This window comes from Streptantibioticus cattleyicolor NRRL 8057 = DSM 46488, assembly GCF_000240165.1.
Classification (GTDB): domain Bacteria; phylum Actinomycetota; class Actinomycetes; order Streptomycetales; family Streptomycetaceae; genus Streptantibioticus; species Streptantibioticus cattleyicolor.
On sequence record NC_017586.1, the window covers coordinates 6,163,254 to 6,220,924 of the forward strand.

The 57,671-nt window shown below is 72.2% G+C and carries 44 protein-coding genes (2 of these 44 cut by a window edge); 24 read left to right on the forward strand and 20 right to left on the reverse strand.

What is annotated here, in order from left to right; genetic code table 11:
• Nucleotides 1-4,510 carry the 5' portion of a cation-translocating P-type ATPase gene (locus tag SCATT_RS27115; protein WP_014146429.1) on the reverse strand. The gene continues 65 nt to the left of window position 1, outside the view, so only the first 4,510 of its 4,575 coding nucleotides appear in the window; the start codon lies at nt 4,508-4,510; its stop codon lies beyond the left edge, outside the window.
• A gap of 122 nt (nt 4,511-4,632) precedes the next feature.
• Complete coding sequence (locus SCATT_RS27120) at nt 4,633-5,358, reverse strand: hypothetical protein (protein ID WP_014146430.1); 726 nt, start codon at nt 5,356-5,358, stop codon at nt 4,633-4,635.
• A gap of 328 nt (nt 5,359-5,686) precedes the next feature.
• Here SCATT_RS27120 and SCATT_RS27125 point away from each other — a divergent pair, with 328 nt between their 5' ends.
• Nucleotides 5,687-5,935: a hypothetical protein gene (locus SCATT_RS27125; protein WP_014146431.1), complete on the forward strand. Its 249-nt coding sequence runs from the start codon at nt 5,687-5,689 to the stop codon at nt 5,933-5,935.
• 106 nt (nt 5,936-6,041) lie between these two features.
• Here the strand turns inward: SCATT_RS27125 and SCATT_RS27130 are convergent, their stop codons facing one another.
• Nucleotides 6,042-7,004 (reverse strand): helix-turn-helix transcriptional regulator, encoded by a 963-nt coding sequence (locus SCATT_RS27130; protein ID WP_014146432.1) that lies wholly within the window; start codon nt 7,002-7,004, stop codon nt 6,042-6,044.
• 289 nt (nt 7,005-7,293) lie between these two features.
• Between SCATT_RS27130 and SCATT_RS27135 the strand changes: the two genes are divergently transcribed.
• The 3 genes from SCATT_RS27135 to SCATT_RS27145 all read left to right on the forward strand — a co-directional run bounded on the left by SCATT_RS27135 (nt 7,294) and on the right by SCATT_RS27145 (nt 9,887).
• Complete coding sequence (locus SCATT_RS27135) at nt 7,294-8,124, forward strand: VOC family protein (protein ID WP_014146434.1); 831 nt, start codon at nt 7,294-7,296, stop codon at nt 8,122-8,124.
• Nucleotides 8,125-8,212: 88 nt separating this feature from the next.
• On the forward strand, nt 8,213-9,157 hold the full coding sequence (locus SCATT_RS27140; RefSeq protein WP_014146435.1) for a Gfo/Idh/MocA family protein: 945 nt from the start codon (nt 8,213-8,215) through the stop codon (nt 9,155-9,157).
• 142 nt (nt 9,158-9,299) lie between these two features.
• Entirely contained in the window at nt 9,300-9,887 is a 588-nt protein-coding gene (locus SCATT_RS27145; protein ID WP_014146436.1) for a class I SAM-dependent methyltransferase, read from the forward strand.
• A gap of 165 nt (nt 9,888-10,052) precedes the next feature.
• On the opposite strand, the gene SCATT_RS27150 is transcribed toward SCATT_RS27145, so the two are convergent.
• From SCATT_RS27150 to SCATT_RS27165, 4 genes are all read right to left on the reverse strand, one after another.
• Nucleotides 10,053-12,743, reverse strand: a complete 2,691-nt coding sequence (locus tag SCATT_RS27150) for a DUF6493 family protein (protein ID WP_014146437.1) — start codon at nt 12,741-12,743, stop codon at nt 10,053-10,055.
• On the reverse strand, nt 12,740-14,155 hold the full coding sequence (locus SCATT_RS27155) for an SWIM zinc finger family protein (protein ID WP_014146438.1): 1,416 nt from the start codon (nt 14,153-14,155) through the stop codon (nt 12,740-12,742). Before SCATT_RS27155 ends, SCATT_RS27150 begins: the two co-directional genes overlap by 4 nt.
• A 334-nt stretch (nt 14,156-14,489) precedes the next feature.
• Entirely contained in the window at nt 14,490-15,266 is a 777-nt protein-coding gene (locus SCATT_RS27160) for an MFS transporter (protein ID WP_078590834.1), read from the reverse strand.
• Nucleotides 15,267-15,542: 276 nt separating this feature from the next.
• Nucleotides 15,543-16,028, reverse strand: a complete 486-nt coding sequence (locus SCATT_RS27165; protein ID WP_014146440.1) for an MFS transporter — start codon at nt 16,026-16,028, stop codon at nt 15,543-15,545.
• Nucleotides 16,029-16,132: 104 nt separating this feature from the next.
• Here SCATT_RS27165 and SCATT_RS27170 point away from each other — a divergent pair, with 104 nt between their 5' ends.
• On the forward strand, nt 16,133-16,717 hold the full coding sequence (locus tag SCATT_RS27170; protein ID WP_014146441.1) for a MarR family winged helix-turn-helix transcriptional regulator: 585 nt from the start codon (nt 16,133-16,135) through the stop codon (nt 16,715-16,717).
• A gap of 43 nt (nt 16,718-16,760) precedes the next feature.
• On the opposite strand, the gene SCATT_RS39770 is transcribed toward SCATT_RS27170, so the two are convergent.
• Together SCATT_RS39770 and SCATT_RS27180 are read right to left on the reverse strand one after the other, a co-directional pair.
• On the reverse strand, nt 16,761-16,898 hold the full coding sequence (locus SCATT_RS39770; protein ID WP_014146442.1) for a hypothetical protein: 138 nt from the start codon (nt 16,896-16,898) through the stop codon (nt 16,761-16,763).
• 321 nt (nt 16,899-17,219) lie between these two features.
• Complete coding sequence (locus SCATT_RS27180; RefSeq protein ID WP_078590835.1) at nt 17,220-18,623, reverse strand: carboxylesterase family protein; 1,404 nt, start codon at nt 18,621-18,623, stop codon at nt 17,220-17,222.
• A 239-nt stretch (nt 18,624-18,862) separates the two neighbouring features.
• On the opposite strand from SCATT_RS27180, the gene SCATT_RS27185 reads away from it, so the two are divergent.
• From SCATT_RS27185 to SCATT_RS27225, 9 genes are read left to right on the forward strand one after another with little or no spacing between them, the layout of a single operon-like run.
• Complete coding sequence (locus SCATT_RS27185; RefSeq protein WP_078590837.1) at nt 18,863-20,377, forward strand: FAD-dependent monooxygenase; 1,515 nt, start codon at nt 18,863-18,865, stop codon at nt 20,375-20,377.
• 38 nt (nt 20,378-20,415) lie between these two features.
• Nucleotides 20,416-21,213: an AfsA-related hotdog domain-containing protein gene (locus SCATT_RS27190; protein WP_014146445.1), complete on the forward strand. Its 798-nt coding sequence runs from the start codon at nt 20,416-20,418 to the stop codon at nt 21,211-21,213.
• Complete coding sequence (locus tag SCATT_RS27195; RefSeq protein ID WP_014146446.1) at nt 21,210-21,908, forward strand: HAD family hydrolase; 699 nt, start codon at nt 21,210-21,212, stop codon at nt 21,906-21,908. The genes SCATT_RS27190 and SCATT_RS27195 overlap by 4 nt, the downstream gene beginning before the upstream one ends.
• Nucleotides 21,905-23,125: a CaiB/BaiF CoA transferase family protein gene (locus SCATT_RS27200; protein WP_014146447.1), complete on the forward strand. Its 1,221-nt coding sequence runs from the start codon at nt 21,905-21,907 to the stop codon at nt 23,123-23,125. Before SCATT_RS27195 ends, SCATT_RS27200 begins: the two co-directional genes overlap by 4 nt.
• Entirely contained in the window at nt 23,122-24,219 is a 1,098-nt protein-coding gene (locus SCATT_RS27205) for a phenylacetate--CoA ligase family protein (RefSeq protein ID WP_014146448.1), read from the forward strand. The genes SCATT_RS27200 and SCATT_RS27205 overlap by 4 nt, the downstream gene beginning before the upstream one ends.
• Complete coding sequence (ccrA, locus tag SCATT_RS27210) at nt 24,219-25,580, forward strand: crotonyl-CoA carboxylase/reductase (RefSeq protein ID WP_014146449.1); 1,362 nt, start codon at nt 24,219-24,221, stop codon at nt 25,578-25,580. The genes SCATT_RS27205 and ccrA overlap by 1 nt, the downstream gene beginning before the upstream one ends.
• Nucleotides 25,577-26,437, forward strand: coding sequence for an HpcH/HpaI aldolase/citrate lyase family protein (locus SCATT_RS27215; protein WP_014146450.1), 861 nt, complete (start codon nt 25,577-25,579; stop codon nt 26,435-26,437). Before ccrA ends, SCATT_RS27215 begins: the two co-directional genes overlap by 4 nt.
• Nucleotides 26,434-27,273, forward strand: coding sequence for a cyclase family protein (locus SCATT_RS27220; RefSeq protein WP_014146451.1), 840 nt, complete (start codon nt 26,434-26,436; stop codon nt 27,271-27,273). Before SCATT_RS27215 ends, SCATT_RS27220 begins: the two co-directional genes overlap by 4 nt.
• Nucleotides 27,270-28,718, forward strand: a complete 1,449-nt coding sequence (locus SCATT_RS27225) for an MmgE/PrpD family protein (protein ID WP_014146452.1) — start codon at nt 27,270-27,272, stop codon at nt 28,716-28,718. Before SCATT_RS27220 ends, SCATT_RS27225 begins: the two co-directional genes overlap by 4 nt.
• 29 nt (nt 28,719-28,747) lie before the next feature.
• Here the strand turns inward: SCATT_RS27225 and SCATT_RS27230 are convergent, their stop codons facing one another.
• Nucleotides 28,748-29,650 carry a LysR family transcriptional regulator gene (locus SCATT_RS27230; RefSeq protein ID WP_014146453.1) on the reverse strand — a complete coding sequence of 301 codons (903 nt, stop codon included), beginning with the start codon at nt 29,648-29,650 and terminating at the stop codon, nt 28,748-28,750.
• 124 nt (nt 29,651-29,774) lie between these two features.
• Here SCATT_RS27230 and SCATT_RS27235 point away from each other — a divergent pair, with 124 nt between their 5' ends.
• Both SCATT_RS27235 and SCATT_RS27240 read left to right on the forward strand, forming a co-directional pair.
• On the forward strand, nt 29,775-30,281 hold the full coding sequence (locus SCATT_RS27235) for a nuclear transport factor 2 family protein (RefSeq protein ID WP_014146454.1): 507 nt from the start codon (nt 29,775-29,777) through the stop codon (nt 30,279-30,281).
• Between the two features lie 41 nt (nt 30,282-30,322).
• Nucleotides 30,323-31,057 (forward strand): SDR family oxidoreductase, encoded by a 735-nt coding sequence (locus tag SCATT_RS27240; RefSeq protein ID WP_014146455.1) that lies wholly within the window; start codon nt 30,323-30,325, stop codon nt 31,055-31,057.
• Nucleotides 31,058-31,215: 158 nt separating this feature from the next.
• On the opposite strand, the gene SCATT_RS27245 is transcribed toward SCATT_RS27240, so the two are convergent.
• Complete coding sequence (locus SCATT_RS27245; RefSeq protein ID WP_014146456.1) at nt 31,216-31,815, reverse strand: TetR/AcrR family transcriptional regulator; 600 nt, start codon at nt 31,813-31,815, stop codon at nt 31,216-31,218.
• A gap of 116 nt (nt 31,816-31,931) precedes the next feature.
• Nucleotides 31,932-32,510 carry a TetR family transcriptional regulator gene (locus tag SCATT_RS27250; RefSeq protein WP_014146457.1) on the reverse strand — a complete coding sequence of 193 codons (579 nt, stop codon included), beginning with the start codon at nt 32,508-32,510 and terminating at the stop codon, nt 31,932-31,934.
• Nucleotides 32,511-32,667: 157 nt separating this feature from the next.
• Here SCATT_RS27250 and SCATT_RS27255 point away from each other — a divergent pair, with 157 nt between their 5' ends.
• The 8 genes from SCATT_RS27255 to SCATT_RS27290 all read left to right on the forward strand — a co-directional run bounded on the left by SCATT_RS27255 (nt 32,668) and on the right by SCATT_RS27290 (nt 51,857).
• Nucleotides 32,668-33,891 (forward strand): beta-ketoacyl-[acyl-carrier-protein] synthase family protein, encoded by a 1,224-nt coding sequence (locus SCATT_RS27255; protein ID WP_014146458.1) that lies wholly within the window; start codon nt 32,668-32,670, stop codon nt 33,889-33,891.
• A 200-nt stretch (nt 33,892-34,091) separates the two neighbouring features.
• Nucleotides 34,092-35,360 (forward strand): cytochrome P450 family protein, encoded by a 1,269-nt coding sequence (locus SCATT_RS27260; protein ID WP_014146459.1) that lies wholly within the window; start codon nt 34,092-34,094, stop codon nt 35,358-35,360.
• 47 nt (nt 35,361-35,407) lie between these two features.
• Nucleotides 35,408-37,438 carry a beta-ketoacyl synthase N-terminal-like domain-containing protein gene (locus tag SCATT_RS27265; RefSeq protein ID WP_014146460.1) on the forward strand — a complete coding sequence of 677 codons (2,031 nt, stop codon included), beginning with the start codon at nt 35,408-35,410 and terminating at the stop codon, nt 37,436-37,438.
• Complete coding sequence (locus SCATT_RS27270; protein ID WP_014146461.1) at nt 37,431-44,150, forward strand: type I polyketide synthase; 6,720 nt, start codon at nt 37,431-37,433, stop codon at nt 44,148-44,150. The genes SCATT_RS27265 and SCATT_RS27270 overlap by 8 nt, the downstream gene beginning before the upstream one ends.
• Nucleotides 44,134-46,848 (forward strand): amino acid adenylation domain-containing protein, encoded by a 2,715-nt coding sequence (locus SCATT_RS27275; protein ID WP_014146462.1) that lies wholly within the window; start codon nt 44,134-44,136, stop codon nt 46,846-46,848. Before SCATT_RS27270 ends, SCATT_RS27275 begins: the two co-directional genes overlap by 17 nt.
• A gap of 957 nt (nt 46,849-47,805) precedes the next feature.
• Nucleotides 47,806-49,194 (forward strand): MFS transporter, encoded by a 1,389-nt coding sequence (locus SCATT_RS27280; RefSeq protein WP_014146463.1) that lies wholly within the window; start codon nt 47,806-47,808, stop codon nt 49,192-49,194.
• 5 nt (nt 49,195-49,199) lie between these two features.
• The gene (locus SCATT_RS27285) at nt 49,200-51,155 is read left to right on the forward strand and encodes a helix-turn-helix domain-containing protein (RefSeq protein ID WP_014628782.1); all 1,956 of its coding nucleotides are present in this window, start codon (nt 49,200-49,202) and stop codon (nt 51,153-51,155) included.
• Nucleotides 51,156-51,218: 63 nt separating this feature from the next.
• Nucleotides 51,219-51,857 (forward strand): mycothiol-dependent nitroreductase Rv2466c family protein, encoded by a 639-nt coding sequence (locus SCATT_RS27290; RefSeq protein ID WP_014146465.1) that lies wholly within the window; start codon nt 51,219-51,221, stop codon nt 51,855-51,857.
• A 19-nt stretch (nt 51,858-51,876) separates the two neighbouring features.
• On the opposite strand, the gene SCATT_RS27295 is transcribed toward SCATT_RS27290, so the two are convergent.
• From SCATT_RS27295 to SCATT_RS27330, 8 genes are all read right to left on the reverse strand, one after another.
• Nucleotides 51,877-52,347, reverse strand: a complete 471-nt coding sequence (locus SCATT_RS27295; RefSeq protein WP_014146466.1) for a VOC family protein — start codon at nt 52,345-52,347, stop codon at nt 51,877-51,879.
• 116 nt (nt 52,348-52,463) lie between these two features.
• Nucleotides 52,464-52,913: an SRPBCC family protein gene (locus SCATT_RS27300; RefSeq protein ID WP_014146467.1), complete on the reverse strand. Its 450-nt coding sequence runs from the start codon at nt 52,911-52,913 to the stop codon at nt 52,464-52,466.
• Nucleotides 52,914-53,084: 171 nt separating this feature from the next.
• Nucleotides 53,085-54,329, reverse strand: a complete 1,245-nt coding sequence (locus tag SCATT_RS27305) for an NAD(P)/FAD-dependent oxidoreductase (RefSeq protein ID WP_014146468.1) — start codon at nt 54,327-54,329, stop codon at nt 53,085-53,087.
• On the reverse strand, nt 54,326-54,520 hold the full coding sequence (locus tag SCATT_RS27310) for a ferredoxin (protein ID WP_014146469.1): 195 nt from the start codon (nt 54,518-54,520) through the stop codon (nt 54,326-54,328). Before SCATT_RS27310 ends, SCATT_RS27305 begins: the two co-directional genes overlap by 4 nt.
• A 59-nt stretch (nt 54,521-54,579) precedes the next feature.
• Nucleotides 54,580-55,797 carry a cytochrome P450 gene (locus SCATT_RS27315; RefSeq protein WP_014146470.1) on the reverse strand — a complete coding sequence of 406 codons (1,218 nt, stop codon included), beginning with the start codon at nt 55,795-55,797 and terminating at the stop codon, nt 54,580-54,582.
• Nucleotides 55,798-56,074: 277 nt separating this feature from the next.
• Nucleotides 56,075-56,734 carry a TetR family transcriptional regulator gene (locus SCATT_RS27320; RefSeq protein WP_173405760.1) on the reverse strand — a complete coding sequence of 220 codons (660 nt, stop codon included), beginning with the start codon at nt 56,732-56,734 and terminating at the stop codon, nt 56,075-56,077.
• A 156-nt stretch (nt 56,735-56,890) separates the two neighbouring features.
• The gene (locus SCATT_RS27325) at nt 56,891-57,562 is read right to left on the reverse strand and encodes a spherulation-specific family 4 protein (RefSeq protein ID WP_014146472.1); all 672 of its coding nucleotides are present in this window, start codon (nt 57,560-57,562) and stop codon (nt 56,891-56,893) included.
• Nucleotides 57,559-57,671: the final stretch of an NAD-dependent epimerase/dehydratase family protein gene (locus SCATT_RS27330; RefSeq protein ID WP_014146473.1), read on the reverse strand. 793 nt of this gene lie beyond the right edge of the window; only the last 113 of its 906 coding nucleotides appear in the window; its start codon lies beyond the right edge, outside the window; its stop codon occupies nt 57,559-57,561. Before SCATT_RS27330 ends, SCATT_RS27325 begins: the two co-directional genes overlap by 4 nt.

A 57,671-nucleotide genomic window follows, 5' to 3' on the forward strand; every position in this document is an offset into this window, starting at 1 on the left:
GGGTGACCTTGGGGGCGAGCACGGTGACGAGGACGGCGGCGGCGACCCCCGACCAGGCCACCGGGCCCAGGGGGGTGCAGCCGAAAAAGTGGCTGAGGAGCGGGGTTTGGACCAGGGCGATCAGTGCCGCGGCGGAGCCGAGGGCGGTGGCGAGGATCAGGGGGCTGTGCCGGCGGCGGTGGAGGGTCTGGGTGAGTTGGGCGCCGACCAGCCCGCACAGCGCCATGGTGCTGGTCCGCCTGGCGGTGCCGGGGGTGCAGGTGCCGATGAGCCACGCGGTCGCGGCGCCCAGGGCTGTGGTGACGCCACGGCGGCGGATCTGCCGGATCAGCGGTTTGCCCAGGGCCGCCGGACTCGTAGCGGACGAGGGGTCGTCGCCGGGGTGGCCCGGGCGCGGGTCAGGGGCGTCCTCCGGGGTGACGGCGACGGCCATGGCGGGGAACATGTCGGTGAGCAGGTTGACCAGCAGCAACTGGCGGGTGGACAACGGTGAGGTGCCGGAGACCAGGGTGCCCAGCACGGTGAAGGCGACCTCCCCGGCGTTGCCGCCGGTCAGGATGGCGATGGCGTCGGCCACGCTGCGCCACAGCGCGCGTCCTTCGGTGACGGCCGCGACCAGCGGCGTCAGGGCATCGCCGGTGAGGACGAGGTCGGCGGCGCGGCGGGCGGCTGCCGAGCCACGGGCGGCGATGCCGATGCCGATGTCGGCGGCGCGGATGGCGGCGGCGTCGTTGGCACCGTCGCCGACCATGGCCACCACGCGCCCGGCCTCTTGGAGCGCTTCGACCACCGAGAGTTTCTGCTCCGGTGCCACGCGGGCGATGACACCGCAGTCGGCCAGCAGGCGGGCGCGGCCGGCGCGGTCCAGGGCGGCCAGTTCCTCGCCGGTGGCCACGGTGACGTCCTCGGGCCAGCCGAGGGTGACGGCGATGGCCCGGGCCGTGTGGGGATGGTCCCCGGTGAGCATCACCGGACGTACCCCGGCGTCGCGCAGTTCGGCGATGAGCGGGGTGGAATCGGCGCGCGGGGTGTCCGCCAGGGCCACGAAACCGGTCAGGTCGAGGGCGCCCAGCGGCTGGTCGAGGACATCGGCCAACTCCTCGCGGCGCAGGCGGCGTTGGGCCACCGCGAGGATGCGCAGCCCTTCGCCGGCCAGCGTCTCCGCCGCCCGTGGTGCGGTGCCGGCGTTCTCGCAGTAGGGCAGCACCACTTCCGGGGCTCCCTTGACCACGAGCAGGAGTTCGTCGTCGGCGTCGCGGCCGACGGCGCAGGCGTAGCCACGGCTCGCCTCGAAGGGCCGGCCGTCGAGGTGGGTCCAGTGCGGGTCGGCCGGGGCGTCGGCCAGGATCGCCGCCTCGGTGGCGTGCGGGAGTTGGGTCTCCCCGTTGCCGGGAGGGCAGGCACGTGCCGCCGCGCGCAGCACCGTGGCGCTCTCGGGGGCGTCGGTGGTGTGTGTGGTGCCGTCGGCGGTGACCGAGCGCACCACGCGCAGCCGGTTGTGGGTCAGGGTGCCGGTCTTGTCGAAGCAGATGGTGTCCATGCGGCCCAGCGCCTCCAGCGCGCGGGGGGTGCGGACCAGGACGCCATGGCGGCTGAGGCGGCGGGCGGCGGCCATCTGGGCCACCGTGGCGACCAGCGGCAGCCCCTCGGGAACGGCGGCCACCGCCACCGCGACACCCCCGCCGACGGCTTCGCGCACCGGCCGGCCACGCAGCAGGGAGAGCCCGGTGACCACCGCGCCGCCGGCCAGGGTGAGCGGCAGTATCTTGCGGGTCAGCTCGTGCAGCCGGGCCTGCACCCCGGCGGCCGGGGTACTGCGGGAGGCCAGGTGCGCCGCCCGGCCGGCCTCGGTGTGGTCCCCGGTGCCGACCACCACGGCCCGGGCGTCTCCGGCGACGACACTCGTGCCCTGGAAGACCATGCACCGGCGGTCGGCGAGGGCGGCCTGCGGGGCGGCGGCCAACTCCTTGGCCACCGGCAGCGATTCACCGGTCAGGCTGGACTCGTCCACCTCCAGGTCCGTCACCTCCAGCAACCGGGCATCGGCGGGCACCACGTCACCGGTGCGCAGTTCGATCACCTCACCCGGTGACAGCTGTGCCGCGTCGACGGTGACCGGGCAGTCCGCGACGTCCTGCTCGACGCGGCGGGCCCGCTGCCGCTGTCCGGCGGTGAGCGCGGCCAGGGCGCGTTCGGCGCGCAGCCGCTGCACGCCCCCGACGACGGCGTTGACCCCCATGGCGCCGGTCACCAGGAGCGCGTCCACAGGAGCCCCCAGTACCGCGGACGCGGCCGCGCCCACCGCGAGTACGGGGGTGAGCGGATCGTCCAGTTCGGCCCGCACGGCGGCGGCCAGACGTGCCGTCATCCGCGCCGGGAGGAAGACCGGCAGCCGCGCCAGCCGACCGGCCGGGGCCGCGACGGCGGCCCGCACCGCGGCGAACCGGTCCGGCGGCCCGGGATCGCGCGCGGCCAGCCGGGCGAGCACCTCCTTCGGCCGCAGGGCATGCCACGGGACCCGGGACCGGGCGGCGGGCTCGGCCCGCGAGACGAGGGACGCGCCGGTGTACCACCCCGACACCAGCGCCGCGGCGGCAGCGGCGTTGACGGGGCTGAGGCGGTAGCCGAGGGCGAACACGGCACGGCGGGCGCGTGAGGTGCCCGTCATCACCATCAGACCGGACAACGCGGCGCCCGCCTGGGCGAGGACCTTCCCCCGCCGGCCGACCGCCCGCGCGTCGGGGACGGCCGACAGCACCCGCCACACCCCGGCGAGCCCGGTCGGCACCAGGGCGTCGGCCCCCCACACCACGACACCGCGGGCATCGGTGACCGCCACGGCGACATCACCGGCGAGCAGACCGTCCACCAACTCACGCCCGTGCTCGGTCAACTCCCCCCGGATAACGTCCGGATCCTCCCGGACACGGACCACCGTCATCACGACCCGCCCCCGCTCCCGCAGGCCGCCGACGACCTCGGACAACGGCCGGTCACCGGGGACCACCTCGTCCGCCAGCTCGGTGAAGTCGGCCAGGGAGACGTCCTCCGGGACGACGACGTGCAGCCGCGCCCGGCGCGCCGCGTCCAGCACCGCGTCGGCCAACGGGTCGATCTCCCAGCCGACCAGCACCGTCCCCACGTCCACACCACCGGCGGAGGCGATCATCGAACCGGTCCGGTCGCCGGTGTGACCGGACACCGCACGCAGTTCCACCCGAGGATCCCCCTCCGACCCCCCGGACGGCGACGACCGCCGAAGCGCGGCGGTGGCCGCGTGCCAGAGCCGGTCGTGATCCCACCCCGCCGCCGTGGGATCGACCCTCAGCACGGTACGCCGCGTACCGTGCAGCACCTCCGGGTGGATCACGAGGGCGTCCACCCGCTCCAGTTGGCGCAGTCGCTCCGGATCACGGACCAGCACGCCGTGGTGGGCCAGCGCGGTGCCCCAGGCGGCGGTGAACGCGGCAGGCGCGTAACGGGCGGCCTTCGGCGATCCGGCCAGCACCGCCTCGGCGGTCCGGTCGGCGCTGCGGGTCAGCAGCAGCGTCGCGGCGGCGCCGACCAGACTGCCGGTGACGGCCTGGTCCGCGTACTCCTGCCCGGGGGTACGGACGAGGGCGGGGCGGGCGACGTGCCGCCCGGAGACACTCGGGCGCCGCGGGGCGCACAACGTGTCGTGCCAGGCGTCGAACGCGGCGCCGCGCGCGAGGGCTTCCACCAGATGGCCGCCGCGCAGCGCGGCGTCGAGCACCAGGGAGGCGGGGGACTGGCCGATGCCGTGCGCCGCCGCGTTGGCCGCGGCGAGCACCAACTCCGCGCCCGACGGCCCGAGTCGGCGGCGCAGCGCCGCCCTCACCCGGGAGTCCTCACGGATCAGCGTCACCACCGCGGTCACCAGCCGGGGCGAGTTCTTGAGGCGCACGGCACGCGTGGCCAGCGCGGTGGTGATCCCGGCCGCGTCGCACGCCATGGCCAACGCGGTCGTCCGGACGCCTTCCGCGGCCCCCGGGTGCCGTCGCGCCGGGACCTGTTCGGCCGCGCGTTCCAGCCCGTACCGGGTGGCCAGCCGGGACGCCTCGCGGGCGATCCGATCGGTGAGGGCCGCCTCGGTGACCTGGATGACCAGCCGGGCCAGGCCGCCGTCCCAGTAGGCGCTCACCACCTCGGGGTGCTCGGCCACCGCCGCCGCCACGCGCTTGGCCGCGGACTCCAGACGCCGCCCGCGGCGGTCGCCCCCGTCCGCACCGAGCCGCAACGGCACGTGGACCCGGGGGCCCGCCCGCCACACACCGGAGCCGGGCGCGAGGGCGTTACGGGCCACCCGCCCCGCGCGGACCGCCGTGGCCGTCGCGTCCGCCGTCGCCCGCACCCCTGTCTCCGCGACGTCGATCGCCAGCCGGGCCGCCGCCCCCGCCGCGGGTACGACCCTGCCCGCGATCCGAACGGGCGCCGCCAAGGCCAGACCGGCCCCAGCACCGACCAGTTGTGCCAACGCACCGCGAACCATGTCCCACCTTCGCCCGCTGTCGAAACCGTGTCGCCCGTCCTGCCCGGGAAACGGTCGGTCGCCTACCCGCGACCGCCGGACGCACACCCTTGCCGGTCCGTGCCCCGCTCGGTGTGCTCCGGTCAGGTCGTGGGCTCTCCGCCGACTTCGTGGGACCGGCCGAGCGGCGGATCGGCGGTGCCGGAGGACGCGTCCCGCAACTGGCCGAGGAGGAACGGCGTGATGCCGCGGTCGACAAGTGCCTGTTGCCAGGCGGCCCGGGAGCGTTCGAGGTCTTCCCGCCGTTCGGCGAAGGAGCCGGTCACCGTGGAACGGTTGCCGGTCGCCCCGGCGATCAGCCTGATGAGCCCGGTCAGCGCGACCACGGCGGCGATGGCCCCCGACGTCCATCCGGCCGTGACGAGTTGACCGGCGACGTCCTGCCCGGCATCGCCGAGTCGCAGTGCGTATCCGAGCAGGAGCAACACGACCGCCGCGGCGCCGGCGAGGACCGGGACGAGCACCGCCAGCGCGGGTGCCCACTGGCCGCGCCATCCACCCTCCGGCGCCTCGGCGGGCGGCTGTCGCGGGTCGGAGGGTGCCGTGCTGGACGCCGCCGCACGTGAACGGAGGTAAGCCAGGTACTCGGGCTCCGCCGCCGCCGCGATGGCCTGGCGTGCCCGCAGGGCCCGCGTACGGAGCTGTTCCAGGTCGGGTCCGGGGGTTCGAGCCATGGCTTCGCGGACCTTCGCCGAGGTCAGAGCTTGCTCCAACAGCCGTTCGAAGTCCGCCGCTTTGTCGTGGTCCAGGTCTTCCGCGCCCTCCGAAAACTGCCGGCGCGGCTGGTCCGGTCCGGTCGGCAGCTCCATGGCCGTCCTCCTCGTGTCGCGTTCGGCTGTGCTTCCCGCGCGGTGCCGTCTCCAGCGGTCGTGGCCCGGCGCGGGACGACCTGGTCAACGTACCAATTACTTTCCATGGTTGCGCAAGTCCTAAAGTGTTGGAGGCGGTGCTCCCCGAGGCGTGACCGGTCCCGGCACGCATCTCACTGACCGGCCCGGTGTGCCGTAGCCCGGGCCAACAACACCTAGCCCGGGCGGGGTTGACGGTGGCCGTATAGTGAAGGGGAAACGCATCAGCGCCCGTTCCACCGGCTGCGTGCCGGACGGGCCGAACGGGGGGAAGAAAGGTGCGTGCCCGATGACGATCGGGCTCCTCTCCACGATCGCTGCCGTGTTCTACGGATGCACGGTCTCGATTCTCGCTCTGACCGCGACCTTCGCTCGGCGCCCCACGCTGCGACGTGAAGCCCGCGCCACCCTTGCCGTCCTGGTGCCGGGCAGGGAGGCGGAGTCGTCGACGGTGGACCGCGCGGCACCGAGGGCCAGCCACTGTGCGGCATCAACCGCGCCGCCGGCCTCGCTCACGCCGTTCTCACCCTCCAGTTGACCATCGCCCCCGCGGGGTGGATTCGTGACCGGCTGATTCCCCAGCCGGTCACGGCCGTTGTTGTGCCGACAGCCCGTGGAGTTGCCGCCGCCGGACCATCGGGGCGTCAGGTGCCGAGGGCGCGTCTGGTGCGTTCGGTGGTGTGGTGGAGGTAGTTGGTGACGTCGGGGTCGGCGTCGAGGGCGTAGTCCGCGTTCAGGGCGGTGAGGGCCTGGGCGATGTGGGCGAGGGAGTCGCTGGAGCAGTCGACGGTGCAGGTGGTGTCGTCGAGGGGCTGGACGCGGGCGGGCAGGGCGCCGGTGCGGTGGCGGATGGTGTCGGCGGGGGCGTGGACGGTGGCGAGGGCGCGGTAACGGGCGGGTGCGGTGGCGATCTTCTGTGCGACGTAGTCGGCCGGGTCGTGACCGGGGACGGGGCGTGGCGTGAAGCGATGACGGGTGGGGACCGGGTCCGTGATGCGGTCGAGGCGGTAGACACGCCAGTCGTCGCGCCCGGTGTCGTGGGCGAGGAGGTACCACAGCCCGGCGGAGGCCACCAGGTGGTGGGGGTCGGCGCGGCGGCGGGCGGCGGTGCCGTCGCGGGTGGTGTAGTCGAAGGTGACGGTTTCGTGGTCGCGGCAGGCGGTGGCGAGTGTGGTCAACGCCGCCGGGTCCACGCGGGGGCCGCGGTCTTCCCAGCCGATGGTGTCCGTCGCCTGGTGCAGGGCCGCGACCTGGGCGCGCAGCCGGGCGGGGAGGATCCGTTCCAGTTTGGCGAGCGCGCGCAGTGAGGTCTCCTCCATGCCGGTGAGGTGACCGGCGGCGGTGCGCAGGGCGACGGCGGTGGCGATGGCTTCTTCGTCGTCGAGGATGAGCGGGGGCATCGCGGCGCCGGAGGCGAGGCGGTAGCCGCCGGCGTGGCCGGTGGTGCCTTCGACGGGGTAGCCGAGGCCGCGCAGCCGGTCGATGTCGCGGCGGATGGTGCGGGTGGTCACGCCGAGGCGTTCGGCGAGTTCGGTGCCGGACCATTCGCGGCGGGTCTGCAGCAGGGAGAGCAGGCGGAGCATCCGAGCGGGCAGGTCGGTCGTCATGCCTCCAGACTGCCTGTCTTCTAGGACGTGTGCTGTCCTAAAGCCCGCCTAGCGTGGGGGCATGCCCGGAGAGCGAACACACCCGAGCCCCTACGCATGCGCAGATCAGCGCGGGTGGGCTGATCCCCGCTGGTGATGCGGGAAGCCGGGCCGGCCCCGGTGACGCGAGCGGAACGCGGACGCCCGCCGTGCACTCGGGGCTCGCCACCCGAGACGCAGCAAGGCTCGACCACGACAAGTCACAGCACCGCACGGTGCGTTTCCACCCGTACGAAGAGGAAGAACTCTGATGAGCTACATGTCCCCCGGCCAGGTCGTCTGGTTCGAGATCGGCACCACCGGCCCCGACGCCATCACCGGCTTCTACGGCCCCCTGCTCGGCTGGACCTTCGAGGTCGACCCGGACTCCTCCATCGACGGCCGCACCTACACCCGCATCCTCGCGCCCGGCGCTCCGTGGCCGATGGGTGCCGTCCAGCAGGGCGACACCGGCGAAGAGGCCATCAACCTGTCCATCCTGTCCGCCGACGTGCCCGCAGACGTCGACAAACTCACCGGCTTGGGCGCGACGGTCGTCGTGCCGGCCACACCGGTGGGGGACGTGACCGTCTTCGCCCGCGTGAGGGACCCCCGCGGCAACCTGCTCTCCCTGTTCTCCCAGTCCACCTCGCGGCGATTCGAGGAGCGGATCACCGGCACGCGGCGGTACATGGAGCAGGCGGCGTTCACGCCGAAGCCGGGGTCGATGGCCTGGTTCGAGATCGGCACCACTGATGTGAAGGCCACCACCGACTTCTACACCGCGGGATTCGGCTGGCGGTTCGAGAACGACCAGGCCGACGGCACCTCGCACTCCACAGTCTTCGGCCCCGGCGCCAAGTGGCCGTCGGGCAGTCTGCGGGACCACAGCGGCCAGGGCGCGGCCGGGGCCGACTACGTCATGTCGTGCTTCCTGGTCACCGACGTGGCCGCCACCACCGCCCGCGCCGAGCGAGCCGGGGCACGGCTGGAGCACGGACCGCGGACCAGCCCCGGGGGCCTGGTCTCCTGCCGCCTCATCGACCCGCGCGGCAACCGCTTCGGTGTGTTCTCCCGCCCCACCGGCGACCAGGCCAGCTGAACATCCGCACCCCCGGCGGTCCAGGCTCCCGCCCGCGATGGCGGAGCCCGGGGCGCCATGACGCCAAAAACGCAAGGAGAGTAACGAGATGAAGATCGCGCTGCTGGGAACCGGCTTCGGCCAGGCGCACGCCGCCGTCTACGCCGCTCGGGACGACGTGGAGGTGGTGATGTTCGGCCGCGACGCGGAGAAGACAGCGAAGGCGGCCGGTCAGTTCGGCTTCGCTTCCTCCACGGCGACGGACGCCGCGTTCGAGGACGACTCGTTCGACCTGGTCGACATCTGCCTCCCGGTCGACCTGCACGCCCCGTTCGCGCTGCGCGCCCTGGACGCGGGCAAGCACGCACTGGTCGAACTGCCTCTGGCCGCCAACCTGGAGGACGCCAAGCGGGTCGCCGAGGCCGCCGCGCGCAGCGACAAGCACGTCTTCGTGGACATGTTCGACCGGTTCATCCCCGCCAACCAGGCCCTTTTCGACGCCGTACGCGAGGGCACCTACGGTCGGCTGGAGCAACTGACCTTGTGGAACCTCACCGCTCACCTGTGGCCCGGGGCCTCGCTCGGGCTGAACGTCCTGCCGCTTGAGGCCATGCACAGCGACATGGACATCATCACCCGCGTCCTCGGCCTGCCCCGCGACATCACCGTCACCACGGTCGCGCGGAACGAGGACTCCGCCGCCATCGACACCGTCCTCTCCTTCGACGGCGCCGTCGCCCGCTCCTCGGTGTCCTCGCTGATGCCGTCGACCTGGGGCGCCCGCGGCGGCTACACCGCCACGTTCGAACACGGCGTGCTGGACGCCTCCTCCACCATGGGCTTCGACGGCAGGCCCACCGGCACGGTCACCGCCTACACCCCCGACGGCGCCGGCGATCTGCACCTCCCACCCGCCGACCAGTACACCGCCATGATCGGCCACGTCATGGACGTCCTCCACGGCAACGCCGACAACCAACTCACCCCGGCCGGCGTCCTCGACGCCCTCCACCTCACCCTCGACATCGACCGCAGGGTCAACCCCCGCCGCTGACCTGCCCCACCCTCCCGAGGATGATCGACACGGTTACCGCAGGACACGGCATTGACCTCTGCCGCCGGATTCGACGGTTGGCCGGCTGATTATGCTGGCTCAGCGCGCTGACCCGCAGCCGTGTTGGGAGGGAGACGAACCGGTGGACCTGGAAACCCTGCACGGTTACGACCGCGAGGCCGCCGCCTTCGCCTCGCAGTGGCACGAGCAGCCGGAACCGGACGATCTGCGGACTGCGTTGCTGCGTTGGTTCCGTCCCGGACCGACGGCTGATGTCGGCTGTGGCGGCGGCCGGGACACGGCTTGGCTGACCGCCAACCGCTTTCCCACCACCGGGTACGAGCCGTCCACCGGGCTGCTGGCCGAGGCCCGCAAGCGGTACCCGCAGCTGCCATTCGAGTGTGCCGCCCTGCCCGAGCTGGCGGGCGCGCCCGACGGCGCCTTCGCCAACGTGCTGTGCGAGACCGTCATCATGCACCTGGAGCCCGACTCCGTCGCCGCCGCCGCCGTGCGGCGCCTGCGTGGCCTGCTCCAGCCGGGCGGCACCCTCTACCTCAGCTGGCGGGTGGTCACCGGCAGCGCCCAACGCGACGACCACGGCCGGCTGTACGCCCCGGTCGCCCCGTCGCTGGTCCGTCAGGGCCTCGCCGGCCTGGAGGTGCTGCTGGACGAGGAGCTGACCAGCGTCTCCTCCGGCAAGGCGGTGCACCGGATCGTGGCACGCGCTTGACCGTCGACGTCCTTGGCCCAGCTCCCGATCACTGACCGAGCCCGCTACAGCCGCTACCAGGCACGCTCCATGCAGGTGCTGGGCCGCTTCCAAGGACGCCTGCTCGCCGCCGCATACACCTCCGTCGCCCGCGAACCTCCCTTCGGCGAACGATCAGTTGACGGCCTACCGGCAGGAGGCGTCGCGGCTCAGCGCCGTCCTGAGCCGCCGGGCCTGCTTGATCAGCTGTGACGAGCCCTTGCGCGCCGCCAGCTCGTCGATCTCCGGTATCGCGCCACGGGACCCGGACCGCTCCGCGCAGTCGGCCGCGAGCGTGAGCAGAGCGCCGTCGGCGAGTGCCGGTTCTCCCGACAGGAGCCCGGGGAGGGCGCCCGAGAGCACCGCCCACACCGTGGCGTACGCACCGGTGCGCACCGCTTCCTGAAGTGCCGCCACGACCCGCTTCAGCTTGAGGCGGCGCAGGCTGGCCAACTCGGCGACATCCCGGCCGAGTTGCTCCGCGTGGAGTTGTCCGCGAGCGGCCAGCACCAGCATCGCGTCCACCGCGAACAGCTGCTCCTCGAAGCGTCGCGCCCCGAGTCCGTACGCCACCAGCAGATGGGTCGCGGGGCCCGCCGGCCCGCCGGACTCGGCCAGCGCGGGCAGCACGGGCACGCCGTGACCGAGGTGGTCGGAGTCGGCCAGGGCCGAGAAGGCGGACAGCATCCGCGCCGCGATGATCTCCCGGTGCTGGGGCAGGAGGGCCAGGGCCTGCGGGGAGCACTGCCCGCCGCCCCCGCACTTGCACGGCCGGCCGATGGGGTCGTGCGCGTCGAGCAGGGAGCGGAACGGCTCGGGGTGGTCCTCATGTCCGGGAAGGGCCTCGGTGCGCACGAGCACACCGGGGCGGGGGGTCCTGAGCCTGAGCCGTTCGGTCTCCCGGGAGACGACGGGGTCGGGCAGGCCGCCCGAGGCGAGCCAGGCGGCCAGCCGCCGCCCCGCCGGGGAGGTGAGCCGGTCCGCCGCGGCCCGCGCTTCGAGCGGCACGTCCCGGTCCAGCCGCAGCAGGGCCTGGACGAGGTCGGCCGGGCCGGGCTCGGTGCCCGATTCCTCGTACGCGGCGAGCCGGGCCGCCAGCTCCGACGGGTCGATGGTCCCCGTCGTCCAGGTGGGCGTGGCCAGCAGGAACGGCAAGGGGTCCCCGAGCTCCAGCCGCGCCCCGATCTCGGCCGCGCGGCTGAGGCAGACGGACCAGATCGCCGTGTGCGGGCACTGGTGCTCCTGGAACCGGAAGCGCAGGGCACCCAGCCCGGACTGGATGCGCAGGGTGCTCGTCTTCTCCTTCGCGGCGTCGCCCATGACGAACATGACGACGGCTTCGAGCGCTTGCGCGAAGACGTTGTCGCTCAGCCATGAGGCAGGCTGCCGGTGCGCCGCGACGACCGGTTCCAGGGCCGCGCGGAGCCCCGCCAGGTCGGCGTGGGCGTGGACGACGAGGCTGTTCAGCGCCCGCTCCTCCTGCGCCGGGGTGCCCTTGCCACGCAGCAGCGCGACGACCTCCTCGGCGAGTTCGGCGGGGGCGAGCGGTGCGGGGTCCAGGCGCTCGGGGGCCGCGACGGGCGGCAGGACGTCGTCCTCCACGGCGGGCGGACCGGCCTCCTCGGCGGCCACGACGCCACCGAACGCCTCGGCCGCGCGTTCACGCAGGTCGGAGGGGAGCAGCTGGACACTGGCCGCCAGTTCGGCGAGGACGCCCTCGCCCGCGTGCTTGCGGTGGCGGACGGCCAGGGCGAGGGCCTTGTCCTGGAGGCTGTGCTCCTCGTGGCCGAAGGCCTCGGAGACCACCGGCAGCAGCTCGTCCGTGAGGGACCGGTCGCGCTTGATCGCCTTGTCGAGCATGGCCAACTGGGCGCGCACGATCTTCTTCTCGGGCCGGAACAGGGCGGCCCTGGACGCCTCGACCAGGTGCTCCGTCTCCAGACGCCCCGCCTCGTCGAGTTCGGCCAGCACCTCCTGGGCGCGGGCGGCTGCCAGCGAGTGCCCGACGGAGAGCATCCGCACCCAGGTGAGGGTGTGCGCCGCCCGCTCGTCCGCGGTCAGGTCCAGGGCGGTCAGCAGGGCGAGGAAGCCCTTCACGATGCCGAGCCGGCCACCGCGCAGCAGCCGTGACAGACACCCCTCGACCAGCATCTCGCGGCTGAGCAGCCCTTCCCGGGCGAGTGAGGCGAGCGCCCCGGGCCACCCGGGGTCGGCGCCCCAGGTGTACTGGAAGTCCGAGCCGGCCTCGTCCACCTCGAACAGCCGGGGGACGGCCGCCTTCAGGAACGGATCGTCCCGCAGCCCTTCCTCGATCGTCCTACCCCGCTGAGGGATGTCCCTCTCCCAGCCGAGGACGAAGCCGTCCGTCATGGGCGGCTCGCAGCCGGCGAGCAGCGACAGCCGTTTGATCAGCCCGTACTCCCACCCGCCGACGGTGCGGCGCTCCGCCAGCCGACGCGCCACCTCGGCCAGCCACTCGGGGGCGCGGTCGCCCAGCACGTCGACGACCACCTGGGGGTCCTCAGGCCCGGCCCACCACAGATCGCGGCTCGTGAGCCACTGGGCCGCCGCCGTCGCGCCGGTGCAGCACCCCGCCCCGGCGAGCAGCAGACCCCGGCGGACCAGCAAGTGCCCCTCGCCCCGCCAGAGTTCCGGGATCTCCTTGCGCCACTGCTTGAGCACCGGCAGCCCCTTGCGCCGTTCGGCGTCGGTCAGGGTGCCGACCAGCTTGGGGATGTCCTCGACGCGGCCCTCGCGCACCGCGTCCAGCAGGGTGCGGACGCCGTCCGCGGTCCCGTCGGGGATCCGGTGGTCGGGGAGGTCGTGGGTGAAGGTCATCGGGTGGCTCCGGTGGGGGTGTCAGTGTTGTCCTGAGCGGTGGCGGTGACGGCCGCGCGGCGGGCGATGCGGACGGCGAGGGCGTGCTTGCACGGGCCGCGTCCGCCGCGGTATTCGGCCCACCAGCGGCAGGTGCAGGTCAGCCGCCCTTCGGCGGACCTGACCCGGTGGCTGTGATCCTCGACGGTGACGGTGGCCGTCTCGCCGTCGAGGCGCACCGCACCCGCGTCGACGAGGGCGTGGGCGGCGCGCAGCCGGGGGTTGTCCCGCTCGGCCCGTCCGGTGTCGTACGGCAGCTCCCGGTGGAAGTACGCCGCCTCGGCCGTGTCGTAGCCGATGCGCCCGGCCGTGCCGAGGCGGGTGAGCGCGGCCCGTACCCGCTGCGGGGTCAGCCCGGACTGCGTGGCGAGGTCGGCGATGTCGACGGCGGGGTCCCAGGCGAGCAGCACGGACACCAGGTCGGCGTCCTCGGCCGACTCGTCCGCCGCCAGGGCGTCGAGGACGCCGCCCTCGCCGGAGAAGCCCCGTGACGTGTCCGGGGACAGGGTGAGGGTCAGCCGCATCCCGGGGAGTCCGATCTCCCACGCGCTCGCCACCGGGCCGCTGCCCGCCGTGACGGCCGGGCCGTGGATCCGCAGCCCCGTCGCATGGCGCAGCACCCGGCTCAGCGCGGTCAGCCGCTCGGGCCCGGGCAGACAGACCGCGCCGGGGACCGGCCGGGTGGTGGCGCGCAGCGAGCGGCCCGCCGGGACGACCCAGCGCGCTCCCTTGGAGGCGCCGCGGGTGGCGCCGGGGCGGGGGAGCGCGCGGAGGAAACGCACGGCCTCGGCCGCCGGGAGTTCGGCCCGCAGGTCGAAACCGGAGGCGATCACCTGGGTCTCGGCGAAGCCGCGCAGCCAGCGCTCGGGCAGCGGCACCTTCTTCTCCACCACCGGCCCCTCGAAGGTGGTGACGGTCATCTCGTCGGGCCCCACCTCCAGACGCAGCGGATCGCTCGCGCCCACCCGGGTCAGGGCGTCCCGCAACGGGATGTTCACGTCGACGTTGGTCGTACCGTGCCCGATGTCGTCACCGTCCAGCGCGTCGCCCAGCACGTCGAGCCGCGCGTACACCCCGCAGCAGGCGGAGAACGACTCGAACCTCAGCCGGTCCCCGTTCCCAGTGACGACCGGGTCGCGCCAGGAATCGAGTTGCAACTGGTAGTAGCGGGCGGCGGCGACGTCCGCGACACACAGCAGTCCGGCAGCGGTGACCTGAGGGTAGGTCAGAAACCCCCGGAAAAAGCTCGGATGGGCCTCCCGCCCGGCCAACGTGGCGCCGCCCGAGGTCTCCAGGCCGATGCTCCGTCCATCCGCCGTGGACCGTACGGCGGATGGACGGAGATAGGTGTACGTCTGTGCCGTTCTCGTCATGGCCGACAGGCTATGGGCCACCACTGACACTGCGCCGGGACGGCGTGTGCGGGCGGCCCTCTTCGCCCGTTGCCACCACGCTCGGCCGACGGCGCGGTCAGCCGGGGGGCGTTCACCGGCGTCATCCGGTGGGTCGGCGGTGCCCTCGCTGTGATGTGGGCCGTGATGTCCTTCCTGCCCAAGCACGCGACCAGCCGGAGCAGCTGAGCCACTCCCCGCAGCGGCGGCATCCGCCCTCCGTGCCGCCGCGTCCCTCCAACTCGTCGCCCGGAACCGGTCGTTCGGCATGCCGCGACGAGCCTGGGCGGAGTCCACCGGCTCGTACCGAGCGGCGTCATGCGGAAGGCGGCTTCCTCGGGTCCGCGGCGGACGGATGCGACGGTACGGCGGAGGTCGACACCGTGTCGCGTGCGGGGGTGTGGCGGAGGCGGAGGCAGAGGGCGGCCACGGTGCGGGCGAGGAGGGCGAGGGTGAGGGTGGTGAGGTTGAAGGCGTGGGTGTAGTCGGTGGTTGTGGTGTCGGGGGAGGGGGTGTCGGGGTTGGTGCCGAGTGCGGTGCGGTAGAGGGTGCCGATGGCGGCGACGCCGAGGGCCATGCCGGCTTGGGTGAGGGTGTTGAGGACGCCGGATCCGGCTCCGGCGTCGTCGGTGTGGACGCGTGCCAGGACGGTCTCGACGAGCGGGGCGACGACGAGGGCCTGGCCCAGTCCGGACAGGGCCATCACGGCGGCCAGCAGCCATTGTTGGGTGGCGGGAGGGTGGCCGGTGGCGAGGGGCACCAGGGCGAGGCCCGCCGCCACGACCGTCGCGCCGACCACCGAGGTGGTGATGCCGAAGCGGGCCGCCAGGCGGCGAGAGGCGGCGGAGGCGGCGATGAACCCCGCTCCGAGGGGGACGAAGACCAGGCCGGCGGCCAGGGGCGGCAGCCCGATTCCGGACTGGAGGTGGTAGGTGAGCACGAGGAACAGGCCGGCGTTGCCGGAGAAGAAGACGACGACGGTGAGCATCGACAGTGGGAAGCCGGGGGCGCGCAGCAACCGGCGTGGCAGCAGCGGCTCGGCGCCGGTGTCCTCCAGGTGTTTCTCCCAGCGCAGCAGGGCGACGGTCAGCAGGGCTCCCGCGGCGACCGGGGGGCCAGATCCACCAGGGCCAGCCGGCGTCCGGGCCGATCACCAGGGGCAGGAGGACGGCGGGCAGGATCAGCGCGGTGGCGAGCACGGCGGCCAGGTCGAGGCGCGGCCGGTGGGAGCTGCGGCTCTCACCGACCGCGGGCACCGCGGCGGCGAGGATCGCCACTCCGGCGGGCACGTTGATCAGGAAGATCATGCGCCAGCCGAGTCCGGCGACGTCCAGGTCGAGCAGGAGTCCGCCGCCGACGAGTCCGGCGATCACACCCAGGCCGATGGAGGCGCCGTAGGCGGCGACGGCGCGGCCCCGGTCGCGGGCATCGGGGACTGGGCACGGACGATGGAGAGTACCTGGGGTGTCATCACGGCGGCGGATAGCCCTTGCAGAACCCGCGCCGCGATCAGTACGGGGGTGTCGGGGGCCAGGGCGCACAGCAGTGACGCGGCCGTGAACGCGGCGACGCCGATCTGGAACGTCCGCTTGCGGCCGATGCGGTCCCCCAGACGGCCGCCGGTGACCATGCCTGCCGCGTAGGCGATGACGTAGCCGTCGATGACGAGCTGGAGCGCGCCGAACGAGGCATGGAGGCCGGATTGGATGGCGGGCGCGGCCACGTTGACGATGAACATGTCGATCTGGCTGATGGACATCGCCGCCAGGACCACCGTCAGCCCGGCCCAGTCCCGTCGGGTGGCGCGCCGGGCAGGGGCGGCACCGGTGACCTGACAGCTCGTCGGTGCGGTCATCTTCCTATCCTCGTCTTCGGGCGCCGGGCTTGTGCCCGGTGCCGTGGCGGTACGGGCCAGACTGTATTTAGGTCTAAATTTAGTACTTAACGTTAGGGGTGTCCATGGCACGCGAGCAAACCGAAGGTGTCCACGCCGACCGGGAACAAGCCACCACCGGCGCGCCGGACGCCGTCGAGGAGATCGCGGCGGCCTGGCGGCGGGAGAGGCCCGGCACACCGGTGGAGTCGATCGGCGTGGTGACTCGGCTGTGGCAGCTGGCCAAGCTCTTCGGCGACGACCGCAGACGCCTGCTGGCCGAAGCCGGCGTGGACCCGGCGACCTTGGACCTGCTCAGCGTCCTGCGCCGCAGCGGGCCGCCGTACACGCTCAGTACCCGTGACCTGGCCCGCCAGTCACTGGTGACCGCCGGGGCGATCTCCCAGCGGGTCGCCCGCGCCGAACGCGACGGCCTGGTCACCCGCGGAGCGGCCACCGGCAAGGGGCGCACGGTACTGGTCGCCCTCACCGCGGCCGGTCACGACCTGGTCGAGTCGACCGTCGACCAGGTGCTCGGCAGGGAAACGGAACTGCTCTCCGGCCTCCCACCACACCAGCGCGGGCAACTGTCGGCCCTGCTCGCCACCTTGCTGCACGACGTGCAGGAGCGGCTCGGACGCCACGACGTCTCCCACGTCGGCCTCCCGTGAAGGGCACGCCCGACGCCCATGGGACGCCCGCCGCCCGCGCCGCTCAGTAGCCGTGGGCGCTTGGCGCGTTCCGCCCGCCGTCCACCGGGGTGTTCGCCCCGTTGACCGCGCGCGACAGGTCGGAGATGTCGAGTGGCAGCGGCGTCTGCTGGTGGGAGCGGAGAACCGATCGCTCGGCCACGGCGGCATCGGAGCGGTGGCTCGTGGCGTCGGCGCCTGCGGGGTCAGGGGTGCTGCCCGGGGTGCGCGAACTGGGCGCCGGTAAAGCCCTGTTCGAGCAAGCCCGCGGGGTCGGCGGTGGCCACGAGCGCGTCGTGGATCCGGTGGTCGGGCCTCGACGTCCACGGCGATCCCCGTCTCGCCGCTGCGCTGGACCACCAGATCCACCCACGAGCTCGCTGCGGACTGGAACGTGGTGTGGCGCCGTTCCCGGTGGATGAGCGGCACCGGAAAGCTGGATTCGCCCTGGTCAGGTGACCGCGAGTCGGCGCGATGCCGGTCGTCACCGACGGAAAGCGCGGATGGTGTGTCCATCGCGCAGGTCGGGGTTGATCCATTTCGCGGTGGGTTCCCGCGCCGTGTACGTTGCCCACCCCGGGTGGCCGTGCCGGGCCAGGTTGATCAGACCGAGTTGGTCCTCGACGGCGGCGCGACGATCCGCGTCGGTGCCGAGCGGGCCGTCCAGGTCGTGGAAGAGCGCGGCCTTGTCGACCGCGTGCACGGCGCGGTGAGCCAGCCGCGGGTCGCGGGCGAGGACCGACAGCGTGGGGTGGTAGTCGAAAACCTGCGCCCAGCATGTCCCGCCGCCACCGGCGACCGCGCTCATCAGCCGTTCGGCGGGCTCGACGTAGAGTTTCCGGGTCAATGCCTCCAGCTTCTGCTCATGCGTGCTGCCGTCGTCGCCGAGGACCTCGGCGTACTTCTCCGCGACGTCCTTGGGCGAGCTGACCGCCTCGTACATCCCGGCTTCGTCCGAGGTGACCGAGACGAGGACCGGGACGCCCGTGGTCAGGCCCTTGCCCATCGCGAGCAGCGGGGAGTCGGGGATGACGTCGCCATCAACGCACGGTTGGTACGGAACCGGGCCGGATCGCAGCATCTTGCCGTGGATGTAGCGCAGTGCGACATTGTCCAACCGCGCCAGGTCCGGCGCGCTGTCCGCCAGCGAGCCGGCGGCGGTGAGGAAGCGGTTGGCGAACTCGGACGCATCGGACAGCGTGATGACGTTGTCAGCGTTGCCGCTGTAGATCGCCGCCTTGTGGAACAGCCCTTGCGCGGCAGGCACGCCGAGCAGCGTGGCGACATCGGACGCCCCGGTGGACAGGCCGAAGAGGGTGACGTTGCCGGGGTCGCCGCCGAACGCGGCGATGTTGTCCCGCACCCACTCCAACGCGAGCAGGTGATCGCGGACCGGCAGGTTCGAACTGTGCGCGTAGTCCGACGGGGCGAGTTCGCCGAGATACAGCCAACCCCACGGCCCGAGCCGGTAGTGCGGTGTCACCACCACCACGTCGTGATAGGCGGCGAGCACCCAGGGGTCCACCGAGGGAGAGTTGCCGCCGAGCATGTGCCGCCCGGGGTGCAGCCACACCAGAACCGGTTGCGGGTCCGGCCGGCCGGGCCGACGCGACCAGACGTTCAGGTTGAGGCAGTCCTCGCTTTCGACGGCATCCGGGTAAATGGGTGCCCACTTCTTCCGCGGCCCGACCGGGACCTGCCAGCAGACCGGCCCCCAGGTGCGGGCGTCCACGCGCCGGGCGGAACGGAGTGGGACCGGTGGGGAGAACCGCTCTGGGATGCTTCCATAAGGGATTCCCCGCCAATTGGGCACGCCGCGATCCATAAATCCGCATGCCATGCCGGATGTGGTCTCGACTACGAGTTCGCCGACCGTGCTTTTGGTCATCCGTAAATCCTAGTCCTACCTGGGTTCCAGCTGATCCTGGCATGCCGGCGAGGCATACCGCCACCCCTGAGCCCGCCCATCTGGTCGATTGCCCGAAATGACGCCACCGATCGTCTGTCCTGACCAGCCGGACGTCCGTTCCTACAGGACCGGATGCCCGTTTCTACAGGCCGCGTTGCCGTTTCGAACAACGGTTATTGGTCATTGCATTCGGATACCGGAGCCCGTAGCATGACCGCATGCCCACTGGGACTTCCACAGTCGTCATTGTCGGTGGCGGACCGACCGGCATTATGGCTGCATGCGAGCTTCGCAAAAGGGGTGTGCGGACTCGCGTCTTCGATCGTCGGTCCGCACCGGCGACCCATTCCAAAGCGCAATTACTATGGCCACGAACGCTTCAGATTTTCGCAGATCTCGGGATGGCGCAGCACGCTCGTGATCGAGGAATTCCGATGCGCGGATTCCAGTATTTTTCGTCGAAGAAACGCATCGGGCGACTCCGGTTCGAAGCGGCTACCGCACCGCTGTGCCTTCCGCAGAACATCACCGAAGAACTGCTCACCAACGCGCTGCGCGACGTGGACGGCGGCGTCGAGTGGGAGCACACGGTCACCGATGTCGACGCGGGCCCCGACGGTGTCCGGCTGAGCGTTCGCCGACCGGACGGCAGCGGCATGACTGTCGACGCCGACTGGGTCATCGGCGCCGATGGCGCCCACAGTACTGTGCGCAGCGCGCTCGGCATCGACTTCGTCGGTGACACCTACCCCAGCTTGTTCATGCTGGGTGATTTCCGGGCAGCAGGTGATCTCTGCCGTGATGAGGTGCGGTACTTTCAGAGTCCGGGTGGCATCCTCGTCATCGCTCCGCTCCCCGGGAACTACCACCGGGTGTTTGTCAACGTCCCGCGCGACACCGACGCCGCATCGCTCGCGATGATTCAGCAACTCGCCGATCTCCGCGGTCCCGGCGGAATACAGCTGTCGGATCCACAGTGGCTCACCCTGTTTCAGGCTCATCGACGCATCAGCGCCAGCATGCGCGCCGGGCGCTGTTTCCTGATCGGCGATGCCGCCCATGTCCACTCCGTTGCCGGTGGCCAAGGACTGAACACCGGTCTCCAGGATGCCCACAACCTCGCGTGGAAGCTCGCCATGGTCGTGCACGGAACAGCAGGCGAAGCCCTACTGTCGACCTACCACAGCGAACGGCACCGCATCGCCAAGCAGGTCGTTCGCAACACCGATGTCCAGACCCGGGCATGGCTCGTCACCGCGCCGTGGAAGGCACAGGTCCGCGACATGGCGTTCGGTATCGCGGAGCGCTCTGAAACCGTACAACGGCATATCGCCGCCACGATGGCGGGCAATCGTCTCTCCTACTCGCCGGGCAAGTTCCCGAGCTTGTCCGGGAAGCACCGGCATCCCGGGCGGGTGGGGACCGTGTTCCCCACCGACATCCAGGCCGTGGCCGGTACTGCGCCGCATCGCTTTCTGCTGCTCACGCTGGGCAATGCCGATCACCCCGCCGAATCGAAGGCCCGCCGGATTGCCGAGAACCGGTGCGACGTGGTTCAGCACCACCACCTCACTGTGCCAGCACCCCGCCTGCTGTGTTCGTCGTGGTGCTACTACCTGATTCGCCCGGACGGTTTCGTTGCCGCGCATGGTTCGGCAGCCGGGCTGCCCGACATCGACAAGACGCTCCGAGAAATCACTCGTGAATCCGCTGTGGCAGGACGAGAAGTCTGAACGACGCGGCAGACCGCCTGAGCAGGTAAGAGGAGACCGTGACCGTGACTTCCACGACAGACAGCGTCCCCGCACAGACCGAGGCTCACACGATCGTTCTGGTCGGTGAGCGATTCCAGACATCCGCCGCGCTGCCGGGAGTCCGCACGGTGTCCGAGTTCGCCGCCACGGTCGCCGCCGGCGAATACCGAGGCACCACCCACCCCGTCGAGATCGTCAGGGGTCAGGACGTCAGCGACGACGCACTCGACGACCTGCGGGCCACCCTTGCCCGCCTGGGAATGACCGACCACGTGCGCATTTCCGACGACGTGGAGTCTCGCGCGGCGGACCGCGACGTCGTACACAAGCACAATCCGGAGAACGTCCTCCTCGCCGACCTGCGGCAACTCGGACCGCAGACCTTCACGGCGCGGCTTCGAGTGGACGGCCGCAACGAGCTGCTGCAGGACCATCAGACCGGCTTGCACGTGCAAGGGATGGTCGGTGTCGAGGCCGCGCGACAGATGTTCCTCGCGCTGTTCGAGGTCGGCTATCGGCACCATTGGCCATCGAACAAGTACTTCGTGGTATGGAACTCCATGGAAATCGACTTCGAGAACTTCCTGTTTCCGTTGCCGGCCTCGATCACCGCTACGGTGCTGAACGCCGATCTCCATGACCCGAGCAAACTCGACTTTCACGTCCGAATAGAGATGCAGCAGTCCGGCAGAAGGGTCTCCTGTGCGACAATCAATTTCACGGCATTCGAGTGGGACCGCATCGGCGCGGTCGAGCAGCGCAGGGCTGCGGCGGCCGTGACCAACCTCAACGGCACCGGACGGTCGGCGACATGACGCGCCCTGCCACTCCGGTGGCGTTCTTCGATGTCGACGAGACGATCGTGAACGCCAAGACGATCTTCGAGTTTCTGCGCCATCACCTCGCGGTCGCCGGTGACCATGGCGAGCGATACGACGCGATCCGCGCACAGCTCCACGCGATGCAGTCACGCGTTGACCGAGCCGAGATCAACCGTGCCTACTACCGTCAGTACGCGGGTGTGGAGTGGGAACGGTTGATCGTCGAGGGCCGGCGATGGGCCCGCGAGTTTCTCGACCGGCCCGACGCACTGATCTCCGCCGGGGTCGACGCATTGCGGCGGCACCGCAACGCCGGGCATCTCGTCGTATTCGTCTCCGGGTCGTTTCTGCCCTGCGTGGCTCCCATCGCCGACGCCCTTGGTGCCGACCGAGTGCTGTGCACCGATCCCGTCATCGACGATCACGGAGTCATGACCGGGGAGATCGCCGTACCGATGATCGGTCCGGCGAAGGCCGCCGCCGCGACGGCGCTCATGATCGAACACGGGATCGACCCCGTCGTCTGCTACGCGTACGGCGATCACGCCAGTGACCTACCCCTGCTGCGCAGCGTCGGTAACCCCACGGTGATCGGATCCGACCTGGTTCTGCGCGCCGCCGCGCACGACGCGGGCTGGCCCGTGGTCGCCTCGGACCCGATAACTTTCAGCGAAGCGAGACAATCATGACAACAGGGCCGGACGACCCGCCCAACTCCGCGCTGCCGTTGGCGGACATCAGGGTTCTCGACATATCAACGCTTTTCGCCGGACCGTACGCGGCGCAACTGCTCGCGGATTTCGGCGCCGACGTCGTCAAGGTGGAACACCCCTCCGGTGATCCGTTGCGTGGTTACGGCCACTCGCACCAAGGCGTCCCGTTGGCCTGGAAAGTGGTCAATCGCAACAAGAAGGGGATCGCTCTCGATCTCAAGGACGCCGCGGACCGGGAACGATTCCTGGGATTGGCGGCACAGGCCGACGTGGTCATCGAAAACTTCCGTCCAGGAACCCTGGAGAGCTGGGGGCTCGGCCCGGACGTGCTCCATGAACACAACCCACGACTCGTCATCACTCGGGTGACCGGTTTCGGACAGGACGGGCCCTACGCGCGGCGGGCCGGTTTCGGCACCCTGGCCGAAGCCATGAGCGGTCTGGTCGCCATGTCCGGCGGTCCTGACGGGCCGCCCCAGTTGCCCGCCTTCCCGGCTGCCGACGCGTTCGCGGGCGTACAGGCGGCGTACGCCACCCTGATCGCGGTACACGCCCGTGATGCGATCGGCAAGGGCCAGGTCGTCGACATCTCGATCACCGAGTCGATGATCGGCGCGCTCGGCGCGCAGCTGACCGTGTACGACACGCTGGCGATCAAGCCGGAGCGAGTAGGCAACGCCTCCAGGAGCAGCGCGCCGCGCAACGTGTACCAGTGCGCCGACGGCCGCTGGGTGGCCGTGTCGGCCCCCGCACGGGCGGTGGCGGAACGCGTGGTCCGCCTTGTCGGCCGGGGTGATCTGGCCGAACAGCCGTGGTTCGCCTCCGGGATGGGCCGGGTCGAACACCGGGCGGTGATCGACGACGCCGTCGGCCGGTGGATCGCCGCACGCGAGCGCCCCGCGGTGATCGCGGCGTTCGAGGCCGTCGCCGCGGCCGTCGCCCCGATCTACGAGGTCGACGACGTCCTCGCCGATCCGCACTTCCAGGCCAGGGACTTGGTCGTGCGGGTGCCCGACGCCGAACTGGGCAGCGTCCTCATGCCGAACGTGCCCTTCCGTCTCTCCGAGACGCCCGGCCGGGTGCGGTGGGCCGGGCCGCGGCTCGGGGAACACCGTGACGAGGTGTTCGGGATCCTCGACGAGCCTCACGACAACGCCGCCCCCACCGACGAAAGGGAACGAACGCAGCGATGAACGATGAGCAGCGGTGGGCCATTCTCGACCCGTCACTCGACCCCGACGACCCCGAAGAGTACCTGGCGACCGCTATGGCCTGGCATTTCGGCGCGGACACCGGCTCCCCGTTCTGGTTGCGGCGCGCCAAGTCGCTGGATTTCGACCCGGTGACGGACGTGCGTACCTTCGACGACCTTCGCCGCTTCCCCAACGTCGTCAGCGAACTGCGCACCGTCCCGGTCGAGGACCTCGTTCCGCGCGGCTACGGCCCGAAACCCCCGGCACCGAGGGTGTTCGAGAGCGGCGGCACCACCGGGGCGCCGAAGCGGGCCATCCTGATGCCGGACTGGGTGGAGAGCAACGTCGAGCGCATGATGCGTGGCCCGCAGTTCGCCGGACGCCAACCCTCCAACATCCTCTATCTCGGCCCGACCGGTCCACACAAGGCCGGCGCGCTGTACGACTTCGTCGTCGAGCGCCAGCGGACCGTGAAGTTCACCATCGACATGGATCCCCGGTGGGTCAAGAAACTCACCAGCACGGGACGCAAGGACCAGGTCGAGGCATATGTGGACCATGTGCTCGACCAGGCGGAGCACATCCTCGCCACGCAGCGGGTGGGCCTGCTGGTCATCACACCACCGCTGCTGCGGGCCTGTACCCGGCGACCGAGCCTTGTCGAGCTGATCAACAGCAAGGTGGAGCTGATCTTCTGGGGCGGCGCGCACATGACCGTTGACGAGCGGTTCGAACTGAGCCACGAGTTCTTCCCGTCGGTGCGGATGCTCAGCCGTTACGGCAGCCTCATGATCCTGGAGAGTGCCATGGAGCGGCCCGGCCGATCCGCCGACGAGGACATCGTGTACGACCCGCGCAGCCCGGTGGTGACGTTCCGCGTCGTCGATCCGGCCACCGGAGAGCCTGTCGGCTACGGCGAACGCGGTCAGGTCGTCATGAATCATGTCAGCAAAGGCATGTTCCTGCCCAACAACCTGGAGCGGGACACCGTCATCCGCGTGCCAGGACCGCCCGGACACATCGGGGACTCGGTGTCTTCACCCGCTCCACTGGACGCGTTCGAAGGCGAGACCGTGGTGGAGGGGATCTACTAGTGACACCCCTGACGGCACTACCGGAGCTGTCCGCCGCCGTGGTCGCCGGCGCGTCCGCGGAGGAACTGGCGGGAACGCCGCTGCCCGAACGGTTTCCGGCCGCGCACCTGCTGGCCGACGACACCCGCATGTTCGATGGCGACACCGACAAGGACGTGCGCAGGTCGTTGCGAGTGGGGCCGGTCGACATGCCCGAGCTGGCTCCGGACGAGGTGCTGGTGGCCGTGATGGCCAGCGCCATCAACTTCAACACGGTCTGGTCGGCCATGTTCGAGCCGATCCCGACGTTCCGTTTCCTGGAGCGGATGGCTGCCCGCGGCGGCTGGGACACCCGGCACAACCTGCCCTACCAGGTGGTCGGCTCGGACGCCGCGGGGGTGGTCGTACGGGTGGGGAACGGCGTGCGCCACTGGTCGATCGGCGACCACGTGGTGATCAACCCCAACTACGCCGACGACCAGGAACCCGACACCCAGGCCGACGGCATGCTCGGCCCCGGACAGCTCGCCTGGGGTTTCGAGACCAACTTCGGCGGACTCGCGCACTACGCGGTGGTCCGCGCGACCCAGTTGCTGCCCAAACCCGCGCACCTGACGTGGGAGGAGGCGGCATGCAACCCGCTGTGCGCCGGGACCGCGTACCGAATGCTGGTCGGCGAGCATGGCGCACGGCTCAAGCAGGGCGACACCGTGCTGATCTGGGGCGCCTCCGGCGGACTCGGCGGATACGCGGTGCAGTTGGTGCGCAACGGGGGCGGGACCGCGGTCGGTGTGGTCGGTACGGAGGAGAAGGCGGAGGCGGTGCGCCGGCTCGGTTGCGACATCGTCGTCAACCGGCACGAGATAGGGCTCGACGACCGCGCCGCGGACGACCCGGTCCAGGTGGTCGCGGTCGGCAAGCGGCTGGGCAAGCTGATCCGCAAGGAGACCGGTGACGACCCGAACATCGTGTTCGAACACGTCGGCCGGGCGACATTCGGCGCGTCGCTGTTCGTGGCGCGGCGTGGCGGCGTCGTGGTGACGTGCGGATCGAGCACCGGCTACCAGCATCAGTTCGACAACCGCTACCTGTGGATGCGGCTCAAGCGGATCATCGGCAGCCACGGCGCCAACTACCAGGAACAGTGGGAAACCAACCGCCTGATCAGCACGGGCCGGATCGCGTCGATGCTCTCCGCCGTCTACCCACTCGACGACGTGGGCGAGGCCGCGCGCATGGTGCAGACCAACCAACACCTCGGCAAGGTCGGCGTGTTGTGCCTCGCTCCGCGACCCGGTCTCGGCGTCACCGACGCCGGACTCCGGGCCGCGCTCGGCCCCGACCGCCTCGCCCCACTGGCACCGGACCTGGCGCGGCCATGAACCACGTTCTCAGCTACTTGTACGTCTCCGGCCATCTCCCGCGCCAGATCGAGCGGGCGTATGCGTCCGAGTGCGGCGCTGTCGTTCTGGATCTCGAGGACAGCGTCCCCGACGAGAAGAAGGACTACGCCCGCGACGCGGTCGCCGAGGTGACGGCGCGCGCTACCGGCAAGCCGACCTACGTGCGGGTGAACTCGGTGGGCTCCGGGAGATGCGCCGACGACGTGCTGGCCGTCGCCGGACCGGGCCTGTGGGGCGTTCGGCTGCCGAAGGTCGCCGGTCCGGACGACGTCCGGACCGTCGATGACCTGCTGGACACGGCCGGTTCCCCCGCGACCGTCCACCTCCTGCTGGAATCCGCGTTCGCGGTGGAATGCGCGTACACCCTGGCGAAGGCGGCGAGCCGGGTCGAGTTGCTCGGCCTCGGCGAAGGGGATCTGCGGGTGGACCTGCGCTGTGATGCCGACGGGCCGACCATGGACGCTGCCCGGGTACGCGTGGTGACCGCGTCGCGGGCCGCCGGCCTGGGGTGTCCGCCGCAGTGCGTGTATCCGGACGTACGCGATCCGGCCGGGCTGCGGGAGAGCACCCGACGCGGCAGAGGACTTGGGTTCTTCGGCCGTATGGCACTGCATCCGGCGCAGGTGCCGGTGATCCATGAAGTCTACACCCCGACCGCCGACGAGATCGCGGAGGCCCGCGAGATCTGCGCGGTCGCCGAAGCGGCCCGGCAACGGAGCACGTCGGTCGTGATCACGGAGCGACAGGGCCGGCTCGTCGCGCCGCCGATCACCGCGCAGGCGAAGCTCACCCTCGAACTCGCGCATGCCCTCGACCTGATCAAGGAGCCGTCATGACGGACACGGAGAGCGTGACATCCGACGCGTTGCTGGCGGCCATCGCCCAGGGTGTCAAGACGGTGGACCTGGCGCAGCCACTGTTCAACGGTATGCCGTGTTCCCCCAACCACCCCGGCTTCAAGATGGCGCTGCTGCGGCGGCACGGCGACTCGGTCCGACCCGACGGCACCTCGGCGGCCAACGAGATCATCGTGACCGGCGGCCACGTCGGCACCCACATCGACGCCTTCGCGCACGCCTCGCACGAGGGCCGGTTGCACGGCGGCTGGGACAGCGGGCAAGCGCAATCCGGTGGCCGGTTCACCGTCCACGGTGTCGAGACGATCTCGCCGATGGTCTGCCGCGGCGTGCTGTTGGACGTGGCCGCCGCGCACGACACAGACTGCCTCCCCGGTGGCTACGGGATCACCGCGGAGGACCTCGACCGGGCCGCCCACCGTGCCGGTGCCGAACCGGGCCCCGGTGGTGTGTGCCTGATCAACACGGGTTGGAGCACGTGGTGGCCGGACCCGGATCGGTACCTCGGTCACGAGACGGGCGTGCCCGGCCTGACACCGTCCGCCGCCGAGTGGCTGGTGGACCACGAGATCATCGCGGCCGGCACGGACACCACCGCGTTCGAGCAGATCCATCCCGGAGCCGGGCACGCCGTTCTCCCGGTCCATCGCATGCTCCTCGTCGACGTCGGCGTGCACATCGTGGAGAACCTGCGGCTGACCGATCTCGTCGACCTGGGCACAGCCGTGTTCGCGTTCGTGCTGGCACCCTTGAAGATCCTCGGCGCGACCGGCTCACCCGTCCGTCCGCTCGCGCTGGTAGGCGGTAACCGATGAACACACCCGCACAGCGACTGGCCGCGCTCGCCGCACAAGCCGCCCGCACCGGCCTGCCGGCTGACCTCAGGGAGACCTCCGTCTCCCGCCTGGTCGACCTCGTCGGCAACAGTATCGCGGCCCTCGACTGCGAGCCTGCCCACATCGTGCACGAACTGACCAGAGCCTGGGGCGGCGTATCCGCGACCACCGCGATCGGCTCCGCTCAGCGGTTGCCGGCACCGTCCGGGGCGCTGGTCAACGGCACGCTCGCGCACTGCCTGGATTTCGACGACTCCCACTTGCCGTCCGTGCTGCACCCGTCCGCGGCGGTGATCCCGGCCGCCCTGGCCGTGGCCGAGGAGGTCGACGCGGGCGGCGCCGCGCTGCTGGACGCGATCACCATCGGCGTCGAGGTCACCTGCCGGCTCGGCATGGCCGGATTCGACCCGGCCGTGAAGAACTCGGTCTTCTTCGACCGCGGCCAGCACGCCACCGCGATCTGCGGCACGGTAGGCGCGGCCGTCGCCGCCGGCATGCTGCGCGGCCTGGACGCGGAAGCACTCACGTCAGTGATCGGGATCGCCTGCAGCATGGGATCGGGCGTGATCGAGGCCAACCGGACCGGCGGCACCATCAAGCGGGTGCACTGCGGCTGGGCGGCGCACAGCGGAGTGGTCGCCGCCGATCTGGCCGGGCACGGCCTGACCGGCCCACCGACCGTGCTGGAAGGCCGGTTCGGCTTCCTCAACGCGTTCTGCGGCGACCGGGCAGACCTCGGCCAACTGACCGACGGCCTCGGCGAGCGCTGGGAAGCGGCCACTGTCTTCTTCAAACCGTACCCGTGCAACCACTTCACCCACCCCGGCGTGGACGCGGCCCTGCGGATGCGCGCCGCCGGGATCGACCCGGACGCCGTCGAGTCCCTGGTACTGGGTGTCCCGGCGCCGGTGGTCCACACGATCGGCGAACCGACGGAGGAGAAGCGCCGACCGCGCTCCGGCTACCACGCCGCGTTCAGCGGCCCGTTCACCGTGGCCGCGGCACTGCTGGGCGGCGGCGGCCTCGGCCTGTCCCACGAGGACTTCACCGACTCGGCCGCCCGGGATCCACGGCGGCTTGCGCTCGCCGCGAAGGTCCGGGTCGTCGCCGACGACGAGTGCGGCGCCGTGTTCCCGAGGCAGATGCCATCGGTGCTGACGGCCACGCTCGCCGACGGATCGCGACACACGGAACGCGTGCCGGTGAGCCTCGGCGGACCGGGCAACCCGATGTCACAAGAGCAACTGACCGCCAAGTTCCGGCTCAACGCGACCAGAGCGATACCCGAGGACCAAGCCGACCGCATCGCCGACCTGATATGGGCCCTGCCCACTGGAACCGACGTGAGCGCGTTGACCGATGCGCTCCGCAGCACTGTGCGACGGCCGATTCCCGACTCCGTCGGTACGACACCGCGATCCTGACCGGACGGCTCGTCGGACACAACGGGGCGTCAAGGCGACGGGGTGGGCTCCTGCACCACGCCGAGTGCGGCCTGGCTGAAGGCTCGGATGCGGGCCGTGGCCCCGTCCACGAGCCACACCAGGCCCCACTCCACCGGCGCGGCGTCCTTGAAAGGCACATACGTGACATCGGGGCGGGCGAAGTAGCGTCGCGTGTGAGCGCCGACGGTGGCGACGCCTTCGCCCGCGCCGACGAGCGTCAGCATCTCGGTGAACGTCATGGCCGCCGGTCCGTGTGTGATGGGCTGTCCGGTGGGGGTATGGCGTGGCGCGCGATCGTCGCGCAGGGAATCGGGCAGAGTCTCGGGAATCCGGAGGACGGTGACGCGGGCCAGGTCCTCGACGGAGACGGCTGTGCGGCGGGCGAAGGGATGGCCTGTCGGCACGGCGAGCATGCGTGCTTCGCGCACCAGGACCGGCCCCATGACGACGTCGTCGCGTATCGGATGGCCCGTCAGGGCGACGTCCGCCTCCCCGCTGCGCAGCCACGGCAGGACTTGCGGCAGTTGTGCTTCGCGGAGCTGGACGTCGCAGTCGGGGTGCCGGGCGCGGAACGCCTGCGTCGCCCCGACCATGAGCTGGCCCGCGGCCGGCCCGTCGAAGGCGACCCGTAGCAGTCCGGTCAGGCCGCGTCCGGCATCGACGGCGCGTGTGAACGCGTCGGTGATGCGGTCCCAGGCGGGCCGGGTCTCCTCGTACAACTGCCGGCCCACCGGCGACAGTTCCACCCGACGGCTGGTGCGGTGGAACAGTGGGACGCCGATGCGGCGCTCCAGCTTGGCGATCGTCTGACTGACCCGGGCGGTGGAGATGTGCAGCCGCTGGGCACTGCGGCCGAAGTGCAGCTCCTCGGCAAGCGTCAGGAACGCCTCCAGCTCGTACCGCTCCAGCATCCCCGGACCTCTCCATCGTTAACCTGGGCTTCACGATCGTTGCACAGGTGCGCATTGATGCCCCCTGTGGCCTGCAGCAGGATCAAGGCATCGGAACACCACTTGACCTGCTACGGAGAACATCATGTACGTCACCAGCGGGAGCGCCCTGACCGCCCCCTCCACCGACGCCGCCGCAGTCGTCGCGGAGCTCAGGGACCGCGCCGAGATCGCCGACGCGCTCTACCGTTTCGGCCTCGGCCAAGACCTCAAGGACAAGGAGCTGTTCGCCTCGGCCTTCGCCGCCGACGCCGAGCTGGACTTCCGCCCGGCCGCCGCCAAGTGGGGCGCCAGGCCGCCGCTGATGTCAGGGCGCGACACCATCGTCACCACCATCCTGGGTATGTTCACCGGCCGGGTCGACACCACCCACCAGGTCACCAACGCACGGATCGCCGTCGACGGCGACACCGCCCGCCTGACCGCCCTGGTGGAGGCCCAGCACCTGCTCACCGCCGACCCCACCCGGCACGCGCTGCTGAAGAACCCCTACGACGTCGAACTCGTCCGCGACGGCGACCGCTGGGTCATCCGCCGGCTCGTCATCGACAACACCTGGTTCGTCGGCGAACCCACCGCCATCTTCGGCTGACCCCCGGCCCGGCAGGACCGACTCTTCCAGGAAGGCATGACATGAAATTCGCAGTGATCGGCGGAACCGGGCTGATCGGCTCCAGGATCGTCCAAGTTCTCGCCGAGGACGGGCACGAAGCCAGAGGGCACGCTCGATCCACCGGCGTGGACCTCCCCACGGGCGAAGGGCTCGCCCCGGCGCTGGCGGGCGCCGATGCCGTCATCGACGCAACGCAGTCACCCACCGCCGACGACACCGCCGCCGACTTCTTCCGGACCGCGACAGCCAACCTCCTCACCGCGGCCGAGGAGGCCGGTGTCCAGCACGCCGTCCTGCTGTCCATCGTCGGCGTGGACCGGGTGCCCGGCCTCGGCTACTACCGGGCCAAGGTCCTCCAGGAGGAGCTGTACAAGACCGCGACGGTCCCCTACTCCATCGTCCGCGCCACCCAATTCTTCGAGTACATCGACGCGATCATGTCCTGGACCACGCGGCGCGACAGCGTTCGGCTGCCCCCCACCCTGCTGCAGCCCATCGCCGTCGCCGATGCCGCCCGAGCCGTCGCCGACATCGCCACCGGCGCCCCTCTGCACGGCGTCCGCGACGTCGCCGGCCCCGACACGTTTCTCCTGGACGAGCTCGGCAAGATCACCCTTGCAGCCCGTGGCAACAGCCGCCTCGTCGTGACCGACGACGAGGCCGGCCCCTTCGCCGCCGCATCCGGCACAGCCCTCACCGCGCCGTACGGCGCGCACATCGCCCCCACGCACTACCGCGACTGGCTCGCCGCCTGACCACGAGCTGATTCGGGTTGATGGCGAGGCGGCCGGGTGACTCGCAGCGCGGCCCCTACCGCCGCCACTTCGTCGGCGTCCGCACACCGGCCGGCGGGCTCGGCGAGCAGCCGCTCCAGTGAGACCGTCCCGATCGTCCCGGCCGCCCGCCGTGGTCGTCAGCGCCGTTCGGGACCGGACAGCAGGGCGCTCAGGGAGACCAGGTAGGGGTCGGTGTCATCGGTGGGGCCGAGGACGAGGCGTGCCATCTGGGGCAGGGCGAGCGGTAGGACGGCCATGCCGACGGCGAGGAGGAGCCGGGTGGCGGCCGAGCGGTGGTCCAGTCCGCCGCCTGAGGCGGCGGCGAGGGCGGTCACCAACTCGGCGTAGCCTTCGGCGCGTTGGGGTTCGGCGGGCACCGGGCTGTCTCCGTAGTGCAACGCCTCCCACATCATCAGCCGGATGACGTCGGGGTTCCGCCGGTGGAACTCGTGGATGGCGCGTACCAGGGCGACCGGTTCCACGGCGTCTTCGGGGGTGCCGGAAGGCCGTCCGGAAGGCAGGACGTCGGCCGCGTGGCCGCCCAGGGCTTCGGCCACCACCGTGGCGAAGAGCTGTTCCTTGCTGCCGAAGTAACCGTAGATGCGCTGCTTGTTCACGCCGGCCTCGTGGGCGATGCGGTCGACGCGGGCGCCGCTCATCCCGTACGCGGCGAACTCGGCGCGGGCTGCCGCCAGCAGGCGGGCGCGGGTGTCTTCCGAGCGTGTGCTCGTAGTCATGGCGAGATGGTACTCCAGTTGCTACCAACTGGTTGGTAGCAACTGAGCGCTTGACGTCCTCCGCTACCTGATGATGCGTCAGATGCGTGGCGGGTCGCTGCCGGAAGCGCCGCCGTTCATCTCCCGCCGTCGCCCAGCGCCCTTGCCGTGGCGACGACATGGGCGCGCAGGTCGGCGGGGTCGGCGGAGGCGGTGCCGAGGATGAGCCGTGTCATCTGCGGGAAGGCCAGTGGCCAGACGGCGATGCCGACGAGGGTGAGGAAGGTGGCCGCGGCGGGGGCGTCCAGGGTGCCCCCGGTGGCTTCGGCGAGCGCGGCGGCCTTCCCCGCGTACGCGTCCGTTCTGTGGTCCTCGTCCGGCAGGGCGCGTCCGCCGTAGTGGAGCGCCTCCCACATCATCAGCCGGGTGAGTTCGGGGTGGCGCAGGTGGAAGTCGAACATCCGGCCCGCGTACTCACCCAGGTCGCCGGAGGGGGGTCCGACACTGGCGGCGTGGTCGCCGAGGGCTTCGGCGACCACGGCGGCGAACAGGTTCTCCTTGCTGCCGAAGTGGCCGTAGATGCGCTCCTTGTTGACGCCCGCGCTGTGCGCGATGCGGTCCACGCGGGCGCCGCTCATCCCGTGCGCGGCGAACTCGGCGCGGGCCGCCGCCAGCAAGCGGGCGCGGGTGTCCTGCGAGCGGCTGGTGGTGCTCATGCCGGAATCTTACGGTACGGTCGCCCAACTAGTTGGTTGACCTCTTGCCTGGCAAGAAAACCGCAGGTGGAAAGCGTTTTCCGGGGCCCGGGACGCTGCTCGGTCGAGACCCTTGGCGCTTGCCAACCAACCAGGAAGTTGGTTAGCGTCCGGCCCCATGCGAACGAGCACGATCGACGTCTGGGTGACCGGTGCGGGTGCGATGACCCCGGTGGGCGAGGACGTCAGCACGACCTGGTCGGCCCTGCGGTCCGGGGCGAACGGCATCGGTTCCCTCGACGAGGAGTGGGCCGAGCGGCTGCCCGTCCGGATAGCCGCGCGGCTGACCGCCGACCCCGCCGCGGCACTGAAGCGGACCGAGGCCCGCCGTCTCGACCGCTGCGAGCAGATGGCCCTGGTGACGGCCCGCGAGGCGTGGGCGGACGCGGGTAGCCCCGAGACCGACCCGGAGCGGCTGGCCGTGGTGATCGGCACCGGCATCGGCGGCGTGACCTCCCTGCTCGGCCAGAACCACACCCTGGAGACCTCCGGCCCCCGGCGGGTCTCCCCGCACACGGTGCCGATGCTGATGGCCAACGGGCCGGCCGCCTGGGTCAGCATCGAGTTCAACGCGCTCGCCGGGGCGCACGCCCCCGTCAGCGCCTGCGCGTCGGGTGCCGAGGCGCTCGCGCTCGGCATGGACCTCATCCGGGCCGGCCGCGCGGACGTCGTCATCGCCGGCGGCGTGGAGGCCAGCGTCCACGCGCTGCCGCTGACCGCCTTCGCCCAGATGATGGCGCTCTCCACCGACAACGACGACCCCGCGCACGCCTGCCGCCCGTTCGACACCAGGCGCAACGGATTCGTCCTCGGCGAAGGGGCCGCACTCGTGGTGCTGGAGAGCGCCGAGCACGCCCGGGCCCGCGGCGTCACCACCCCGCACGGCCGACTCCTCGGCGCGGGCACCAGCGCCAGCGCCTCGCACATCACGGCGTCCGACGTGCCCGGGCAGGTCCGGGCGATCCGCCAGTCACTGCGCGACGCCGGCCTCGGCCCGGCCGACATCGGCCATGTGCACGCCCACGCCACCTCCACCCCGCAAGGGGACCTGGCCGAGGCGACCGCCATCGCCGAGGCGATCGGCACCCACCCCGTCGTCACCGCCACCAAGTCCATGACCGGGCACCTGCTCGGTGCCTCCGGTGCCCTCGGCGCCATCGCGGCCCTGCTCGCCCTGCGCGACGGCACGGTGCCCCCCACGCGCAACCTCGACGAACTCGACCCCGGCATCGAACTCGACGTCGTCACCGGCGGCGCGCGCGACGGACACTGGGACGCTGCCCTCGCCAACTCCTTCGGCTTCGGCGGCCACAACGTCTCCCTGGTCCTCGGCCGTCCCTGACCGGACACCGCCCCGAAGACCTCGGGGCCGCACGTGAATTCGTACGGGGGACCCTCACCATTCCTCCGGCCGTCTCGCCCCCGTCCCGGGCCAGGCGGCCGGGGGAGCGGCACGTCTCGACGCCGCGCCGCATCCGTCATCGCGCGCTGCCCGCTTCACCGCGACGCATCGCGAGCACAGGAATCCGAGGGCTTGACAACATGACAAGTGCGAACAACGACGCCTCCGGCGGCTGTCCGGTCGGAGGCACGCACCACGCCTGCCCCGTGGAACTCGACCAGGAGTTCTACGCCGATCCGCACCCCACCTACCGGGCCATCAAGGCACAGGGCAACAGGCCGACGCCGATCGTCCTGCGGACCGGCATGGCCTACCTCCCGCCCGGTCTGCGCGGCTGGCTGGTGACGGCCTACCAGGACGTGGAGTTCGTCCTGCGGGACCCACGGTTCCGCAAGAGCATCGACGAGGCCATGCCCCTCTTCGCGGCCGGCACCGGCCGCGAAGGCGGCGGCGACCGCTCTTCGCTGCTCTACGACAACATGGCCAACAACGACCCGCCCAAACACACCCGGCTGCGCAAACCCCTCAACGCGACGTTCACCGCACGGGCCGTCGCCACCAAACGGCGCGACATGCGGCGCGTGGCCACCGAGACCCTGGACGCGCTGGCCGGACGCGACACCTTCGACCTCGTCCAGGACTTCGCCTTCCCCTTCTCCATCGCCGTCATCTGCGACACCCTCGGCGTCCCGCGCGAGGACCGCGGCACGTTCCACTCCTGGGTGCAGACGATCACCGGCGCGGCCGACCACGAGACGCTGCGCCGTGACACGGGCCTCATGGCGCAGTACCTGCGCGACCTCATCGGCCGCAAGCGGGCCGGCACCGCCGACGACGTCCTCACCCAGCTCGCGACGTCACTGGCCGAGGACGAGGCCGTGGCCCAGGCGTACGCGCTGCTCGCGGCCGGATACGAGACGACCGCCAACCTCATCGTCACCGGGTTCCTGACGCTGGAACGCAACCCGGAGCAGAAGAGGCGGCTGTGGTCGGACCCGTCGCTGGTACCCGGCGCCGTCGAGGAGATGCTCCGCCACCAGTCGCCGTTCAACCTCTCGCTCTACCGCTACGTCACGGAGGACGTCGAGGTGGGCGGGGTGGAGATCCCGGCGGGGGCCATCGTCTTCCTGTCCTTCGCCGCCGCCAACCGCGACGAGCACCGCTTCGCCGACCCCGACGCGTTCGACATCACCACGCCCCGCCGCGAGCACCTGGCGTTCGGCGGCGGCATCCACAACTGCATCGGCAAACACCTCGCGCGTCTGGAGGCGGAAGTCGCCTTCGACGCCCTCGTCCGGCGCTGCCCCGGCCTGTCGGTGGTCACCCCCGCCGACCGGTTCGTGTGGAAGGCGAGCCCGACGTTCCGCGGTCTGAAGAACCTCGCGGTCGGGCCCGGCCCTCGCGACTGAGCGCCCATCGCGGCCCGAGGGCCGGCACCTCATCTCGGAGAGACGACATGACACCTGTCGCCATTACCGGCCTGTCCTGCCGGTTTCCCGGCGCGGACAACCCCGCCCGGTTCTGGGACGACCTGATCACCGGTACCTCCCGGGTGGGCCCGGTTCCGCCGGGCCGCCGGCCCGGTGCCCCGGAGGCGTCCGACGCCCCCGGGGCACCGGCCGGGGGGTTCCTCACCGATCCCGACCTGTTCGACGCCGACTTCTTCGGCATCCCGCACCGTGAGGCCCGCTACCTGGATCCGCAGCAGCGCCTGCTGCTGGAACTGGCCTGGGAGAGCCTGGAGGACGCGGGCGTGCGACCGGCGGACGCCCACGGTTCGCGCTGGGGCGTCTTCGTGGGTGCCAGTGCCGACGACTTCCGGCTGCGTTACCTCACCTCCGGCGACCTGGACCGGTTCGGGCACATGGGCAGCAGCCGCTGCATGCTGGCCAATCGGGTCTCGCACCACTTCGGGCTGCGGGGGCCGAGCGAGGTGGTCGACACCGGCCAGTCCTCCTCGCTGGCCGCACTGCACCGCGCGGTGGCGAGCCTGCGGCTGGGCGAGTGCGACGCCGCCCTCGTCGCGGGGGTCAACCTCAACTTGCTCCAAGAAGTCACCGAGCAGGTGCGGCTGTGGGGCGGGCTGTCACCGGACGGCCGCTGCCACACCTTCGACGAGCGGGCCAACGGATACGTCCGGGGCGAGGGCGGCGGATGCGTCGTGCTCAAGCCGCTCGACGCCGCCCGCCGTGACCGGGACCACGTCTACTGCGTCATCCGCTCCACCGCGACGGCCAACGACGCGGGCCGGGGCGTCCTGGGCGTCCCCTCCGCCGAGGCGCAGAGCGAGGTCCTGACCACGGCCCTGGGAGCCGCCGGAGCCTCCGCCACGGACGTGGCCTACCTCGAACTCCACGGCAGCGGCACGCCGGTCGGGGACCCGGTCGAGGCGCGAGCCATCGGCGAGGTCGTGGGACGGGCACGACCGCACGGCGACCCGGTGCCGGTGGGATCCGTCAAGACGAACATCGGCCACCTGGAGGCGGCGGCCGGAATCGCCGGCCTCGTCAAGGCCTGCCTGATCTTCCACCACCGGCGGATCCCGCCCAGCCTGAACTTCGTGCGCCCGCACGCCGGCATCCCCCTCGACGAACACAACATCCGGGTCGTCACCGAACCGGAGGACCGGGTGATCGCTCCGCGACAGATCGTCGGCGTCAGCTCCTTCGGCATGGGCGGCACCCACGTGCACGCGGTGCTCGGTCCGGCCGGCCCCGCCCCGGACCCGGCACCGAGCGGGCCGCAGGACACCGTCTGGTGCCTGTCGGCACGCTCCCGCGAAGCGGTCCGGGACCTGGCGCTCGCCCTGCTGCGCCACCCGTTCGCGCCCGGCGCGTCCATGGCCGACGTGGGCCGCGCGCTGAGCGCCAGGACGCAGTGGGACCACCGTGCCGCCGTCCTGGGCTCGGACCAGGAGCAGTTCCGGCAGGGCCTGGAGAAGATCGTCGCCGGCCACGACCTCGCCGTCCCCGCCGACTGGACGGCGCGCGACGCGCGGAGCCGGACCCCGCTGCTGGCACTCGCGGCCGCCTACGTCCACACCGCCGACATCACCGGCGTACGGGCCCACCTCGGCGACCACCCGCGTACCGTGCCGCTGCTGCCGACCTACCCGTTCCAGCGGCAGCCCTTCCGCCTCCCCGGCGCCCCCGAGCAGCCGCGCGGCGCCACCGTCCGGCGGGAAGCGCCGCCGGAGACCGGGCAGGACTTCCTGCCGCGGTGGACCGGGGCGCGGCCGGCGGACCGGATGTGGCTGGTCCGCGGCGCGCTGGAGGACGCGCTCGCCGCCGTCCTCGGCGGCCCCGTCCCGGATCCCGACACGACCTTCGGCGACCTCGGCATCGATTCGCTGACGCTCCTGGAATTCCTCGAACGGGTCAACGACACGACGGGGCTCGGCCTCCCCGAGATCGTCCTCTTCGACCACCCCACCCTCAACGAGATGGCCGAGCGTGTGAACAAGGAGCTGGAGTCGCAGCGTGACTGAGCAGGAAACCGTGCGAGACGACATCGCCGTGGTGGGGATGGCCTGTCGCTACCCGGGCGGCGTACGGACCCCCGAGGACCTGTGGAGACTGGTCCGCGAGGGCCGTGACGCGGTCGGCGACTTCCCCGCCGACCGTGGCTGGGACACCGACGACCTGTACGACCGGGCCTACGCGCGGCAGGGCGGATTCCTCCACGACGCCGACACCTTCGACGCCGCCTTCTTCGGGATACGCCCGGCCGAGGCGGAGGCGATGGACCCCCAGCAGCGCGTTCTGCTGGAGGTCGCCTGGGAGGCGATCGAACGGGCCGGCATCGTGCCGTCGAGCCTCAAGGGCTCCGCCACCGGCGTGTTCGTCGGCATCATGGCCAACGAGTACGGCATGCCGCTGTGGAAGTGGCAAGGGGAGACCGCCGGCTACATGGGCACCGGCACCTCGCCCAGCGTCGCCTCCGGCCGCATCTCCTACCTGCTGGGCCTGGAGGGTCCGGCCCTGACCATCGACACCGCCTGCTCCTCCTCCGGCGTGGCCATCCACACCGCCGTGCGCTCACTGCGCAGCGGCGAGACGGACCTCGCCCTGGCCGGCGGCTGCACCGTGCTGGCCGGACCCGGCATGTTCGCCGACTTCGCCAACAAGCAGGCGCTCTCACCGGGTGCCCGCTGCCGCACCTTCTCCGACGCGGCCGACGGCACCGTCTGGGCCGAGGGCGCGGGTGTCCTCGTCCTCGAACCGTTGGCGAAGGCCCGGCGCCTCGGCCGACGCATCCTCGGCGTGATCAAGGGCACCGCGGTCAACCAGGACGGCGCCAGCAACGGCCTGACCGCGCCCAGCGGACGCGCCCAGGTCAAGGTGATCGGGCAGGCGCTCGCCGACGCGGGCCTGGCCCCGCAGGACATCCAGCTGGTGGAGGCGCACGGCACCGCCACCCGGCTCGGCGACCCGATCGAGGTCAACGCCATCCACGCCACCTACGGGCAGGGCGAGCGCGAAGAACCCGTCTGGCTCGGCTCGTTCAAGTCCAACATCGGCCACTCCATGGCCGCGGCCGGTGTCGGCGGCGTCATCAAGTGCCTCACCGCGATGCGCGCCGCCGAGATGCCCCGCACGGTGCACGTCGACGGCCCGCTCAACTCCCACGTCGACTGGTCCGGCGCGGTGGAGGTGCTGCGCGAGAACCGCCCGTGGCCCACCCGCGCCGGCGTACGCCGCTGCGCCGTGTCGTCGTTCGGCGTCAGCGGGACCAACTCCCACGTCATCCTGGAGAGCTGGGAGGAGGACGCCGAGGAGGCCGGGCCCGCCGACGCCCCGGCCGGGCGCCCCGCCGTACTCAAGCTCTCCGCCAAGACCCCGACCGCGCTGCGCGCCTACGCCGAGGCCGTCGCCACCCAGCTGGAATCGGGTACCGACAGCGTGGCCGCCGTCGAACGGGCTCTGCTGTTCGAACGCGAGGACTTCGACCACCGGGCCGTGGTGTCCGGCGGCGGACGGGCCGAACTGACCGAAGCGCTACGGGCGTTCGCGGACCGGCCGGAGGAGTCCACGGCCGTGCACGGCGAGGCCCGGCGCATCCGCCGGCCCGTCTTCGTATTCCCCGGCCAGGGCTCGCAGTGGCCGGGGATGGCGCGTGCCCTGCTGAAGGAGTCGGACGTCTTCCGGCTGCGGGTCGAGGAGTGCGCCGCCGCCTTCAAACCACACCTCGACCACGAGATCATGGCCGTCCTCACCGGGGACGACCGCGAGACGGATCTGGAGCGCACGGACGTCGTCCAGCCGCTGCTGTTCTCGGTGATGGTCGGGCTGGCGGCGCTGTGGCAGTCCTGCGGAGTCGAGCCGGCCGCGGTGGTCGGCCACTCCCAGGGCGAGGTCGCCGCGGCCTGCGTGGCCGGCGCGATCACCCTGGAGGACGCCGCCAGGATCGTCGCCTGCCGCAGCCGGTTCCTGGAACGGGTGGGGCGCGGCGGCATGGTCGCCGTGGCGGTCTCCGAGGAAGCGGCCACGGAACTGATCGCCGAGGCCGGCGCACACCTCGTCGTCGCGGCCGTCAACGGCCCCTCCTTCGTGGTCATCTCCGGCGACGACGAACCCGGCATCCAACGCCTGCTGGAGCTGTGCGACGACCGCGGCGTCTACGCCCGCCGGGTCCCCGTCACCTACGCCTCGCACTCCCCGGCCATGGAGGGACTGCGGGACGGCATCCTCGAAGGTCTGACCGGCGTCACGGCCACCCCCTCGGCCGTGCCGATGTTCTCCACGGTCGAAGCCGGACCGCTGCGCGGCGACGAACTCGACGCCGCCTACTGGTACCGCAACCTGCGGGGCCAGGTGCGGTTCGCGCGGACCATCGCCGAGACGGTCTCGCACGGGTACGACGCCTTCATCGAGATCAGCCCGCATCCCGTGCTGGCCGGCTCCGTCGAGGCGATCCTGCGCGACCTCAGTGACAACGCCCCGGTCAACGTGACCCTGCGACGGGACCAGGGCACGCGTGAGCGGGTCCTCATGGCGGCGGCGGAGGCGTACGTCAGCGGCCACCGGATCGACTGGGCGGCCCCGGTTCTCGGCGGGTCCGGGCCACGCCCGGCCGAGGTGCCGACCTACCCCTTCGAACGGCGGCGCTTCTGGCTGCCCATGACGACGGACACCGCCACCCCCGCACCGCGCCCCCAGCGGCCCGTCGCCCCCGTCCGCGACGGCGGCCACCCCTGGATCACCTCCGTCGTCGAGACACCCGACGGATCCGTGCTGCTCAGCGGCCGGCTCTCGATACGCAGCCACCCCTGGCTCCTGGACCACCGGGTGGAGGACACCGCGCTGCTGCCCGGAACCGCCTTCATGGAACTGCTGCTCACGGCCGGACGCGAACTGGGCTGCGACGCCATCGACGAAATGGTGCTCAGCGATCCGCTGCCGCTCCCGATGGACGGCACCGCCGTCGACATCCAGGTGTCCGCCGAAGCACCCGACGACCGGGGCGCCCGTTCCGTCACCGTCTTCAGCCGCACCGCCGGAACCGGCACCTGGCTCCGGCACGCCGAGGGCGTACTGGCACCCGCGGCGCCCGACCAGGCGGCCCGCCCCGGACCCACCGCGCCGGCCGGCGGCCGGGCGCTGGACGCCGCGCCGATGTACGCCCGCCTGCGCGACCTCGGCTACGGCTACGGCGAGGCGTTCCGCGGCGTGGTCTCCGCCGAGCACCACGACGGGGCGAGCCACTCATGGGTGGTCCTTCCGGAGGCGGCCCGCGTCAACCACAGCGGCTTCACCGCTCACCCCGCGCTGACCGACGCCGCGCTGCACGCCGCCGTCGCCTGCGGACTGCTCGGCGACGCCGGTCCGGGCCGCGTCGCGGTGCCCTTCGTCTTCAACGGCGTCCGGACGGGCCCCGGCACCGGCCAGGTGGCCTGCCACGCCTTCGCCCGGCGCACCGACGAGGACGCCATCTCCCTCGTTCTCACCGACGAGGCCGGCGCCCTCGTCCTCGGCGTGGAGCGCATGGTGGTCCGCGGACTGGACCTGGACCGGCCGGCCGAGGCGGACCTCGACGCGGCCGGGCTGTACGAGACCGCCTGGCAGCCGCCCACCGGCGACCCGGCCGGAGACTTCCGGCTCTGCGTGGTCGGCGGGGACGACGGGCCGCTGTCGGCGTTCCTGCGCGACGCCAACCGGGGCGGCATCTCGGTGGCCACCCTCGACGAAGCCATCATGATCGTCAAGGGCATCCCGGGGGACTGGCAGGTCGTCCTCGTCTGCCCGGCCGCCGACGGTGACGTGGCCGACCAGGCCCACACCACGGCGGCGCGCACGCTCACCGCGATACAGCGGTGGCTCGGCGAGGACGACCTCGCCGACCACGCACTGCTCACGTTCGTCACCCACGACGCGATCGCCGTCCCCGGCGACCACGAGTTCACCCTCGGCGACAGCGTGCTGTGGGGCATGGTGCGTTCGGCGCAGACCGAACACCCCGGCCACTTCCGCGTCCTCGACGTCGACACCCCGGCGCTGCGCGAGGCCACCGCGGTCCTCGCCGCCCTCGGCCGCGCCGAGCCCCAACTCGCCGTCCGCGGCGACCGCGTACTGTGCCCGCGGCTCGCGCCGCACACCCCGGCCGGCGCGGACCCCGTGGACCTGGGCGACGGCGCGGTCGTCATCACCGGCGGCACCGGCACCCTCGGCCGCGAGGTCGCCCGCCACCTGGTGACCCACCGGGGCGTACGGGCACTCGCCCTGCTCAGCAGAAGCGGTGAGAACGCCCACGGCATGGCCGGATTCCGCGCCGAACTCGAAGGGCTCGGCGCCTTCGTCCAGGTCGTCCGCGCCGACACCGCCGAGGCCGAGGAAGTGCGCGCCGCGCTCGCCCAGGTACGCCGGCACCACCGGATCGTCGGCGTGGTGCACGCCGCCGGGGTGCTCGACGACTCCCTCGTCACCACCATGACGGCGGAGCAACTGCACGGCGTGCTGCGGAGCAAGGTCGACTCCGTCCTCCACCTCGACGCGGCCACGCGCGACGACGAGGTGCGCCTCTTCCTGCTGTTCTCCTCGGTCTACGGTGTCCTCGGCGGCCCCGGACAGGCCAACTACGCCGCCGCCAACACCTTCCTGGACCACTTCGCCGCGTGGCGGCGCGCCCAGGGCAGGCCGGCTCACGCGGTCGCCTGGGGACTGTGGGCCGAGGCCACCGGGATGACCGGTCACCTCGACGAGGGCGACCTGCTCAGACTGCGCCGCAACGGTGTGGCCCCGTTCTCGGTGGCCGAAGGCCTGGCGCTCTTCGACGCCGCGCTCTCCAGCGGGGCCGCGGCCCTGGTCGCCGGACGGCTGGCGCTGCCGGAACCGGGGACGGCGCACGCCATGGAAGGACCGTTCCTGCTGACCGGACTGGCCGCGCTGCGCGCCCGGCAGGCCGGTGAGCCGCACACCCGCGAACGCGAGCGCACCGAGCCCGTCACGCGGGCCGGACGGGCACCGGCCGAGGCGGCGGGCGGCCCGGGCGTCCTCGCGCTGCTGAACTCGCCGCGATCCTCCGCCGATCAGCGCCTCGCCGCCCTGCTGGGCCTGGTCAAGGAGTGCGTCGCCGCGCTCATGGGCGTCGACGCGGCCCGGGTCGCCCCCCAGAAGTCGTTCTACGAGATGGGCTTCGACTCCCTGACCTCCATGGAGCTGAGGACACGCCTCGGCCGCGTCCTCGACACCCGCCTGCCGGCGACCGTGGTCTTCGACCACCCGACCCCCGAAGGACTCGCTCAGCACCTCGCCGAGACGTTCGGGCCGCGCGCCACCGACGAACCCGAGGCCACCGGCACCGGCCAGGACACCGGCCGCGCGGCCACCGCGCGGACCGGCGCCCCCGCCACCGACGGCCCCGACCGCGAGGCGAGCGGGCCCCGGCGCCCCGACTCCGCCCCCTTCCCGCTCACCAAGCTCCAGGAGGCATACCTGGCCGGCCGCGCGGGCGACTTCGAACTCGGCGACGTCCCCACGGTCCTGTACATCGAGGTCGACGTCACCGACTGCGACGTCCCGGCGGCCGAGCGGGCCCTGCGCCGGCTCGTGGCACGCCACCCGATGCTCCGCGCGGTCTTCGACCCCGCCGGAACCCAGCGGATCCTGGGCGACGTCCCGGACTACCGCATCGCCGTCGAGGACCTCGCACGCCTCACGCCGGACGAACGCGGACAGCGGCTGTCCGCCGTCCACGCCGAGCTGAGGACCCACACCTTCGACACCGGTCAGTGGCCCCTGTTCCTGGTGCGCGCCACCCGCCTCAGCGACACCGTCACCCGGCTCCACGTCGCCATCGACGTCCTGATATCCGACGGCGGCAGCAGCACCCTGCTGTTCAACGAATGGGCCACCCTCTACCGCGACCCGCGAGCCGAACTCCCGTTCACGGGCGCCTCGTTCGACACCTACGTACGCGCGGTGCGCGCCTACTCCGAATCCGACGCCGTCGAACCGAGCCGGGCCTACTGGCAAGAGCGCGCCGCGTCCCTCCCGGCCGCCCCGGAACTTCCGCTGTCCGTCCCGCTGAGCGACGTCCGGGCACCCGTCTTCGGCAACCGCTCCGTCACGGTCGACGCCCCGCGGTGGGAACGGTTCAAGCGCAACGCCGCCCGCGCCGGGGTGACGCCCTCCAGCGCCATCCTCGCCGCCTACTGCCAGGTCCTGGCCCGGTGGTCGAAGACCCCCGACTTCACCGTCAACGTACTGGTCTCCCAGCGCAACGGTTTCACCGAGGACGACATGTCCCAGGTGGTGGGGAACTTCTCCGCCACCACCCTCCTGGAGGCGCACATCGACCCGGCCGCGCCCTTCAAGGACACCGCCGCGGCCCTCCAGCGGCAGTTGATGCGCGACATGGAGCATGCCGCGTACACCGGGCTGGACGTCCTGCGCGACCTGGCCCGGCTGGACGGTGCCGCCGGGCGGGCCCGCATGCCCGTGGTCTTCAACAGCACACTGGGCACGCGGCACCCGGACACCACGACGGCGGGACCCGTCGGCGCCCTGTGCCGGCTCGGCACGTCGGGCACACCCGTGTGGAGCGGCGTCCGCACCCCCCAGGTGATCCTCGACCACCAGGCGTTCGAGGAGGACGGCTGCCTGGTCCTCAACTGGGACGTCGTCGAGGAAGTCTTCCAAGAAGGTGTCGTGGACGCCATGTTCGCCGCGTACGAAGGACTGATCCGTGAACTTTGCGCCTGAGTCCGCATGGACCACCCCGGCCTGGTCGGTGTCCCCGGTCAGCGAGGACACCGCCCCGCGGGAGCCGGAACCACACGTCTTTCCCGAAGACGCCCTGCTCCACCGGGACTTCATCGCCCACGCCGCGGCACACCCCGAGGCCGTCGCGGTCATCTGCGAGGCCCGCTCGCTGACCTACGGCGAACTGGACGCGGAGTCGGCGCGCACAGCCCGGCACCTGGCCGACCACGGCGCCGGACCGGAGACCCTGGTCGCCGTCGTCATGGAGAAGGGCTGGGAGCAGGTCGTCGCCTGCCTCGCCGTGCTGCGCAGCGGGGCCGCCTACGTACCCGTCGACCCGCGGTGGCCCGCCCAACGCATCCGCGCCGTCATCGAATCCGCCGGCATCCGCCACGCGCTGACCCAGCCATGGCTGCGCCAAGGTGTGCCGTGGCCCGACGGCGTCGCGGTACGGGAGGTCGAACCGCCCGCCGCCGACGCCGCACCACAGGCCGCGCCCGAGGTCGACCTGACGCCGGGGAACCTCGCGTACGTCATCTACACCTCCGGGTCCACCGGCGTCCCCAAGGGCGTGATGATCGAGCACGGCCCGGCCCTCAACACCGTGCTGGACGTCAACGAGGAACTCGCGCTCGACGCCCGGGACCGGATACTCGCGCTCTCCGCGCTCCACTTCGACCTGTCGGTGTACGACATCTTCGGCCCCCTGTCGGCCGGCGGGGCCGTGGTCGTCCCGTCGCCGGGGGAGGAGCGGGAACCCGGCGCGTGGCTGCGGCTGATGACGGAGAGCGGGGTCACGGTCTGGAACAGCGTGCCCGCTTTGATGGCGATGCTCTGCGAGCACACGTCGGCCCAACCCTCGCCGTCGCTGCCGCCACTGCGAGCCGTGCTGATGAGCGGTGACTGGATCCCGGTGACCCTGCCCGCCGACATCCGCGCGCTCTTCCCCGACGCGCGGCAGTGGAGCCTGGGCGGCGCCACGGAGGCGTCCATCTGGTCCATCTGGCACCGCATCGCCCCCGAGGACGGACGGCTCCCCTCGATCCCGTACGGGCTGCCCATGCGCCACCAGCACGTCTTCGTCGCCGACCGGGCCCTGCGGCCACGGCCCTGCTGGGTGCCCGGCGAGATCTGCATCACCGGCGCCGGCGTGGCCCGCGGATACCTCGGGGACGCGGAACGCACCGCCAGGAGCTTCGTCACCGACCCCGTCACCGGTGGCCGCCTGTACCGCACCGGCGACTGGGGCCGCCTGCTGCCAGGCGGCGACATCGAATTCCTCGGCCGGGAAGACATGCAGGTCAAGGTCGGCGGCCACCGCATCGAGCTGGGCGAGGTGGAGTCGGCGCTGCTCGCGTGCCCCGGCGTCCGCGCCGCCGTGGCCGCGGTGCACGGCGACCGGGGCCGCGTGCGGCTGGTCGCCCACGTCCTGCTCGAACCGGGCGAGACCCGTACGGATCCGCAACTGCGAGCCCTGCTGGAGGACCGGGTGCCGCGCTACATGGTCCCGGCCGTCGTCTCGGTCCGCGACGCGTTCCCGCTGACGGCCAACGGGAAGGTGGACCGCGCGGCCCTGGCGGCCCTCCCGGACGAGCCGTCCGCCGACGCCGCCGCGGAGGCGCCCGCGGACGCGGAGGAGAAGCTGCTGCTCGACATCTGGGGCGAGTTCTTCGACGTCCCCGGACTGTCGGTGACCGACGACTTCTTCCAGCTCGGCGGCGACTCGCTGCTGGCCGTGCGCCTGGTCTCCGTGCTCCGGCGCGAACTGGACGTGGAGGTCCCGGTCTCCGCGCTCTTCGCCCACCCGACCATCCGCTCGCTGGCCGCCCGGCTGCGGCGGAGCACGGCCGCCGGTGAGCGCGGTGACCGCCCGGCGGTGGTCCCGATCCGCATCGAAGGCACCGCCGTGCCACTGATCCTCGCCCACCCGGTCGGCGGTGACGTGTTGTGCTACGCGGAGTTGGGCCGCCGCCTCGGCGACGACCAGCCCGTGTACGCGCTCCAGTCGCCCGACCCCCGAGGGGACGCCCCCAGCTTCCAGGAACTGGTCGCCGGTTACGCCCGCGCCATCACCGAGGAGGTACCCGGGCGCCACTACCGCCTCGGCGGCTGGTCCATGGGCGGACTGCTCGCCATCGAACTGGCGCGCCAACTACGGTCGTTGGGCCGCACCGTGGACCGGGTCGTGGCCATCGACGTCACCGAGACACCACACGACCTGGAGCAGGCAGTGGTGAGCGACGACCACTTGCTGGCCTGGCTCGGACGCGACCTGGCCGGCCTGACCGGACAGCCATGGCCGGACACCGACACACCACCGTCACCCACGAGCGGTACGGCGGACGGCGGCTTCCCCTCGCTGACCGACCTGTTCACCACGCTGACCGCCCGCGGAATCCTGCCCGCCGACATCGACCTGCCGGCCTTCGAGGCGATCTACCAACGCTTCGCGTCGAACGCCCGGGCCCTGGCCGGATACCGCCCCCAGCCCTACCCCGGCGTCGTCCACTTCGTCCAGGCCGCCTCCGGCGGGGGCGCGGCCACGGCCGAGGGCTGGCGGTCGGTGTGCCACGGCGGCCTGACCACCACGGTGGTACCCGGTGACCACTACACCGTGCTGGGACCCGACCACCTCGACGCCGTCGTCTCCGAACTGCGGACGCAACTCACCCGGACACCGGACACCTACGGCGGCTGACGGGGCGAGGCCCGGCCCGCCAACGGGCAGTTGACCCGCCGGGGTTTCCTCACGTCCGGCCGACCGTGTCGAAGGCGGTTTCGCGGCCACCGTGGCACCGTCGGTGCCGCCGGGTGGCCGCCGCCGTCGAAGCCGCCCTGCCGGCCCCCGGGAGCGGCGGCTGCGGACCGTCTTCACCGAGCACGTGGTGAAGACGGCGGCGCACCGGAAGCGGGCTGAAGCCGCCGCGACCGAGCAGGTTCCCAGGCGTTGCCGTGCACCGGCTGCGGCACACTTGGCGCGGGCGGGCGGTGCACGGGGCGCGCGCACCGCGATACGGTCGAAGTGGCGGTCCGCGCGCAGGTGGACCGCCGCTCGCCCGGCTGAGCGCCGAAGCAGCCGCAGCCGACCACCGCGTCGGCGCCCTGGCCATCCTCGCCGACAGCCAACCAGCACGGGCCGCAGCCGCGCGGGCCTGGCAGGCGGCGATGCGCTCACCCCACCGGCACGCCACCGCCGACGCCCCCGAAAGGCCGCGCCCGAAGCAGCCGACCAGGCCCGGCAGCGCACCACCGCTCACCTGTTCACCGCCCGCCCCACCGCCATACGCGCCAGCAGGCACCCCGCGGCATCGACGCCCGGTGCCCATCTGGGCTCACGACACCCGGAGTTGCCCGAGTCCGTGCGGCCTCTCCGAGTCCGTGCGGCCTCTCCGAGTCCGTGCGGCCTCTCCGAGTCCGTGCGGCCTCTCCGCGCCCGCGGGGGTTGCTCCTCGGACAAGGGCGGTCTAATCCACCTTCGAACGCGATTCCACCCCCCCGGAAGCCGCCCCACGCCGCCCCACGCCACCCCCATGGCGCTCACCCTCATACCGCCATCCAAAACTATGGCGGCCTCCCACATACCCCCCTGGCCTGCGCCTTCCTACCGTGTGGCGACGCGAAACCGTACCGCTCACCCCACTGGAAGTGATCCCGCATGGCCTCGTCCGCAGCAGCGAAACCCACCCGCACCCGACTCGCCGGAGTCGTCGCGGCGAGTCTGATCGGGACGACCGTGGAGTGGTACGACTACTTCCTGTACGGCTCTGCCGCGGCGTTGGTGTTCGGGAGGGTGTTCTTTCCGGGGTCGGATCCGTTGACGGGGACGTTGTTGGCGTTCTTGACGTATGCGATCGGGTTTGTGGCGCGGCCGTTGGGGGCGGTGGTTTTCGGGCATTTCGGGGACCGGTTGGGGCGGAAGAGGCTGTTGGTCGTCAGTTTGCTGATGATGGGCGGGGCGACGGCGTTGATCGGGTGCGTGCCGGGGTACGCGACGATCGGGGCGGCGGCGCCGGTCGTGTTGACCGTGTTGCGTCTGGTGCAGGGGTTCGCGCTGGGGGGTGAGTGGGGCGGGGCGGTGTTGTTGGTGTCGGAGCACGGGGACGCGCGGCGGCGTGGGTTCTGGGCGTCGTGGCCGCAGGGCGGGGCGCCGGCCGGGAATCTGCTCGCGGTGGGTGTGTTGTCGCTGATGACCACGGTGCTCAGTGAAGGCGCGTTCGACGCGTGGGGGTGGCGGATACCGTTCCTGCTCTCCGGGGTCCTGGTCGGGGTGGGGTTGTGGGTACGGCTGTCGGTGGACGAATCGCCGTTGTTCAAGCAGGTGTTGGAGAGCGCGGCACGGCGCGGGGCGGCCGAGGGCCAGGAGCGCCGACCGCTGACGGCGGTGCTGCGGCACCACTGGCGGGACGTCCTGGTGGCCATGGGTGCCCGCATCGCCGAGAACGTCTCGTACTACGTGATCACCGCCTTCGTACTCGCCTACTGCGTGGACCACCTCAAGCTCGGCAAGCAGACCGCGCTCGACGCCGTACTCATCGGCTCCGCGGTGCAGTTCTGCCTGATCCCGCTGTTCGGCGCGGTCTCCGACCGGGTGGGGCGCAAGCCCGTCTACCTGGTGGGCGCGGTCGGGGTGGGGGCGTGGACGTGGGCGTTCTTCGCGCTGGCCGACACCCGGTCGTTCCCGGCGCTGGTGCTGGCGGTCACCGTGGGACTGGTCTTCCACAGCGCGATGTACGCCCCGCAGGCGGCGTTCTTCGCCGAGCTGTTCGCCACCCGGATGCGTTACTCGGGCGCGTCGATCGGCGCGCAGCTCTCCTCCGTCGCCGCCGGTGCCCCGGCGCCGCTCATCGCCACCGCGCTGTTGTCGTCCTACGGTTCGGCCACCCCCGTCGCGCTGTACGTCACGCTGACCGCGGTGGTCACCGTGGCCGCCGTCGCCGTGGCCCGGGAGACCCGGGGACGCGACCTCGCCGCGGTGGGGGAGGACGGCGGGGCGGCGGCCGTGTCCGCGCGGGTAGGCGTTCCGGGGACGCCTCCGGCACCATGACGCGCATGCCCGAACAGACCGCGTCCGCCGCCCCGTTCCTGCGCCGCCTGCTCGACCTGCTCGCCGACGACGCGCCCGCGGAGGCGTTCGGCGCCGTCGCCGCGCGGGCACGGGCGGCCGGGGTCGGGCCGGGCGATCTGGCCGAGGTGGAGGCGGCGACCGCCACGGCGTTGCGGGTACGCGGGGTGATGCGCCAGCACCGCCGCCGCGAACTCCAGCTCAGCGCCCTCTTCGACACCGCCGGCGACCTGGCCGCCTCCCGTGACCTGGACGCGGTGCTCAACGCCATCGTCCGCCGGGCCAGGAAGCTGCTGGGCACCGACACCGCCTATCTGACGCTGCCCGACGAGGCCGCCGGGGACACCCACATGCGGGTCACCGACGGATCGGTCTCCCCGCTCTTCCAGAGCTTGCGGCTGCGGCTCGGCGAAGGGCTCGGCGGACTCGTCGCGCAGACCGCGCGCCCCTACGCCACCCCCGACTACCGCACCGACGAACGCTTCGTGCACACCCCGGCCATCGACGCCGGGGTGCTCGACGAGGGGCTGGTCGCCATCCTCGGCGTGCCGCTGCTGCTCGGTTCCAGCCGGCCCGGGGGCGGCACGGTGGCCGGGGTGCTCTTCGCCGCCGAACGGTCCCCGCGTGCCTTCGCCCCGGACGAGACCGCGCTGTTGTGTTCGCTGGCCGCGCACGCCGCCATCGCCATCGACACCGCCCGCGCGCTGGCCGACACCCGTACCGCCCTCGCCGACCTGGCCGCCGCCAACGCCGCCGTGCAGGCGCACTCGGCGGCCCTGCAACGCGCCGAGGAGGCCCACGACCGCCTCACCGACCTGGTGCTGCGCGGCGGGGACGTGCCCGAGGTGGCGACCGCGGTGGCCGGACTGCTCGACGGGCCGATCACCGTCCACGACCCGGCCGGCCGGGTGACGGCAGCCGTACGCCCCGGCGGCGCCGCCTTCGCCGCCGACGGCCTGGACCCGCGGGAGATCACCACCGCCACCGAGGACTCCCGGGCCGCCGCCCGCGCCGTGCGCCGGGACGGGCGCTGGGTGTGCGCCGTACTCGCCGGACCCGAACTGCTCGCCGCGCTGGTGCTGCACGGCCGCGGCGGCCTCGGTGACTCCGACCGCCGGCTGTTCGAACGCGCCGCCGTGGTCACCGGACTGCTGCTGCTGTTGCGCCGCACGGTCGCCGAGACCGAGAACCGGATCCGCGGCGAACTCGTCACCGACCTGCTCACCGACCCCGGACGGGACCCGGCGGGGCTCGCCGAACGCGGCCGGCGCCTCGGGGTCGACCTGGACCGGCCGCATCTGCTGCTGGTCGCCGAGGCACCCGCCGGGGCCCGGGAGAAACTCGGCGGCGCCGCCGTACGCTACCTCTTCGGTGCCGACGCCGACGGGGTGAGCGCCGAACACGCCGGCGGCGTGGTGCTGCTGATCGCCGACGACGGCGGGCGGCTGCCGCCCGGCGACACCGCCCGTGCCACGGCCGCCCAGCTCGGCCAGCTCACCGGCGCCCCCGTCACCGTCGCCGCCGCCGGACCCGCCGCCGGCCCGCGCGACCTGGCCGCCGCCCACGCCGAAGCCGTCCGCTGCCTGCGCGCGATGCGCGTCCTGGGCCGCACCGGCGACGGGGCCTGCCCCGCCGAACTCGGCTTCCTGGGCGTGGTGTTGGGGAACGGGCACGACGTGGCCGACTTCGTCACCGCCACCCTGGGGCCACTGCTCGGGTACGACGCCCGCCGTGGCACCGAACTCGTGCGCACCCTGGACGCCTACTTCTCCTGCGGCGCCAGCCTCACCCGGGCCAAGGACGAACTCCACGTCCACGTCAACACCGTCGTCCAGCGCCTTGAACGCGTCCAGGCCCTCCTCGGCCCCGACTGGAACACCCCCGACCGCGCGCTGGAACTCCAACTCGCCCTGCGGCTACGGCGGCTCGGCGACCACAAGTGACCCAGGCGAACACCTCGTCACTGGCCCGCGTCCGGCGGCCCCGCGCCCACTACCGTCTACCGCATGAACGACGACAACCGCACCGTACCCGCCGACCACCGGACCACCGTCGACTTCTACTTCGACGCCGCCTGCCCGTTCGCCTGGATCACCTCCCGCTGGATCCTGGAGGTGGGGGCGCGACGCGACATCGAGGTGCGGTTCCACGTGATGAGCCTGTACCTGCACAACATCGGCAACGAACTCCCGGACTGGTACCGGGAGCTGGTCGACAAGTCGATGGGCCCGGCCCGGGTCGCCGCCGCCGTCGCACAACACCACGGCGCCGAACGGCTGCGCGACCTCTACACCGCCTTCGGCACCCGCATCCACCAGCGCGGCAACGACGACTTCGACGCCGTGATCGCCGAATCCCTCGCCGAACTCGGTCTCCCCGCCCAGCTCGCCGCGGCCGCCCACACCACCGACTACGACGAGGCGCTGCGCGCGGCGCACGACGCGGGCAAGGACCCGGCGGCCGGGGCCTACGTCGGCACCCCCACCCTGCACATCGACGGCGTCGCCTTCTTCGGCCCGGTGCTCAACTCGATACCGCGCGGCGAGGACGCGTTGCGGGTCTTCGACGGCTTCCGGCTGCTCGCCGGCTACCCGGACTTCTTCGAACTCAAGCGCACCCGCACCGGCCCGCTCAACGTCCACTGACGGCGTCCGCCGCCGCGGCTCACCCCTCGTAGGCGTCCCGCAACGCCTGGATGTCGAGCTTGGACATGGTGAGCATGGCCCGCATCACCCGGTCCGACCTGACCGGATCGGGATCGGACAGCAACTCGGTCAGCACGGTGGGCACGATCTGCCACGACACCCCGAACCGGTCCTTGAGCCAGCCGCACGGCCCGTGCTGGCCGCCCTCGCCGAGCGCACGCCACAACGCGTCGACCTCCTCCTGCGTGGCGCAGTCCACGTAGAGGGAGATCGCCTCGGTGAAGGTGTGGTGCGGGCCGCCGTTGAGCGCGATGAAACGCTGGCCGGCCAGCTCGAAGACAACGGTCATCACCGTGCCCGGCGTCCCCGGCCCGGCCTCGCCGTACCGCTGGACCTGCACCACCCGCGAGTCGTCGAAGACGGAGGTGTAGTGCCGTACCGCCTCTTCGGCCTGGTCGTCGTACCAGAGAAATGTGGTGATTTTCTGCATGACGTGATGGTGTCACGCATCCGGGTCCCCGCGCCGTCGAAAGGGGCTTTCGGCGTGCCGGGACCCGTGTGTTCCGGCCGCGCGCCCGGTCGGGGCGCGGCCGGAACCGGGCCGGGTCAGACCTGGCCGCGCCAGCCGCCGGTCTCCCGGCCCCGGGACTCGATGTATTCCTTGAAGTTGTGCAGGTCGTTCTTGGCCTGCCGCTTCACGAAGCCCAGCTTGTCGCCGATGGTGTCGGCGAGCCCCTGCGGGTCGTGGTCGAGCTGGAGCATCACCTTGGTGTGGGTGTCGTCGAGCCGGTGGAAGGTGACCACACCGGCCTGCCGGGCCTCGCCCTGCACCGTGGTCCAGGCCACCCGCTCGTCGGGGATCTGCTCGGTGATCTCCGCGTCGAACTCACGCCGGTTGCCGCCGACCTTGGTCACCCAGTGCGTCAGCGTCGGGGTGCGCTGCTCGATGCGCTCGACACCCTCCATGAAGTTGGGGAACTCCTCGAACTGCGTCCACTGGTTGTAGGCCGTGGTCAGCGGGACGTCGACCGCGATGGATTCCTCGACGTGCGACATGTCGCAGCACTCCTCGATGTGCGAGAGGTATCGGTCACTCCGCCATCGCGTACCCGCAGCGGACCATGTGATGCCTTTTCTCCCGGTTCCGCCGCACACCTCGCGGACGCGGCGGCGGGACCGGACGGGGAAGGGGTCCGTCCGGTCCCGCCGCCGCGCTTCCGCCCGGCGTCAGCCCACCGGGGCCACCGCCTGGTCGCGGACGGCCTGGGCCTGCGCCCATCCGGTGGGCGTGGCGGCCAGCGCGCGCAGCGCCCGCAGCTGCCGGGGCGGCACGCCGATCGCCGCCACCCCGGTCACCCGCTCGTCGTCGCCGTAGAGCGCGACGACCCGGCGCGTACCGCCGTCCTCCACCGTGACCTCGGTCCGCGTGGCGCCCGCGAGCAGCCCGTACGCCTGGAGCTTCAGGTCGTACTGGTCGGACCAGAAGTACGGCACCGGGGCGAACGGGGTGCGCTCGCCGCCGTCCGGCACCAGCTCCGCCAGCAGGTTGCGGGCGGCGGCCATGCCCTGCTCGGTGGCGTTCATCCGGTGCTCGACACGCAGCCGGCGCCGGTAACCGGGGTGGTCCCAGCGAGCCACGTCACCGGCCGCGTAGACACCCGGCGCGGCGGCGCAGTACGCGTCGCAGCCCAGGCCGTCGGCGGTGTCGAGGGCGGCGTCACCACGCAGCCACTCCACCGCCGGAACCGAGCCGACGGCCACCAGCACGGTGTCGGCGGGCAGCCGTTCGCCACCGGCCAGCCGCACCCCCGACACCCGGCCGTCCGACCCCTCGAACCCCTCGACCGCGGCGGTCAGCAGCGTCACGCCGTGCGCCCGGTGCTCGGCCGCGAGCACCTGGCCCACCTCGTCCCCGACGACCCGGGCCATCGGCAGCGGCTCGGCGCCCACCAGCGTGACCTCGTGGCCCAACGTCCGTGCCACGGCGGCGGCTTCGGCACCCAGCACACCGTTGCCGACCACCACCAGCCGCGCCCCGCCGCCCTCCGGCAGCCGGCCGCGCAGCGCCAGCGCGTCGTCCAGGGTGCGCAGCGTGTGGACCCCGGCGAGCCCCTCGCCGCCGGGCAGCGTACGTGCCCGTACCCCGGTCGCCACGATCACGCCGTCACACACCAGCCGTTCGCCGTCGGCCAGGGTGACCGTGCGGGTGGCGGAGTCCAGCGCGGTGGCGGCGGTGCCGAGGCGCAGGTCGAGTCCGAGGGCGTCGAGCTGCTCGGTGGTGCGCAGGTGCAGCCGGTCCGGTGTCCAGTCGCCGGCCAGCAGCTGCTTGGACAGCGGCGGACGGTCGTACGGCGGGTGGGGTTCGTCGCCTATCAGCGTCAGCCGGCCGGTCCAGCCGAAGCGGCGCAGCCCCTCGACGGCGGCGAGACCGGCCGCCGAGGCGCCGACGACGGCGATGTGCCCGGTGCTCACTCGTGGACCTGGATGACGGCGGCCGGGCAGATGGTGGCGGCCTCACGGACCGCGTCGTGCTGGTCGGCCGGCGGCTCGGCGTCGAGGAGGACGACGACGCCGTCCTCGTCCCGCTGGTCGAAGACCTCGGGCGCGACCAGGACGCACTGTCCGGCGGCGCAGCACTTGTCGGCGTCCAGGGTGATCTTCATGGCGTACTCCGGTGATGTGTGGTGTTACGGGACTTCGGGGGACGTGGCGGGGGAGCGGGTCACCAGGTGACCGGCAGCGCGTGGCAGCCGTAGATCGCCATGTCGGTACGGAACGGGATCTCCTCCACCGGCACCGCGGGCCGCAGCCCGGGGAACCGGCGCAGCAGCGTGCCGATGACGACCTGGAGCTCCACCCGGGCCAGCGCCTGGCCCAGGCACTGGTGGATGCCGTAGCCGAAGGCGACGTGGTGCTGGGCGTTGGGACGGCACACGTCCAGCCGGTCGGGGTCGGCGAAGACGGTCTCGTCCCGGTTGGCGGACGGCACCGCGGCCACCACACCCTCCCCGGCCCGGATGAGCCGGCCGCCGACCTCCACGTCCTCGGTGGCCACCCGGCGCGGACCGTTGCGGATGATGCTGTGGTAACGCAGCAGCTCCTCCACGGCGCCGCGGATCAGCCCGGGTTCGGCACGCAGCCGGTCCGCGGACGCCTGGTCGCGCATCAGGGTGAGCGCGCTCAGGCCGATCATGTTGGCGGTGGTCTCGTGTCCGGCGACCAGCAGCAGCGCGGCGAAGGCCACCACGTCGTCGTGGGTGATCTCGCCGGGGCGCTCCTGCTCGACGATGAGCCGGCTGAGGATGTCGTCACCCGGCTCCGCCTCCTTCGCCGACACCAACTGGTGCAGGTAGTCCCGCAGTTCGCCGCGGGCCACGTCCCGTTCCGCCTCGCTGACGGTACGGGAGAGCAGCGTACCGGTGAGCCGCTGGAAGATGGTGTGGTCCTCGTAGGGGACGCCGAGCAGCAGGCTGATCACGAGCGACGGCACCGGCAGCGCCAGCGCCTCGACCAGGTCGACCGGCTCCCCGGCCGCGTGCGCGCGGGACATCTCGTCGCACAACTCGTCGGTGATGCGCTGGACTTCGGGGCGGAGCGCCTCCACCCGCTTGACCATGAACTCCCGGGTGACCATGCGGCGCAGCCGGGTGTGCTCGGGCGGGTCCATGCGGATGAAGCCGCGGTTCTCGGTGCTGGCACCGCCCGTCATGCCGCTGAGCGGATACCCCGGCAGCGTGGTGTCCGAGCTGAACCGCGGGTCGCCGAGGATCGCCCGGATGTCCGCGTACCGGGTGGCCAGCCAGGCCCAGCTGCCGTCCGCCAGGGAGATGCGGCTGATCGGCTCCTCGGTGCGCAGCCGGGCGAACTGGGCCGGAGGGTCGAACGGGCAGCCGGCGGGCGGCTCGACCGGCAGCGGGGCGGGGTCAGAGGTGAGTGTCATGTCGCTCCTTCACACGCGCCCCGGCAACGGGCACGCGACGAGTGCTTCGCCTAACAAGCGTAAACTTACATGTGTAATGATCAAGTAAACCGCCCGGGGTGGCGGTTGAGCGCCCGAGGGGCCCGCGACCCGGCCCCGCGCACGCGAAGAAGCCCGGCGGCGTCGGTACGCGGCCGGGCTCGGCGGGGGCTTCTGGGAGGGGGCGGAGGGGCGGCCCTCGGCGTTCCGGCGGCGGGCGCGTCGTCAACGCCCCGGCGTCGTCAACGCCCCGGCGTCGTCAGCGTTCCAGCAGCAGATGCAGGATCTCGTCCACGAACCGGTCCAGCCGGCTGGTGTCCTTCTGGCTCGGCATGACCTGCCAGATCATCACCCGCCCGTGGATCGCCGACCACAACACGTACGGCGCCTGGGCGCGCTCACCGCGCACCCGCCAGCCCGCCTCCTCGCAGGCGGTCAGCGCGTCGTGCCAACTGCGCACCAGCACCCCGGCCGGATGCCCCGCCAGCCGCTCCGGCCCCACCGGGGTCTGCCGGGTCTCGTACAGCAGCCGGTAGGTCGCCGGGTGCTCGACGGCGTAACGGCAGTAGGCACGCAACTGGGCCCGGAGCCGGGCCACGGGGAGTTCGTGATCGGCCGCCTCACGCGGGGCGGACGGCGGTGGTGTGCGGTCGGCCTGCGCCGCGGCCTCGGTCATCGCGTGGGCCAGCCGCTCGTAGTTGACCTCCAGCGTCGCCCACACCAACTCCGTCTTGTCGGAGAAGTGCCGGTAGATGCTGGGCGCGGCGACACCCGCCTCACGGGCCACGGCACGCAACGACAAGGCGTCCTCGCTGCCCACCTGCTCCAGCAGCCGCTCCGTCGCGCGCAGCAGCTCACCCCGGAGCCGGTCGCCCTGCCCGCGCGGATTGCGGGCCCGTACGGCCGCGCGTTCCGTCACCGCCACCCGCCCTTTCCTCGACTCGTCCGACGTTCCCGGCGCCGCCCGCCGGACGGCCCCGCACCCACCATTGTCCGGTACGGCGCCCTCCCCAGCCTTTCACACCGGCCCGCACACCCCCTCACCAGGGACGACGACGCGCCCGGGACCGCCCCGTCAACCGGGCCGACGACCCGTCAGATACGCCGTCGGCGGGGAACACCACGGGTTGGCCCCCGCTCCGGGGACCGCGCAGTGCACCACCGCGCCCCGCTCGGCCGCGGTACGCGCCACCAGCGGCGCGGCCTGCTCGGGCACCCCGTACACCAGGTGACCGAGGCGCCCCGCACGGTGATCGCGGGCCCACCCCGGCGTGGCCGCCCGCCGGTACACCTCCCACGGCCCCTCGAACGTCACCAGCAGATCGGCGACGGCGGCGTACCCGGGATCCGGGTGCACCCCGTGGTTGAGCACCACCCGCCCGGCCCCCAGCGCCCGCGCCGCCCGCACCAGCCGACGGCACCGCCGGACCAGCCCGGCCCCGGCCGGCGCCTGGTCGAGGAAGACCCCGTCCACCCGGTACCAGGCCCGGTGACGGCACACGTCCGCCACGACCGCGCGCACCGGACGCCGCCCGTACGCCACGTCCACGTACCCCAGCACCGGCACCCCGGCCGCCCGCAGCAGGCAGGCCGCCGCCACGTACGCCCGGTCCCGCACCGCACCCGGCCCGTCCGCCACGTTGAGCACCACCCCGTACAACTCCGACGGATCCCGCGCCAGCGCCGACCACGCCGCGGGGTCCTCGGCCGGATGGACGTACAACGGCACCAGCACCCGCCCCGTCACGACACACCCCTCGCCACCCGGGGCGCCGAGGCACACCACAGATCCCGCACCGACTCCGTAAGCGGGATCCGGGGCCGCCACCCCAGCGCCCGCGCCGCCAGCGTGATGT

Excerpts from the sequence above, each read along its gene's own strand:
- SCATT_RS27120 (WP_014146430.1), bottom strand. The coding sequence starts at position 5,358 with ATGGAGCTGCCGACCGGACCGGACCAGCCGCGCCGGCAGTTTTCGGAG.
- SCATT_RS27125 (WP_014146431.1), top strand. The coding sequence starts at position 5,687 with ATGACGATCGGGCTCCTCTCCACGATCGCTGCCGTGTTCTACGGATGC.
- SCATT_RS27130 (WP_014146432.1), bottom strand. The coding sequence starts at position 7,004 with ATGACGACCGACCTGCCCGCTCGGATGCTCCGCCTGCTCTCCCTGCTG.
- SCATT_RS27135 (WP_014146434.1), top strand. The coding sequence starts at position 7,294 with ATGAGCTACATGTCCCCCGGCCAGGTCGTCTGGTTCGAGATCGGCACC.
- SCATT_RS27140 (WP_014146435.1), top strand. The coding sequence starts at position 8,213 with ATGAAGATCGCGCTGCTGGGAACCGGCTTCGGCCAGGCGCACGCCGCC.
- SCATT_RS27150 (WP_014146437.1), bottom strand. The coding sequence starts at position 12,743 with ATGACCTTCACCCACGACCTCCCCGACCACCGGATCCCCGACGGGACC.
- SCATT_RS27155 (WP_014146438.1), bottom strand. The coding sequence starts at position 14,155 with ATGACGAGAACGGCACAGACGTACACCTATCTCCGTCCATCCGCCGTA.
- SCATT_RS27165 (WP_014146440.1), bottom strand. The coding sequence starts at position 16,028 with ATGACCGCACCGACGAGCTGTCAGGTCACCGGTGCCGCCCCTGCCCGG.
- SCATT_RS27170 (WP_014146441.1), top strand. The coding sequence starts at position 16,133 with ATGGCACGCGAGCAAACCGAAGGTGTCCACGCCGACCGGGAACAAGCC.
- SCATT_RS27180 (WP_078590835.1), bottom strand. The coding sequence starts at position 18,623 with ATGACCAAAAGCACGGTCGGCGAACTCGTAGTCGAGACCACATCCGGC.
- SCATT_RS27185 (WP_078590837.1), top strand. The coding sequence starts at position 18,863 with ATGCCCACTGGGACTTCCACAGTCGTCATTGTCGGTGGCGGACCGACC.
- SCATT_RS27195 (WP_014146446.1), top strand. The coding sequence starts at position 21,210 with ATGACGCGCCCTGCCACTCCGGTGGCGTTCTTCGATGTCGACGAGACG.
- SCATT_RS27200 (WP_014146447.1), top strand. The coding sequence starts at position 21,905 with ATGACAACAGGGCCGGACGACCCGCCCAACTCCGCGCTGCCGTTGGCG.
- SCATT_RS27205 (WP_014146448.1), top strand. The coding sequence starts at position 23,122 with ATGAACGATGAGCAGCGGTGGGCCATTCTCGACCCGTCACTCGACCCC.
- SCATT_RS27215 (WP_014146450.1), top strand. The coding sequence starts at position 25,577 with ATGAACCACGTTCTCAGCTACTTGTACGTCTCCGGCCATCTCCCGCGC.
- SCATT_RS27220 (WP_014146451.1), top strand. The coding sequence starts at position 26,434 with ATGACGGACACGGAGAGCGTGACATCCGACGCGTTGCTGGCGGCCATC.
- SCATT_RS27225 (WP_014146452.1), top strand. The coding sequence starts at position 27,270 with ATGAACACACCCGCACAGCGACTGGCCGCGCTCGCCGCACAAGCCGCC.
- SCATT_RS27230 (WP_014146453.1), bottom strand. The coding sequence starts at position 29,650 with ATGCTGGAGCGGTACGAGCTGGAGGCGTTCCTGACGCTTGCCGAGGAG.
- SCATT_RS27235 (WP_014146454.1), top strand. The coding sequence starts at position 29,775 with ATGTACGTCACCAGCGGGAGCGCCCTGACCGCCCCCTCCACCGACGCC.
- SCATT_RS27240 (WP_014146455.1), top strand. The coding sequence starts at position 30,323 with ATGAAATTCGCAGTGATCGGCGGAACCGGGCTGATCGGCTCCAGGATC.
- SCATT_RS27245 (WP_014146456.1), bottom strand. The coding sequence starts at position 31,815 with ATGACTACGAGCACACGCTCGGAAGACACCCGCGCCCGCCTGCTGGCG.
- SCATT_RS27250 (WP_014146457.1), bottom strand. The coding sequence starts at position 32,510 with ATGAGCACCACCAGCCGCTCGCAGGACACCCGCGCCCGCTTGCTGGCG.
- SCATT_RS27255 (WP_014146458.1), top strand. The coding sequence starts at position 32,668 with ATGCGAACGAGCACGATCGACGTCTGGGTGACCGGTGCGGGTGCGATG.
- SCATT_RS27260 (WP_014146459.1), top strand. The coding sequence starts at position 34,092 with ATGACAAGTGCGAACAACGACGCCTCCGGCGGCTGTCCGGTCGGAGGC.
- SCATT_RS27265 (WP_014146460.1), top strand. The coding sequence starts at position 35,408 with ATGACACCTGTCGCCATTACCGGCCTGTCCTGCCGGTTTCCCGGCGCG.
- SCATT_RS27280 (WP_014146463.1), top strand. The coding sequence starts at position 47,806 with ATGGCCTCGTCCGCAGCAGCGAAACCCACCCGCACCCGACTCGCCGGA.
- SCATT_RS27285 (WP_014628782.1), top strand. The coding sequence starts at position 49,200 with ATGCCCGAACAGACCGCGTCCGCCGCCCCGTTCCTGCGCCGCCTGCTC.
- SCATT_RS27290 (WP_014146465.1), top strand. The coding sequence starts at position 51,219 with ATGAACGACGACAACCGCACCGTACCCGCCGACCACCGGACCACCGTC.
- SCATT_RS27295 (WP_014146466.1), bottom strand. The coding sequence starts at position 52,347 with ATGCAGAAAATCACCACATTTCTCTGGTACGACGACCAGGCCGAAGAG.
- SCATT_RS27300 (WP_014146467.1), bottom strand. The coding sequence starts at position 52,913 with ATGTCGCACGTCGAGGAATCCATCGCGGTCGACGTCCCGCTGACCACG.
- SCATT_RS27310 (WP_014146469.1), bottom strand. The coding sequence starts at position 54,520 with ATGAAGATCACCCTGGACGCCGACAAGTGCTGCGCCGCCGGACAGTGC.
- SCATT_RS27315 (WP_014146470.1), bottom strand. The coding sequence starts at position 55,797 with ATGACACTCACCTCTGACCCCGCCCCGCTGCCGGTCGAGCCGCCCGCC.